Source organism: Kosakonia sp. S57 (assembly GCF_016516575.1).
Lineage (GTDB): Bacteria > Pseudomonadota > Gammaproteobacteria > Enterobacterales > Enterobacteriaceae > Kosakonia > Kosakonia cowanii.
In genome coordinates this window covers 1-41,376 of sequence record NZ_JACVUL010000032.1, presented here as the reverse complement: position 1 = coordinate 41,376, position 41,376 = coordinate 1, and the positions used below count along the sequence as shown (strand labels likewise).

Below are 41,376 nucleotides of genomic sequence, written 5' to 3'. Positions count from 1 at the left end.
GATTGACAAGGGGGGAGCGGTCCCCCCCTTGTCCCGTTCACCGCATAAGAGATTAATGAAATTCCCAACGCATAGTGAACGGAATCATTCCACCAATCCCACATGAAAACCCATTGCCGGATGGCGGCTACGCCTTATCCGGCCTGCGTGTATCGAACCACTGAAACCGCGTAGGCCGGATAAGCGTGTAACGCGCCATCCGGCAATCGTGCTTTAGCGCGACGCGCTGGACGATCCTGATGAAACCAGGAATATCAGCGTTTGGAGTATGTCGAGAAACGCGGTCGCCGCGCCGAGCCAGATGCTGAGCGCCCCGCGGGTTGCGCAGTGCTGCACCGTGACAAACTGCTGGCGGTAAAGCCCACGCGCGCTGTCGAGCATCTCTGGGCTTTTGCGCGCACTCACAACGCTAAACAGCACTACCAGAAACAGGCTCGTGCACCACTGCGCCGTGTCGCCCTCCAGCGCCAGATTAATCACCACGGCAAGCACGCCGCCCGCGGCAGCCAGCAGCCAGTAAAAACGCCCGTTGCGCAGCCGCTCACCATAGAGATGCGCAATCAGCGCGCCAAGGGCGAACATCCCGCCAGTCACGCCGTAGAGCACCAGACAGAGTTGAAGCGAAAAGAGGCTCGCGGCCAGCAGGCCGCCGATGACGCTCAGCAGCACCAGCCCGCCGATGGCGTGCAGCGTCTTCATACGCTCAAACAGCATGGTGAGCGCGAAAAGGGTGATAAACCAGAGGATCACCAGCAGCACGATGATCGCGCTGTGTTCAGTAAACTGCGGTAGCGCCAGCAGATCGAGCACCAGCCAACAGAGCGCCGCGCTGAGCGCCATGCCCGCCGCCAGCCACCAACAGGCCTTTACCAGTAACTCAACGGGCGTAACCTGTACCGGGGCTATCCAGCCAAATACTCTCACCGCTCCTCCGTGAAAAAGGCAAAAAAATCCCGGCCGCAGCCGGGATGGGGTATAGCGTTGCTTAACGGCGGTTGCCGAAGATACGCAGCAGCATCAGGAACAGGTTGATAAAGTCGAGGTAGAGCGTTAACGCGCCCAGAATCGAATATCTGCGCAGCTCGGCGCTGTTGCTGACATCAATCTGCTCACCGATCCCTTTCAGCTTCTGCGTGTCATAAGCGGTCAGACCGACGAAGACAATTACACCGATATAGGTGATGACCCACATCAGCGCTTCGCTCTTCAGCCAGAAGTTAACCAGCGAGGCGAGCACAATCCCAATCAGCCCCATAAACAGCATATTGCCGAAGCCGCTGAGATCGCGTTTGGTGGTGTAGCCATAGAGGCTCATCACGCCAAACATCCCGGCGGTGACCACAAAGGTGGCGGCAATCGACTGCGAGGTATAGACCAGCAGAATGCTGGAGAGCGTCAGGCCGGTAAGCGCCGAATAGAGCATAAACAGGCCGGTCGCCAGCGCGGGGCTCAGTTTATGGATCATGCCGGAGATGACAAACACCAGCGCCAGCTGGGCGATAATCAGCCCGAAGAAGGTAATCTGGCTGGAGAAGACGAAGCTCATGATCGCTTCGCTGCGCGCGGCGTACCATGCGACAAAGGCGGTTAACAGCAGACCGCAGGTCATCCAGCCATAGACCTGCGCCATATAAGTTTGCAGCCCGCTACGGCTGCCCTGCACGATAGAATCAGAACGGGGGAAACGGTCCATAATCACTCCTGATTGATGGGTTAACAATGCAGTAAGGTTAACACATCAATTGGCACCCTGCGTGCTACCAGCGTTTCGCTGCCTGCTGATCGCTGTCGCGCGCTTCCACCCAGCGTTCGCCTTCCGGCGTCGCTTCGCGTTTCCAGAACGGCGCACGGGTTTTCAGGTAGTCCATAATAAACTGCCCGGCCTCAAAAGCGCTGCTGCGGTGCGCGCTCCCTACGCCAACAAAGACAATCTCATCCCCCGGCCAGAGTTCGCCGATGCGGTGATAAACGCTTACCCGCCCGAGCGGCCAGCGGCTGCGCGCCTCGTCGACAATCGCGGCCAGCGATTTTTCCGTCATCCCCGGATAGTGCTCAAGGGTTAAGGCGCTGACGCTATCGCCCAGATTGTGGTTGCGCACTTTGCCGGTAAAAGTTACTACCGCGCCATCTTCATCGCGCGCGGCCAGCCAGCTGTACTCTTCGCCGACGTTAAACGCCGCGCGGTCGACACAAATTCGCGTTTCGCTCATCTCAGCCTCCGGTCACCGGCGGGAAAAAGGCCACTTCATCGCCGCTTGCCAGCGGATGATCGAAGCTGACCAGCGTCTGGTTCACCGCTGCCAGCAGCTTGCCCTCTTCCAGCGCCAGCGCCCAGCGATCGTTCTGCCCGGCAAGATGCTGGCGCAGCGCTTCAACGGAGGGGAAAAGCGTCTCAACGTTGAGCGTGTCGCAGCCCACCAGCTCGCGCACCTGCGCGAAAAACAGTACTTTAAGCATCGCTCTCTACCCTGAAATCACCTGATTTGCCGCCGCTTTTCGCCAGCAGGCGCAGCGGGCCAATCACCATATCTTTCTGCACCGCTTTGCACATATCGTAAATCGTCAGTGCGGCGACCGAAGCGGCGGTTAACGCCTCCATCTCGACGCCGGTTTTGCCGCTCAGACGGCAGACGGATTCGATGCGCACGCGGTTATGCTCCGGCTGTGCCTGGAGCAGCACTTCTACTTTGCTCAATAACAGCGGATGGCAGAGCGGGATCAGCTCCCAGGTGCGTTTCGCCGCCTGAATACCAGCGATACGCACAGTGGCGAAGACATCGCCTTTGTGGTGGCTGCCGTCGACAATCATCGCCAGCGTCTCTGGCAGCATGGTGACAAAGGCTTCGGCGCGCGCTTCGCGCACGGTTTCCGCTTTGGCGGAGACATCCACCATATGCGCTTCGCCGTCGGCGTTAATGTGGGTCAGTTGCGACATAACTTACTTCTTCAAATGGGAGTAAAAATTACACGGGCGCGTACGCGCATCGAGCTGCGGTTCAATGACATTTTCCCATGCGGTGCGGCACGCTTTGGTCGAGCCGGGCATGGCGAAAATCAGCGTCTGGTTGGCGACGCCCGCCAGCGCGCGGGATTGCAGCGTCGAGGTACCGATCTCTTCAAAGGACAACATGCGAAACAGCTCGCCGAAGCCCTCAATTTCGCGGTCAAACAGCGGCAACAGCGCTTCGGGCGTCTGGTCACCTTCGGTGAAGCCGGTTCCGCCATTGATTAGCACCGCCTGCACCTCATCGCTTGCGATCCACGCCGATACCTGGGCGCGAATGGCGTAGCGGTTCTCTTTAACGATCGCTTTATCAACCACTTGATGTCCGGCATCGTGCGCGGCGTCGCGCAGATAGTGACCGGAAGTGTCATCCTCTTCGCTACGACGGCTCGAGACCGTCAAAATAGCAAGCCTGACCGGGATAAACTCAGCGCTGACCTGGCTCATCTCTCTCTCCTTGCGGCGTTACCCGCCGATATATGAAAGGTTTTGCGTAATGCCCGTATTGCCCTGATGCAGGAAGTGGGTCTGCTTTTTCTGGCTGAGCGCCGTGGCGATACGATCTTCAAGCCTGCCCTGCTCCTCGTCTGCCTGCAGCAGATCGCGCAGGTCGACGCCGCCATCGCCAAACAGGCAGAGGTGCAGTTTGCCGGTGGAGGAGACACGCAGGCGGTTGCAGCTGGCGCAGAAATCTTTTTCGTAGGGCATGATAAGCCCGATTTCGCCTTCGTAATCCGGGTGGCAGAAGACCTGCGCCGGGCCGTCGCTGCGCTGGCGCAGTTGGTGGATCCAGCCGCGTTTAAGCAGCTCGTCGCGCAGCACCATGCCGGAGAGATGATGTTTGCGGAACAGATCGCTCCCCTCGCCCGTCTCCATCAGTTCAATAAAGCGTAGCTGGATTGGCCGCGTCTGGATCCAGTCAAGGAAGGTATCGAGCTGGTGATGGTTCACGTCGCGCATTAGCACGGTATTGACCTTCACCTTCGAGAAACCGGCGCTAAAGGCGGCGTCGATGCCCGCCATCACCTGGCGAAACTTATCCTGCCCGGTAATGGCGTGAAACTGGCGAGCGTCGAGGCTGTCGACGCTGACGTTGATCGCCGTCAGACCGGCGTCGCGCCACTGGGCAACGTCGCGGGCCATGCGGTAGCCATTGGTGGTGACGGCAATCTGGCGAATGGCGGCATTTTCCCGCACCGCAGCGATGATGTCGGTGAAATCGCGGCGCAGGGAGGGTTCGCCACCCGTCAGGCGCACTTTTTCCGTGCCCATTGCGCTAAAGGCGCGGGTCACGCGGCGAATTTCATCGAGGCTGAGAAAGCCGTTGTTATTGACGCCGCCGGGCTTGTAGCCATCCGGCAGGCAGTAGGTGCAACGAAAATTGCACACGTCGGTAATCGACAAACGCAAGTAATAGAACTTGCGCGCGAACGCGTCAGTCAGTTGTGAGGCCATGTACACCTTTCCAGATTCGGGAGATGCAGTCATTTCTTCCTGCACCCTGGCAGCGAGAGCGATTGCTCTGCTACGGCCAAAGCACCATATCTTGCGACACAGGTGCAGAGGCTTGAGTGTATCCTCATCGTCTTTCGGGCTGCATCGGTGTTGGCTGCCTTCGCACACCCCGGTCACATAGCAATCTATGCTCCCGGGGATTTGCTCAGTTGCCGCCTTGATGCAACCCGAAATACTTTGAGGAGTGTCCTCTCCGTCTTTCGGGCTGCATCGGTGAGAAGCAAGCCAAAATCCATTGAGGAGGGTTATGTTAGGCACGCTAACATGCTCTGGCGATAGTAGCGCGATCGCCCGGCTTTCGCCATTGTGAATATCGTTATATAAACCACTACATAGCGACATAATCGTGCACAATGGCTACAGAGTACGTGAAAATCGCTTTTTTGCTTTGATATGTGTCATTTTACGCGGTGCGCGGCATCGTCTTTTGGTGGTATTTACGCTAACGTAGCGCGATAAAAAATCATAAGGAACAATTATGCGTAATCGCACCCTCGCCGACCTGGATCGCGTTGTTGCACTCGGCGGCGGGCATGGTCTTGGGCGGGTGATGTCTTCGCTTGCCTCACTGGGATCGCGCCTCACCGGCATTGTCACTACTACCGACAACGGCGGATCCACAGGACGTATTCGCCGCTCCGAAGGCGGCATCGCCTGGGGCGATATGCGCAACTGCCTCAATCAGTTGATTACTGAACCAAGCGTCGCCTCGGCGATGTTTGAGTACCGTTTTAGCGGCAATGGCGAACTTTCCGGCCATAACCTCGGAAACCTGATGTTAAAGGCGCTCGATCACCTCAGCGTGCGCCCGCTGGAAGCAATTAACATCATTCGCAATTTATTGAAGGTGGACGCCTTTTTAATCCCGATGTCCGAGCAGCCGGTCGATCTGGTGGCGACGGACAGCGAAGGCAACGTGGTGTATGGCGAGGTCAATATCGACCAACTGCACGCACCGGTGCAGGAGCTGATGCTGTCGCCGAAAGTCCACACCACCCGCGAAGCGGTGCAGGCGATTGCTGAAGCGGATCTGATCCTGATTGGCCCCGGCAGTTTTTACACCAGCCTGCTGCCACTGCTTTTGCTTGATGAGTTAGCCCAGGCACTGCGCCGCACGCCCGCGCCAGTGGTCTATATCGGCAACCTGGGCAAAGAGCTCAGCCCCGCCGCCGCCCGTCTGACGCTGGCGGATAAGCTCTCGATCATGGAGCAGTACATCGGCAAGCGCATTATCGATGCCGCCGTGGTGGGGCCAAAAGTGGACGCCAGCACGGTAACAGACCGGCTGATTATTCAGGAAGAGCTGGAGGCGAGCGATATCCCCTATCGCCACGACCGTGTTCTGCTGCGCAACGCGCTGGAGAAAGCGGTGCAGCAGCTTGGCTGACGCACCGGCGGGGCAGAATCAGCCCCGCCAGAACCTTTGCTTAATTTCTTAAGGTTGTCTTAAAAAACCCCTGTCAGCATAGCGCTATTCACATTATGGAATTTGGCTATGCGCACGCTTTCGCTCTACCGGCCCTCTTTAAGCCGCCTCTCTCTGCTTACCCTTGCGGCGCTCTATATCGCGCTGGTGCTTAACATTGTCTTTTACCGCCAGGCGTTTCATCTGCTTCCGGTCGACTCGCTGCATAATGCGCTGGTGTTCCTCACCATGCCGCTGGTGGCCTTTAGCGTAATCAACATTGTGCTGACGCTGGCGTCGTTTCTGTGCCTCGACCGGCTGCTGCTGAGCCTGTTTATCCTCGTCTGCGCTGCCGCACAGTACTTTATCTCCACCTTCGGCGTCATTATTGACCGCTCGATGATCACCAATATTCTCGATACCACCGCGGCGGAGAGCTTCGCCCTGATGTCAGGCAAAATGGTGATGACGCTGCTGCTGACCGCCCTGTTGCCGGTGATTATCGCCTGGTGGATCAAGATCAAACCCACCCGCCCCCTGCTGCGTAGCATTACGCTGCGTCTGCTTAGCGTGGCGATCTCCGCGCTGATTATCGTTGCCGTGGCGGTGCCGTTTTATAAGGATTACGCCTCGCTGTTTCGCAACAACAAAGAGCTGGTGAAATCACTCGGTCCGTCGAACGCCATTGCCGCCTCGCTCTCCTGGTATGTCCATAACCGTATGGATAACCTGCCGCTGGTGCGCATCGGCGAAGATGCCCACCAACTGCCGCAGATGAAGCGCGGCCCGCGTAAAAACCTCACCATTCTGGTGCTGGGCGAAACCTCGCGCGGGGATGATTTCTCGCTTGGCGGATATGATCGCGAGACCAACCCGCTGCTGAAGCAGGATAATGTTATCTACTTCCCCAACACCACCTCGTGCGGCACCGCGACAGCGGTCTCCGTGCCCTGCATGTTCTCCGGTATGGGCCGCGCCCACTATGACGATCAGCTGGCGCATCACCAGGAGGGGCTGCTTGATGTAGTGCAGCGCGCCGGGATTCAGGTGCTGTGGAATGAGAATGATGGCGGCTGCAAAGGCGCCTGCGACCGCGTGCCGCACCAGGATATGACGCAGTTGAACCTGGCGGATTACTGCATTAAGGGCGAGTGCCAGGATGAGATCCTGTTTCGCGACCTGGCGCGTTATATCGATCAACTGCCGGGCGACGGGCTGATTGTGCTGCACACCATTGGCAGCCATGGCCCGACCTACTACAACCGTTATCCGGCGCAGATGCGCAAATTCACCCCCACCTGCGATACCAATGAAATCCAGACCTGTTCCCGCGAGCAACTGGTGAACACCTATGACAACACCATCGTCTATGTCGACTATATTGTTGATAAAGCGATTAAATTACTGCAATCAAAACAGGACAGGTTTACCACCAGCCTGGTTTACCTCTCCGATCATGGCGAATCACTGGGTGAAAATGGCGTTTACCTGCACGGGCTGCCCTACTCCATCGCGCCCGCCACGCAGAAACATGTGCCGCTGCTGATCTGGCTGTCGCCCGATTACCAGACGCGTTACGGCATTAACAGTCAGTGTGTCGCGAAAAATGCGCGGGAGAAGGCCTACTCGCAGGACAACCTCTTCCCGACCATGTTGGGTATACTGGGCGTCAGCACTACGGTCTACCATCCTGAAGACGATATCCTTACGCCGTGCCGGGAGCAGGTGAAATGAAAATTCTGGTGATTGAAGATGATGCGCTGCTGCAACAGGGGTTAATTCTCGCGATGCAGAGTGAAGGCTACGCCTGCGATGGCGTCTCGACCGCCCATGAAGCGGCGCTCTGCCTGGCGGGTGGCCACTACAGCCTGATAGTGCTCGATCTCGGCCTGCCTGATGAAGATGGCCTGCATCTGCTCAACCGGCTGCGCAAAGAGAAATATACCCTGCCGGTGCTGATCCTCACCGCTCGCGATACCCTCGACGATCGCGTGGCGGGGCTGGATACCGGCGCGGATGATTATCTGGTGAAACCCTTTGCCCTCGACGAGCTTAACGCCCGCATTCGCGCGCTGCTGCGCCGTCACCACAATCAGGGCGATAACGAGATTATCCACGGCAACCTGACCTTGAATGTCACCCGCCGCCAGGCGTGGCTGGAGGGGCAGTTGCTGGAGCTGACGCCAAAAGAGTACGCGCTCTTATCGCGCCTGATGCTGAAAGCCGAAAGCCCGGTACACCGCGAGATCCTCTACAACGATATCTACAACTGGGATAACGAGCCATCGACCAACACGCTGGAAGTGCATATTCACAACCTGCGCGACAAGATTGGCAAGTCGCGCATCCGCACCGTGCGCGGCTTCGGCTATATGCTGGTGGCACCGCAAGAGCGGCCCGAGTGATGGCGATGTTCGACTTTCGTCACTGGAGCCTGCGCCGCCGGCTGCTGCTGACCATTGGCGGCATTCTGCTCTTCTGCCAGCTGGTCAGCGTCTTCTGGCTCTGGCATGAGAGCGAAGAGCAGATCCAGCTGCTGGTGCAGACGGCGATCCACAACCACAACAACCGTAAACATATTGAGCATGAAGTGCGTGAAGCGGTGGCGAGCCTGCTGGTGCCAAGCCTGCTGATTATCGGCCTCGCGCTGCTGCTCTGCATGCAGGCCGTTAAAGCGATCACCCGCCCGCTCTCCGAACTTCAGCAGGAGCTGAATAAGCGCACGCCGAACAATTTGCAGCCTATCACCCTCGATCAGAGCGTCAGCGAAGTGGAGGCCGTCACCTCGGCGATTAACGATCTGGTCTCGCGCCTGACGTTAACTCTCGATCGCGAGCGGCTCTTTACCGCCGATGTCGCCCATGAGCTGCGCACACCGCTCGCCGGGCTGCGTCTGCACCTTGAACTGATGGCGAAAAGCAGCGGTATACAGGTCGAGCCGCTGGTGCAGCGCCTCGATCAGATGACGGAAAATATCGCCCAGTTGCTGCTTTTGGCGCGCGTGGGGCAATCTTTCTCCGCCGGAACCTATCAGCAAGTGACGTTATTAAGCGATGTGGTGCTGCCGATGGAAGAGGAGCTGCGCACCATGCTGGCGGCACGCGATCAGCGCCTGGTCATGCCGGTTGAGGGTGAAGGAATGGCGGTAGCAGGCGATGCGACGCTGCTGCGGCTGCTGGTGCGTAACCTGGTAGAGAATGCCCATCGCTACAGCCCGGTCGGCAGCACGATTACTGTACGGCTGGAGCAGGCGGAAACGCCGGTGCTGGCGGTAGAGGATGAGGGGCAAGGGATTGATGAGAGCCGCAGCGGCGAGCTGAGCAAAGCATTTGTCAGAATGGACAGCCGTTACGGCGGTGCCGGTCTTGGCTTAAGTATCGTTACGCGTATCGCGCAACTGCATGACGCGCAGTTTTTCCTGCACAATCGGCTGACACAAAGTGGGGTGCGGGCGTGGGTCAAATTCAGCGCGCCCGACCGGGGGACGATCAGTAGCTCAGCAGCCAAAAATGGGTAAAACCGAGCACCACTGCCAGCGCGCAGGCAACGGCAAAACACTCACGAACGGTAATTTGTTGCATCACACTCTCCTCCACAAAAACTGAGGAGAGTGTGACAGGGCTATGTTAAGTCAACATTAAGAGGCGACAATAAACAGCTCGCGCAGTTGATGAAGCTGATCGCGCACCTTCGCCGCCTCTTCAAACTCCAGATTCTGCGCATGCTGCATCATCTGCCCTTCCAGCTCATGAATTTTCTGTTGCAGCGCTTTCGGCGTCAGGCCCAGATCGGATGCATCTGCCTCAACCGGCGAGCGGGACTTGCCGCGCCCTTTGGCTTTGGTTTTCGCCAGCCCCTGGCCGAGCGCCAGAATATCCACCACTTTCTTGTTGAGCCCCTGCGGCGTAATGCCGTGCTCTTCGTTGTAGCTCTGCTGCTTCTCGCGGCGGCGTTCCGTTTCGCCAATCGCTTTCGCCATCGACGGCGTGATCTTATCGCCATAGAGAATCGCTTTACCGTTGACGTTACGCGCCGCACGACCAATGGTCTGGATAAGCGAGCGTTCGGAGCGCAGGAAGCCCTCTTTATCCGCATCGAGAATGGCAACCAGCGACACTTCAGGCATATCCAGCCCCTCACGCAGCAAGTTGATGCCGACCAGCACATCGAACTCACCAAGACGCAGGTCGCGGATAATCTCCATACGCTCGACGGTGTCGATATCGGAGTGCAGATAGCGCACCTTCGCGCCGTGCTCGACCAGATATTCGGTCAAATCTTCCGCCATGCGTTTGGTCAGGGTGGTTACCAGCACACGCTCGTTGATCTCCACGCGCTTGCGGATCTCTGACAGCAGATCGTCGACCTGGGTCGCCACCGGGCGCACTTCGATGATCGGATCCAGCAGGCCGGTTGGGCGTACTACCTGATCGATCACCTCTTCGCCCGACTTCTCCAGCTCGTAGTTACCCGGCGTTGCGGAGACGTAGATCGTCTGCGGTGCCAGGGCTTCGAACTCTTCAAACTTCATCGGGCGGTTATCGAGCGCCGACGGCAGGCGGAAACCATACTCCACCAGCGTCTCTTTACGCGCCCGGTCGCCGCGATACATGCCGCCGATTTGCGGAATGGTCACGTGGGATTCATCGACCACCAGCAGCCCATCGGCAGGCAGATAGTCAAACAGCGTCGGCGGCGCTTCGCCCGGCCCGCGTCCGGAGAGGTAGCGAGAGTAGTTTTCGATGCCGGAGCAGTAGCCCAGCTCGTTCATCATCTCCAGATCGAACTGGGTGCGCTGGGTAATACGCTGCTCTTCCAGCAGCTTATTGTTCTCCAGCAGAAACTTCCGCCGCTCCGCCAGCTCGACTTTGATCTCTTCCATCGCCTGCACGATGCGCTCGCGCGGCGTCACGTAGTGCGTTTTCGGGTAGATGGTAAAGCGCTGGATCACCGATTCGATATGGCCGGTCAGCGGATCGAAGAGCGACAGGCGCTCAACCTCTTCGTCAAACAGCTCAACGCGCAGCGCCAGATCGTCCGACTCCGCCGGGAAGATATCAATCACTTCGCCGCGCACGCGGAAGGTGCCGCGCTGGAACGCCTGGTCGTTACGGGTGTACTGCAACTCCGCCAGACGGCGCAGGATCGCGCGCTGATCGATGATCATGCCATTGGTGAGGTGCAGCATCATCTTCAGGTAGAGGTCAGGATCGCCCAGACCGTAGATGGCGGAGACTGACGCCACCACCACCACATCTCGCCGCTCCAGCAGCGCTTTGGTGGCGGAGAGACGCATCTGCTCGATATGTTCGTTAACCGACGCATCCTTCTCGATAAAGGTATCCGAGCTGGGTACATAGGCTTCCGGCTGATAGTAGTCGTAGTAGGAGACGAAATACTCCACCGCGTTATCCGGGAAGAACTCTTTCATCTCGCCATAGAGCTGTGCGGCCAGCGTCTTGTTGGGTGCCAGCACCATGGTTGGGCGCTGCAGATCGGCAATCACATTGGCCACGGTGAACGTCTTCCCTGAACCGGTTACCCCGAGCAACGTCTGGTGCGCGAGCCCGTCTTCCAGCCCTTCCTTGAGGCGACGGATTGCTTCAGGCTGATCGCCGGAGGGGCGAAAAGCGGAATTCAGTTTGAACGGTTTACTCATGAATGGCACCTGATGAGGAGTGGGGCAGGTAAGACAGTTTACTCACCATGCGCATTTTTGCCAACCGAAGATACTGGATGAAAAAACAGTAGCGTGCAAACCGATCTCATCTACCCCAGTGCAAAACATCGCATTGTGGCTGCGATTGGGCAATCGGTAAGCGATTAAACCGCGCGTTAAAGGTTATCCCCAGAACTTTTGCCCTTTTAACATTTGTCAAGGTGATGTTTGACGCTTTTATGGCAGTCGGTGACACTTTTCTTACACCCATTGCTTTTATTTAAATGTTTGATTAAAAAAGAAAATATTAAAAAGACGGGTTTCGCACCAATTCATGCGCAAGCCGCGCCGCCTCTCGCTTGCCGCACGTTTTCTAACTCTAATACACAAGGTTATCCACAGGAATAGTGGATAACTGCCGCCAGCCCGTGCACCCCGCCCCTCGCCAAACTCCCCTTCGGCGTCGAAAAGGGGGAGGGAAAATTTTTTTATCGACTCTTTTCGGCAATTATCAGATAACGATGCGCAAGATCCGCATGGGATCCTTCTCACAATTCCACTATCCGTTGCACCACTACCCGCTGCGGTAAGCACTGGCAAAGTGCAGAATTTTTACCTGGGTTTGCGCGCCATCACGTTTTTTTCGCACGCTTTCTCAGCCGTCTCCGAAAAAAATGCCCTTTTCACGTTCTGGCAAGCCTTTTGCAGTTGACCGTAGTGAAAAGCAGTCATACCTGATGGAACAAGGAGCGGATCATGTTGAGCTTACATGCGGTGAACCACTATTACGGCGACCAACATACGTTATGGGATATCGATCTGGAGTTAGCCCCCGGCCTCTGCACCTCGCTGGTCGGGCTGCCGGGTATGGGAAAAACCACGCTGGTAAACTGCATAACCGGTTACCTGCCGGTGGAGAGCGGCAGCATGATCTGGCAGGATGCGGGCGCACCGCCGCGCGATCTGCTGACACTGCAGGCCGAGCACCGCAGCGCGGTCGGCATCGGCTATGTGCCGCAGGACAGGCGCATCTTTTCGCAGCTGACGGTGGAGGAGAACCTGCATGTGGCGATGCGTGCCGCCGGTGACGCAGGGCAGAACTTAAGCCGCGAGATCTTCGATCTCTTCCCGGAGTTGTATGGGCTACGCCAGCAGCGTGGCGCGACGCTGTCGGAGGATAATCAGCAGCAGCTGTCGATGGCGCGGGCGCTGGTCACGCGCCCACGGTTGTTGATCCTCGATGAACCGACGCGCGGCCTCGGCCAGGCGTTTATCCATAAGCTGGGGAATTTGATCGTGCGGCTCAATCAGGAGTTTGGTATGTCGATCTTACTGGCGGAGCAGCAGCTGTCGCTGATCCGCCGGGTGGCGGATCGTTTCTGCCTGCTGCACCGTGGGCGGCGCGTGGCCGGGGGCGATATCAGGCAGTTAGATGATCCGCTGCTGGCGCACTGGATGTCGCCGGAGTCAGTACGCTGAGATCGAGATAGTGGCCGGTTGCGGCGGTTTCCGGCGCATCCGCCAGCCACGGGATCTCACCGATCAGCGGCGCGGGCAGCACGCGTTGCAGCGTCGCCATATACTCCTGGTGGCGTTTACCCGGCTTGACCACGTCATTGGCGATCCAGCCTGCCAGCCTTAGCCCTGCCTGCTGTACCGCCTGGGCGGTCAACATCGCATGGTTGATGCAGCCAAGCTTGACGCCGACCACCAGAATCACCGGCAGGCGCTCCGAGGTGGCCCAGTCGGCAAAGGTCAGCGTCGGCGAGAGCGGCGTAAACCAGCCCCCTGCCCCTTCCACCAGCAGCCAGTCGGCCTGCTGCTCCAGCTGGCGTAAACCGGCCGACATCACTTCCGCCTCTATCGGCTGGTTCAGGTCAGCGCTGACAATGTGCGGCGAGGTCGGCTCGGCAAAGGTATACGGATTAACCGCCTGATAGGTGAGCAGCAAACTGCTGTGGCGCTGCAACGCCAGCGCATCGCTGTTGCGCAGCCCATCGGGCGTCATCTCGCTGCCGGAGGCGACCGGTTTATAGCCCGCACTACGCAGCCCGCGCAGGTTCGCCGCCTGCAACAAGGCGCAGCTCGCCACGGTTTTACCCACTTCGGTATCGGTACCGGTCACAAAATAGCGTTCAGTCACGGGTTATCACTCCCCAAAAAAGTTGATAGGTCAGCGGGAATTTCCCCTGCTGTTGCGGCCAGGCTTCCTGTAAGCGCTGCAATTTGCCGCGCGTCAGCCCCTGCTGGCGTCCGGCATGCAGATGGGTGGCACCGATCCCTTTAAGGGATCGCAGGGCGCTGGCGGCATCGGCAAACCACAGGGTGACGGTGTCAATGCCGCAGCGCAGCGGCCAGCCGTTTAGCGCCTGCTCAATCTCCGTCACGGGCAGGAAGCGGTTAGCGTGGGGAAAGCTGTCCAGCGCGCGCCAGGCCTGGTTCAGCTCCGGTAACGAGCCGTCCGCCAGCGTGGTAAAAGCGATATGCCCACCCGGTTCGGTGACGCGGTGCAGTTCGCCAACGGCCTGGCGCAGATCGTCGCACCACTGCACCGCGAGGTTGCTCCACGCCAGCGAAAAGGTCGCATCCGCCAGCGGCAGCGCTTCGATATCGCCGGTGACATAACGCGCGGCGCTCTGCTGCTGGCGGGCTTCTGCCAGCATAGCGGGCGAGAGATCGAGTGCCGTGACATCGCAGCCTTGCGCGCGCCAGTAACGGCTCATCGCCCCTGGCCCGCAGCCAGCGTCAATCACCCGCGCAGGACTAATGTCGCCCAGTTGCGCCAGCAAACAGTCGGCGCTGAGCCGCTGTAACTCATCGTGTCGCGCATAGCTTTGCGCCGCGCGACCAAAGGCGGCGGCCACCGCCTGTTTATTCACCGCCATGCAGCGCCTCCAGCAACCTGTCGATATCCTCCGGCTGATGCGCAGCGGTTAAAGTGAGGCGCAAACGCGCCGTGCCCGGCGGCACCGTTGGCGGGCGGATGGCGGTCGCAAACAGCCCCTGCTGGCGCAGAGTGTGGGCGAGACGCAGCGCGCGGCTGTTGTCGCCAACAATCAGTGGCTGAATGGCGCTATGTGAATCCGTCACCGCCAGATCCAGCCCGCGCATGCCTTCACGAAAACGGCTAATCAGCGCTGCCAGCTGCGCGCGTCGCGCGTCGCCTTCAGCAGAGCGGATCACATCGAGCGCGGCGCTGAGCGCCACCGCCTGCGCGGGCGGCATCGCAGTGCTGTAGATAAGATGGCGGGCGAACTGCACCAGGTAATCGGCAACCGCTTCGCTGCAAAGCACCGCTGCGCCGCTGACGCCAAAACCTTTGCCGAAGGTGACCACCAGAATGTCGGGCTTCACCTCCTGCAAATGGCAACTGCCGCGCCCCTGCTCGCCGAGCACGCCGATACCGTGGGCATCATCCACCATCAGCCATGCTTTTGCGTGATGCGTGGCCTCAGCAATTGCCGCCAGCGGTGCGCTGTCGCCATCCATGCTAAAAATGCCTTCAGTGACCACCAGCTGCTGTCCGCTGAGCGGTTTGCTCAACAGGCTCGCCAACTGGGCGACATCGTTATGGGCAAAACGGCGCAGCTGTGCCGGGCTGAGGGCAGCCGCTTCCACCAGCGAGGCGTGGCTCAGCTTATCGGCAACAATGCGATCCTCTTTGCCGGTGAGCGCCGCGATGGTGGCCTGGTTGGCGGCAAAACCGGAGATAAAGAGCAGCGCGCGGTCGTAACCGAGCCACTGCGCCAGTTCGCGCTCAAGTTGATGATGCGCAGCCGTATGGCCAACAACATGGCCCGAACCGCCGCTGCCGACGCCATACTGCGCGGCGCCCTGCTGCCAGGCGGCAATCACCTGCGGATGCTGGCTTAAACCGAGGTAGTCATTACTGGCGAAGTTGCAAAAGCGCTCGCCGTCGAGGGTTAGCCAGCGTCCGGCACCCTGCTCAACGGTGATACGGCGGCGCAGGGCATCTGCCGCGCGGCGTTCGCTGAGCGCGGCTTCGATTCGCTGCTGCCAGCTCATAGGGTCGCCGCGTTGTAATAGTGCTCCGTGTCGGCGTGAAGCAGTTGCTGCTCAATCTCCTGCTGCTGTTCGTTATCGCCATTCAGCACCTGGGTCTGCTGCGGGTTCAGCCCCAGCTTCTGGAACAGGAGCAGATCTTTATCCTCTTCCGGGTTTGGCGTGGTCAGCAGTTTGCAGCCGTAGAAGATGGAGTTAGCGCCCGCCATAAAGCACATCGCCTGGGTCTGTTCGTTCATCTGCTCGCGCCCGGCCGAGAGGCGGACATAGGAGGTGGGCATCATGATGCGCGCCACGGCGATAGTGCGAATAAAATCAAAGGCGTCGACATCGTCGTTATCCGCCAGCGGCGTGCCTTTCACCTTCACCAGCATGTTGATCGGCACGCTCTCCGGCGGCGTTGGCAGATTGGCGAGTTGCATCAGCAGCCCGGCGCGATCGGTGACGGTTTCGCCCAGCCCGACAATACCGCCGGAGCAGACTTTGATCCCGGCATCGCGCACTTTATCCAGCGTGTCGAGACGCTCCTGGTAGGTGCGGGTGGTGATGATGTTGCCGTAGAACTCCGGCGAGGTGTCGAGGTTGTGGTTGTAGTAATCAAGCCCGGCGTGGGCCAGACGCTGCGCCTGGCTCTCATTGAGGGTGCCAAGGGTCATGCAGGCTTCCAGCCCCATCGCTTTCACCCCTTCCACCATCTGCTCCAGGTAGGGCATATCGCGGTCATTCGGGTTTTTCCACGCCGCGCCCATGCAGAAGCGCGTTGAACCGGCGAGCTTCGCTTTGCGCGCCGACTCCAGCACCTGCTCCACCTCCATCAGCCGCTCCGACTCAAGGCCGGTTTTGTAGCGCGCGCTTTGCGGGCAATATTTGCAATCTTCCGGGCAGGCGCCGGTTTTGATCGACAGCAGCGTGCTGACCTGCACCTGACGCGGGTCAAAATGCTGGCGGTGAATTTGCTGCGCTTCAAAGAGCAGATCCAGCAGTGGTTTTTCAAATAAAGCAGTAACTTGCGACAGTGTCCAGCGTGTGTGGTGAGCCATCTGGCCTCTCCAAAAGTGTGATTAAATCGTTATTCGGTGTAGACTCGTAAACCTAAAACTTTTTAATTTGGTTTACAAGTCGATTATGACCCAGGACGATTTAGCTTTTGATCGCAGCCATATCTGGCACCCCTACACCTCTATGACCGCCCCCCTCCCCGTCTACCCGGTCGCCTCCGCGCAGGGCTGCGAGCTGCATCTCGCCAGCGGCGAACGGCTAATTGACGGTATGTCATCCTGGTGGGCGGCGATCCACGGTTACGGCCATCCGGCGCTGAACGCGGCGATGAAAACGCAGATCGATGCCGTCTCTCACGTGATGTTTGGCGGCATTACCCATGCGCCCGCCGTGGCGCTGTGCCGCAAGCTGGTGGCGATGACGCCCGAGGCGCTGGAGTGCGTGTTTCTCGCCGACTCCGGTTCGGTGGCGGTAGAAGTGGCGATGAAGATGGCGCTGCAATACTGGCAGGCGAAGGGCGAATCGCGGCAGCGCTTCCTCACCTTCCGTAACGGCTACCATGGCGACACGTTCGGTGCGATGTCGGTGTGCGATCCCGACAACTCGATGCACAGTTTGTGGAAGGGTTATCTGCCGGAAAACCTCTTCGCACCTGCGCCGCAGAGCCGTTTTGATGGTGAATGGGATGAGCACGATATGGTGGCGTTTGCCCGCACGCTGGCGGCCCATCGCCATGAGATCGCCGCCGTTATTCTGGAGCCGATTGTGCAGGGCGCGGGCGGCATGCGCATTTATCATCCCGAGTGGCTGAAGCGCATCCGTAAGATGTGCGATCGCGAAGGGATCCTGCTGATCGCCGATGAGATCGCCACCGGCTTTGGCCGCACCGGTAAACTCTTCGCCTGTGAGCATGCGGGTATCACGCCGGATATTCTCTGCCTTGGCAAAGCGCTGACCGGCGGGACTATGACCCTCTCGGCCACGCTGACCACCCGCGTGGTGGCTGAGACCATCAGCAACGGCGAGGCGGGCTGCTTTATGCATGGTCCAACCTTTATGGGCAACCCGCTGGCCTGCGCGGCGGCAACCGCCAGCCTGGAGATTTTGCAGCGCGGCGAGTGGCAGACGCAGGTCGCCGCTATCGAAGCGCAGCTGAAGGCGGAGCTGGCTCCCGCCGCGCAGGCCGCAAGCGTCGCGGATGTGCGCGTACTCGGGGCGATTGGCGTGGTGGAAACGCGCTCACCGGTGAATATGGCGGCGTTGCAGCGCTTCTTTGTTGAGCAGGGGGTCTGGATCCGCCCGTTTGGTCGCCTGATCTATCTGATGCCGCCCTATATCATCACCCCGGAGCAGCTGTCGCGCCTGACCCAGGCGGTGAATGCCGCCGTGCTGCGCGCGGATCTCTTCGCCGCCGAGGCGTAAAAGATGCACTACACTTTTGGGTTACTGACCTGAAAAATGGAGGATATATGGCAATTCTGATGGTTCTGACCTCGCACGACACCCTGGGCGACACCGGCAAGAAAACCGGGTTCTGGCTCGAAGAGTTTGCCGCACCCTGGTATATCTTTCAGGATGCAGGCGTAGAGGTGGTGCTCGCCTCTCCGGCGGGGGGACAGCCGCCGCTCGACCCGACCAGCGATGCGCCGGATGCGCAGACGCAGGACACCGAGCGTTTCCGTAACGATGAAAAAGCGCAGCAGGCGCTGGCAAATACCCTGCCCCTGAGCAGCATCAACATCAGCGATTATGACGCAGTCTTTTTCCCGGGCGGCCACGGCCCGCTGTGGGACCTGGCGGAGCACCCGATCTCCATCGATCTGATTGAAAAATATTGGGCGGATGGGAAACCGGTCGCGGCGGTCTGCCACGCACCGGGCGTGCTGCGCCATGTGAAAAAACCGGACGGCACGCCGCTGGTGCAGGGTAAACGCGTCACCGGTTTTACCAACAGCGAAGAAGAGGCGGTTGGCCTGACGAAAGTGGTGCCGTTCTTAGTGGAAGATTCACTGAAACAGGCAGGCGGGCAGTTCGAGCGTACCGATGACTGGGGCGTCTATGTGGTGACCGACGGCCATCTGGTCACCGGCCAGAACCCGGCCTCCTCTGCGGCAACCGCCGAAGAGTTGCTGAAACTGCTGCACCGTTAAGCAAGGAGGCCATATGAAGTTACTCAGCCATAATTTTCGTGACGGCGAGAAGCTGCCGCTGCGTCACGTGTTTAACGGCATGGGCTATGAGGGCGATAATATTTCGCCCCATCTGACATGGGATGAGGTGCCTGCGGGCACCAAAAGCTTTGTCGTCACCTGCTTTGATCCTGACGCCCCCACCGGCTCCGGCTGGTGGCACTGGATTGTGGCGAACCTGCCGGCAGAGACTCGTGTACTACCGCAGGGTGCCGGTTCCGGCAGTGCTGCATTGCCAGAAGGAAGCGTGCAGACGCGCACTGACTTCGGCAGCGCCGGGTATGGCGGCGCGGCACCGCCGAAAGGCGAAACCCACCGCTATATCTTCACCGTTCACGCGCTGGACGTGGAGAAACTGGATGTCGACGAGAACGCCAGCGGGGCAATGGTCGGCTTCAATGTCCATTTTCACACCCTCGGCAGCGCCACTCTCACCGCCCTTTTCAGCTAAAAGCCAGGGATTTACAGCCGATTTAACAAATCGGCTTCCCGTTTCGCTCAACTTAGTATAAAAAAGCAGGCATTACGCTATCCCCTTTAACTTGCATAGTCTGGAGCACCCCTTGAACACATCATCGGTTTCCCGTCTGGCGCTGGCGCTCGCTTTTGGCGTGACACTGACCGCCTGTAGCTCGACGCCGCCCTCTGAGCGCCCCTCTGAACAAACTGCGCCGGGCACCTCCTCGCGCCCGATCCTAAGCGAAGCTGAAGCGAAAAACTTCACCGCCGATCGCTACTTCACCCCGCTGGCCGCCAACAGCGCCGCGTGGAAACCTTATGCGATCCGCGTGCCTGAAAAAGCAGATTTCGTGGTTGGACCGGCCGGTACGGCGGGTGTGACTCACACCACCATTCAGGCTGCGGTTGACGCTGCCATCAATAAACACGCCAGCGACCGCCAGTACATTGCGGTGATGCCGGGTGAATATGAAGGCACCGTCTATGTGCCTGCGGCTTCGGGCAGCGTGACCATTTACGGTACCGGTGAGAAAGCGGCGGATGTGAAGATCGGTCAGGCGATCGATTCTGAAATGGATCCGACCAGCTGGCGTCGCCTGGTCAACCCATCAGGCAAATATATGCCGGGCAAACCAGCATGGTATATGTTTGATGCCTGCCAGCGCAGCCGCGCGGCGACCGTCGGCGTGATGTGCTCCGCCGTTGTCTGGTCGCAGAACAACGGCCTGCAACTGCAAAACCTGACTATTCAGAATACGCTCGGCGACAGCGTCGATGCCGGCAACCACCAGGCGGTGGCGCTGCGCAGCGATGGCGATAAAGTGCAGATCAACAACGTCAATATTCTCGGTCGCCAGAACACCTTCTTTGTGACTAACAGCGGTGTGGATAACACTCTGCGCAGCGATCGCCAGACCCGCACGCTGGTGACCAATAGCTACCTCGAAGGCGATGTGGATATCGTCTCCGGGCGCGGCGCGGTGGTGTTTGATAACACCGACTTCCGCGTGGTCAACTCGCGTACTCAGCAGGCAGGTTATGTCTTCGCACCGTCAACACTGTCGAACCTCTATTACGGCTTCCTCGCCGTCAACAGCCGCTTTACCGCCGCCGGAAACGGTGTCGCGCAGCTGGGCCGCTCGCTGGATATCGACAGCAGCACCAACGGCCAGGCGGTGATCCGCGATAGCGTGATTAACGAAGGCTTTAACGTGGCGAAACCGTGGGGCGATGCCGCCGTATCAGGCCGCGCCTATGCGGGCAACACCGGCACTGCGGATGATAAAGGCAACATCCAGCGCGATTTGAACGATGCGAAGTTCAACCGCTTCTGGGAGTTCAACAACCGCGGCCTCGGCAGCAAAGTGGTTGCTGAGCCGAAGAAGTAATTCAGCGCTCAAAACAAAAAACCTCGCCGCGGCGAGGTTTTTTTATGCCCGGAGATTAGCTTCCGGTTATTACATGGCGTTAATGACTACCCACATCGGGCCCTGGCCCACGGCGTAGCGCGCTTTTTCAGTCAGCAGGCCCTGCGCGCCGCCGATCTCATACAGCGCGATATGATGGGATTTCTGCCCGGCGGCAATCAGGTATTTGCCGCTGTTATCGATATTGAAGCCGCGCGGCTGGGTTTCGGTAGGCTGGAAGCCTTCAACGGCGATAACGCTACCATCTTCCGACACGCTGAAAATAGTCAGGGTGCTGGAGGTGCGGTCGCAGGCATAGAGATGACGGCCATCCGGCGTGATATGGATATCCGCCGCCCAGCGGGTATCGGTAAAGTCCGGCGGCATCATATCCACGGTCTGCACGCACTCGGTCTTGCCGTGCGGATCGCTAAGTTGCCAGACATCGACGCTGCTGTTGAGTTCGTTAACGCAGTAGGCGAAGCGCTTATTCGGGTGGAAGGCCATATGGCGCGGGCCTGCGCCCTCGACGGTGGTCACTTCCGACGGCTCCTGCGCGGTCAGCGCGCCCGTTTCACCGAGGGTAAAGAGACAGATGCGATCCTGCTTCAGGGCAGGCACGAACAGCGTGCGGTTGTCCGGGGAAATATTGGCCGAGTGGCACCCTTCCAGCCCCTCTGCAAGATGGACGGTCTCGCCCGGAATGCCATCATTAAGGCGCACAACGCTGACGCTGCCCGCATTATAGGAGGCACTAAACAGGAAACGACCGCTATGATCGGTGGAGATATGGGTTGGGCTGCCGGAGAGCGGCGCCTCTGCGGCGTAGCTCAGAGCGCCATCTTCAGGGGAGATACGGTACGCGAGAACGCGAAATTCAGGGCGAACGCCAACGTAGAGGTAACGTTTATCCGGGCTGACAACCATCGGCTGCACCTGGCCTGGCACATCGACAACCTGCACCAGCGTCAGGCTGCCTTCGGAATTCAAACGCCAGACGTGGATCTGCTGACTTTCGGGGCTGGCGGTATAAACGGTCTGTTTCATGAACACTCCTTTCCTCAAATTCTTCTCTGCGTTAAGTAACCAGGATAGCCGTTTTTGCGGCGTGATGCTGAATTTCGCCCTCAGATTTTGCGCATGCGGCGACGGGGTGTACCATCCCCGGACACAAAATTTCACCTTCAACTACGGGAAACGATATGACCTCGCGCGTAATAGCACTCGATTTAGACGGTACGCTTTTAACCCCGAAGAAGACGCTTCTGCCCTCTTCCCTTGAAGCGTTAGCACGCGCAAAAGCCGCCGGGCATCTGCCCATTATCGTGACCGGTCGGCACCATGTCGCTATCCACCCTTTTTATCAGGCACTGGCGCTGGATACACCTGCAATTTGTTGTAATGGCACCTATTTGTATGATTATCATGCAAAAAAGGTGCTCGCCGCCGATCCGCTGCCGGTCAATCAGGCGCAACAACTGATCGCCCTGCTGGAGGAGTACCAGGTGCATGGCCTGATGTATGTCGATAACGCCATGCTGTATGAAAAGCCGACCGGCCATGTGCTGCGCACCACGGCGTGGGCCGAAGCGCTGCCGCCCGAGCAGCGCCCGGTGTTTCAACAGGTTGACTCCCTGCGCGCCGCGGCCGCAGAGGTGGAGGCAATCTGGAAATTTGCTCTCACCGATGAAGATACCGGCAAGCTGAAGAACTTTGCTCACCATGTTGAGCAGACGTTAGGGCTGGAGTGCGAATGGTCATGGCACGATCAGGTGGATATCGCCCGCGCTGGTAACAGCAAAGGCAAACGGCTGGCCGAATGGGTCGACGCGCAGGGCTTATCGATGCAGGATGTGGTGGCCTTTGGCGATAACTATAACGATATCAGTATGCTACAGGCCGCAGGCACCGGTGTGGCAATGGGCAATGCCGACGATGCGGTGAAAGCCCATGCCAATGTGGTGATTGGCGATAACACCGTCGATAGCATCGCGCAATTTATTGATAAAGAGCTGCTCTAATCAGGCGGTGATCGACACGCTTTTGATTTAGCAAGGCGAGGCACCAGGCCTCGCCTTTGTATGGCTTAACGATATCGACCTGATGGTGCTGCAATATAGGAGAGTAGTGCAAACCCGAAAGCGCCGAAGCGAATGGGCTCAGAATAGTCGATATCGTAATTGATATGCAGAAAGCCTTTAAGGAACGAAGTGCCATGCACTGCAAGGCAAAACTGTATGGCAGCGATGCCAAAAACGAACAGGGTGTAAAAGATATGGAGAAACTGCGAATTTCTTGTATCTACAAATACTTTTCCAATCAGCAGGACGAAAAGCACCAGCAGTGACACGACGTAATATATAACTTCAGCAACCCATGTATTGGTATTGAAAATAACAATATCCTCTGCCATCGCCCCTTCTCCTTTGAAATGGTCATATCTTCCGTCTGGCAATAGCTCTTCCTCCCGCTACGCTCGAGCGGCAATTGTGCCATAAGGCATTTCCTGTGTGGAAATCAGAAGATTATGTAATAAAAAAAATGGGGAGATGAAACGGGCGCAACGCCCGTTTTTTGGCTATCAGGCGGTAATCGACACACTTTTGATTTGCGCATAGAGCCACTGGCCGGGTTTGATACTGAGTTCATCCCGCGCCCAGGGGCTGATGCGCGCCCACAGGGTTCTGCCACCGACATCCAGTTGCACTTCCACCTGCCCGTCGACATCGAAACACTGCACGATTTTGGCGCGCAGAATATTGCGGATGCTGGTATTCATCGGCGGCTGGAGCACCAGCGACACATCAGTGGCCTGAATGCGGATGCGCAGCGCGCTTTTAAGCGGCCGGTCGATCTTATTGACCCAGATATGCTGATCGCCCAGCGCCAGCGCGGTCATCGCGTAGTGCGGATGGTGTTCCAGCACCAGCACTCTCAGCACGCTGCTTTGCTGCTCCGGCGGCAGCCACGGGTTCATTACGCTGCTGCCCCACACATCTTCGAGGCTGCCAAAGGCTTTCACTTCGCCCGCTTCCAGCACCATCACTTTATCTGCCAGATGGAGGATCTCATCCAGCGAGTGGCTGACGTAGAGCATCGGGATATTGATCTCCTGCGCCAGCCGTTGCAGGTAGGGCAGCAGTTCGCGCTTGCGCGGAATATCCAGCGACGCCAGCGGTTCATCCAGCAGCATCAGTTCTGGCGCGGTCAATAACGCGCGGCCGATTGCCACGCGCTGCTTTTCACCGCCGGAGAGGCCACCAGGCAGCCGGTCGAGCAGCGGCTCAATGCCGAGCAGCGTTACCAGTTTGTCAAACTGCGCGGCCATCGATTTCGCCATGCCGTAGCGCAGATTGCCGCGCACGCTGTAGTGCGGAAAGAGGCGCGCATCCTGAAAGACATAGCCGACGCGGCGCTTTTCGGGCGGCAGGCACACTTTGCGTTCGGTATCGAACAGCACGCGGTCGTTAAGCACGATGCGGCCTTCTTGTGGCTGCGTCAGGCCGCCAATGGCGTTAATCAGTGAAGTTTTTCCCGCGCCCGAAACGCCAAAAATCGCGGTGATGCCGCTGGCAGGCAGCGTTTCGGCGATACGCAAGCGATGGGTGCCCAGCGTTTGGGTGAAATTAAGCTCCAGCATCGGTTATCTCCCCGTCCGTTCGCGGCTCACGCGCGCCAGCCATTCTGAAATCAGCAGGGAGATCAGCGCCAGAATAATCGAAATAATGCACAGGCGCGCGGCGGCGCTTTCGCCCCCCGGCATCTGAATTAAGGTGTACATGGCAGAGGGAATGGTGCGGGTTTCGCCCGGAATATTGGAGACGAAGGTAATGGTGGCACCAAACTCGCCGAGAGAGCGGGCAAAGGCCAGCACCGTGCCGACAATAATCCCCGGCAGAGTGAGCGGTAAGGTAATGGTGAAAAAGACGCGCCAGCGACCAGCCCCCAGTGTGCGGGCGGCCTGTTCCAGTTTGGTATCGACACTCTCCAGCGCGAGGCGAATGGCGCGCACCATCAGCGGGAATGACATTACCGCGGCGGCTAATACCGCACCGCGCCAGCTAAAGGCGAAAGTGATGCCAAACCAGTCATAGAGCCACTGACCGACGATGCCACGGCGGCCCATAGCGATCAGCAGCAGGTAACCGACCACCACCGGCGGCAGCACCAGCGGCAGATGCAGCACGCTGTCGAGCAGCGCTTTGCCTGGAAAAGTGCGGCGCACCAGCAGCCAGGCAAAGAAGATCCCAAAGGGCAAACTGAGTAATACCGCCAGGGAAGAGACTTTAAGGCTCAGCAGAACAGCCTGCCATTCAGGATCGGTCAATATCATTCGTGCGTTGTAAATCCGTAACGTTTAAAGATTTCAGAAGCCTGCGGGCCTTTCAGATAGTCATAAAACGCGCTCACGGTTGCATTTTTATGGCCATCGATAATCGCCAGCGGGTATTCCACTTTTTTGTGCGACGCTTCCGGGAAGGTACCCACCACTTTCACCCCTTTGCTGGCCACCGCGTCAGAGCCGTAGACAATGCCTAACGGCGCTTCGCTGCGCTCCACCAGCGCCAGCGCGCCGCGAACATCCTCCGCAGGTGCCAGTTTCGGCGAGAGGGTTTCCCAGGCGCCCAGTTTTTGCAACGCCTCTTTGGCGTAGATACCGGCCGGAACATGATCCGGATCGCCCACCGCCAGACGGCCGCCTTTCAGCAGGCTGTTCCAGTCGGTTTTCGCATCAATCTTGATCTCGCCCTGCGCGCTGCTTTTCGGCGCAACGACCACCAGGCTATTGCCGAGCAGGGTTTCACGGCTCGCAGTATCCACCGCTTTTTTCTCGACCGCGTAATCCATCCACTTCTGATCGGCCGAGATAAAGAGATCCGCTGGCGCGCCCGCTTCAATCTGGCGGGCAAGTGTAGAAGACGAGGCGAATGAGGAGACCACCTCAACCTGCTTCTCTTTTTTGTACGCGGCGGCAATATCCTGCATCGCGTTGGTCAGCGAGGCGGCGGCAAAGACGGTAATTTTACCCTCTTGCGCCACGGCCTGCCCTGCTACGACAAGTGTTAATGCTGCGCCAACCAGCAGACGTCGCCCTGTGTGTGCCATTTTTGACTCCTCTCATTTTCGTTATATAAAAAAAAACATAACGATAGTATCAGAGAATGGCAGCGGGCCGGAAATACCCATCAATAATTAAAACCTACCTAACTATATCGGCAGAAAGGGAAAAGATCTTGAATGGCAGAGAGCGAAACGCCCACAAAGTGGGCGTTTGGGAAGGGATTAGCGCGATGGGGTGGTGGTATCGCGGCGCTTTTCGCGGTGCCCAACGGCGGAAAAGACGTTAAACACTTCACCCAGGCCATAAATCAGGCCGAGGATAATCGCCATAACCACCGGCACCATAATCACGGCAAAAACCAGGCTTTTCAACAGCTCTAACATGGTCGTCTCCAGAAAGTGAGAATGCGGCATTCTAGCCTGAACATTATGTAAAACACTCGCCTTTTGTGCGATTGCCCGGCACTAGGCGCGTCGGCGCTTTTCCTTCACAATAGCCCTTTTGCGAGGGAAGTGCGTCATGCAGGCTGAAATTCTCCTTACTCTTAAACTCCAGCAGCGCCTCTTCGCCGACCCGCGGCGCATCGCTCTGCTTAAGCAGATTGAGCAAACCGGCTCCATCAGCCAGGGCGCGAAGAACGCCGGGATCAGCTACAAAAGCGCGTGGGACGCCATCAATGAGATGAACCAGCTCAGCGAGCAGACGCTGGTTGAGCGCGCCACCGGCGGTAAAGGCGGCGGCGGCGCGGTGGTCACCCGCTACGGGCAGCGTCTGATTCAGCTCTACGATCTGCTGGGGCAGATCCAGCAAAAAGCCTTTGATGTGCTGAGCGATGATGACGCCCTGCCGCTCGACAGCCTGCTGGCGGCCATCTCACGCTTCTCCCTGCAAACCAGCGCCCGTAACCAGTGGTTCGGCACCATTACCGCCCGCGACCACCAGCAGGTGCAGCAGCATGTCGAGGTGTTGCTGGCGGATGGGCAAACCCGCCTTAACGCGGCGGTCACGGCGCAAAGCGCTGAACGCTTAGGGCTGGAGGCGGGCAAAGAGGTGCTGGTGCTGCTAAAAGCGCCGTGGGTCAGCCTGACCTGCGATGCGCGGCTGGCGGCGCAGGCGGATAACCAGATAACCGGCGCGATTGCCCATATTGAGCAGGGCGAGGTGCAGAGTGAAGTGTTGATCGCCCTGCCGGATGGTCAGATGCTTTGCGCCACGGTGCCAAATGCGCAGGTGGAGGATATGCAGGAACAGCAGCAGGTGACGGCATATTTTAATGCCGATCGGGTGATTCTCGCCACGTTGTGCTGAGGGCATTGACAAGCCGGGCCATTGCACGTATCCCTGAGTTTCTGTGCTGCAAAACCTGGGATACATCATGTCGTCATTGCAAATTTCGCAAGGTACGTTTCGTCTTAGCGATACCCGCACGCTGCATCTTGAAAATCTCCGCCTGCAGGCCGGAGAGAGCTGGGCCTTTGTCGGAGCCAATGGCAGCGGCAAATCAGCGCTGGCTCGCGCGCTGGCGGGTGAGCTGACGCTGCTTAACGGCGAGCGCCAGTGCCACTTCACCCGCCTTACCCGCCTCTCCTTTGAACAGCTGCAAAAGCTGGTCAGCGAAGAGTGGCAGCGTAATAACACCGATATGCTCTCGCCGGGCGAAGAGGATACCGGGCGCACCACCGCCGATATTATCCAGGATGAGGTTAAAGACCCGTCGCGCTGCGCGGCGCTGGCGGCGCAGTTTGGCATTACCCATCTGCTTGAGCGGCGCTTTAAATACCTCTCGACCGGCGAAACCCGCAAAACTCTGCTCTGCCAGGCGCTGATGGCGCAGCCGGAGCTGCTTATTCTTGATGAGCCCTTTGACGGGCTGGATGTCGACTCTCGCCAGCAACTCGCCGAGTTGCTCGCCCGTCTGAATGGCGATGGCTACACGCTGGTGCTGGTGCTCAACCGCTTCGATGAGATCCCGGCCTTTGTGCAGCATGCGGGTGTGCTGGTGGATTGTGCGCTAACGGAGACCGGTGAGAAAGAGGCTCTGCTCCAGCAGGCGCTGATTGCGCAACTGGCGCATAGCGAACAGTTGAGCGGCATGGCGCTGCCGGAGCCGGACGCTGCGCCCGCTCGTGCCACGCTCGATCCCACCGCACCGCTGATTGTGCTCAACGACGGCGTGGTCTCCTATGATGACCGCCCAATCATTAATCACCTCTGCTGGCAGGTGAATCCGGGCGAGCACTGGCAGATCACCGGCCCGAACGGCGCGGGGAAATCGACGCTGCTAAGCCTGATTACCGGCGATCATCCGCAGGGCTACAGCAACGATTTAACCCTGTTTGGCCGCCGTCGCGGCAGCGGTGAGACCATCTGGGATATCAAAAAACATATTGGCTATGTCAGCAGCAGCCTGCATCTCGATTACCGCGTCAGCACCACGGTGCGCAATGTGATCCTCTCCGGCTATTTCGACTCGATTGGGATTTACCAGGCGGTCTCCGATAAGCAGCACAAGCTGGCGCAGCAGTGGCTCGATATTCTCGGCTTTGATGCCCGTACCGCCGACGCGCCGTTTCACAGCCTCTCCTGGGGGCAGCAGCGGCTGGCGCTAATTGTCCGCGCGCTGGTTAAACACCCGACGCTGCTGATCCTCGATGAGCCATTGCAGGGGCTGGATCCGCTCAACCGCCAGCTGGTGCGCCGCTTTATCGATGTGCTGATCGGCGAAGGTGAAACCCAGTTGCTGTTTGTCTCCCACCACGCTTCCGACGCGCCCGCCTGCATTACCCACCAGCTGGCGTTTATTGCCGACGGCGAGGGCTACCGCTACGCCTTAACACCACAATAATTGGGGGGCTGCTTCGCCTCCTGGCTGTGTGCTGTAATAACGCTCGCGCGTTTTCGCGTAAAAAAAATAATGATCGTTTACTGGCTTGCTGATGACGCCCCCGTTATCGGCGGCCAGTTTTTGTTATGGCAAGAAAAAAGCCCGCCGACGGACGACGGGTCAATATAAACGGGACCTTTATGACTCAATATCTCTCCCTCCCCCGCGCCCTTACGCTGGTCGCGGCGCTCTGCTTTGGTTTCAGCACGCTGAGTTTTGCCGAAGAGACGGCACCGGACGCGGCTTCCGCGAACGAAGCAAAAATTAACCAGGCCGTAGAAAACATGCAGCGCGTCAGCGTGTCTGGCCCGCATAAAGTCACGCTGGGTAACCAGGCGGTGCTGAATCTCCCGGAAGGTTTTACCTATATCCCGCCGCGGCAGGCAGCGGAATTTATGCGCGAGCTGGGTAACCACGTCGATGAGAGCGCCTTTTACGGGCTGGTGTTCAATGATGCCATCTCCGGGTTCGTCTCCATTGAGTATGACGATGCGGGTTACATCAAAGATGACGATGCCAAAGACTGGGACGCAGCCGAACTGCTGAGCAATCTGCAGGAGGGGACCAAGGAAGGCAACAAGTTGCGCAGCGAGAAAGGCATTCCGCCCATCGAAGTGGTCGGCTGGGTAGAGAAGCCAAGCTATGACGCCGCAACGCATCGCCTGATCTGGTCTGCTGCGATTCGCGATATCGGCAGTAACGTTCCGCTGAAAGAGCAAGGGGTGAACTACAACACCTACCTGCTCGGCCGTGAAGGGTATCTCTCGCTCAACCTGGTGACCGATCGCGGCACCGTGGAGCAGGAGAAGCCGCTGGCGAAAAACCTGCTTAACGCTGTGACCTTTAACGACGGCAAAAAGTACAGCGACTTCAACGCCTCGACTGACAAGATCGCCGAGTATGGCCTGGCAGCGCTGATTGGCGGCCTGGCGGCGAAAAAACTGGGTCTGCTGGCAATTATCGGCGTGACGCTGCTGAAGTTCTGGAAACTGGCGCTGATTGCGCTGGCGGGTGCAGGCATGGGCATCAAAAAGCTGCTGTTTCGCAAAAAAGACGACAAATCTAAAATTGTCGAATAAGCATGAAGCTGTTGTTTTTGCTGTTTAAAGGCGCAACCCTCGGCAAGCTGCTGCTTTCCGGGGGGACAATGCTGCTGTCGGTGGCAACCTATGCGCTGGCCTTCGGTTGGCCCTACGCCACCGGCTTCGTGGTGCTGCTCTTTTGCCATGAGTTGGGTCACTATCTTGCGGCTCGCCAGCGTAACTTGCCGGTGGGTCTGCCGATGTTTATCCCTTTTGTCGGTGCCTGGGTGGCGCTGAAAGAGGAGTTTCCGGATGCGGAAACGGAGGCCTGGGTCGGTATAGCCGGCCCCCTGCTCGGCTCGCTTGCCGCGCTGGGCTGCTACTATCTGGCGGAGTACTTCGACAGTTCGATGTTGATGGCGGTGGCTTACGCCGGCTTTTTCCTCAACCTCTTTAACCTCATCCCGGTTCCGCCGCTGGATGGCGGGCGCATTACCGTCGCCATTTCACGCAAGATTTGGTATCTCGGCATCCCGCTGCTGCTCGGTTTCTTTTACCTGCATCCCAGCCCGCTGCTGCTGATTGTCTGCCTGCTGGCGGCTTCGCAAATCTGGGCAAGGCGCAAAGAAACGCCCAATTTAACCGCACTCAACCCTGGCAAACGTCTGGAATATACCCTTTTGTACTTTGGGCTGATTGCCTGGCTCTCCCTGATGACCTATAACCTCCACGGGGCGCTGGCCAGCTTTCGCTGACTTTCCCTGCGTCGCTGCAGCGCAGTGACGTCATTTTCAGACTAATCACACTCGTCGGCGCAGCCCGGTAAATACGCGGCTGTCCCGGCGTTGATGCGGCATTGCGGGCGGTTGAAAAATCAGTGTAAACGATTCCACTATTTTATCCCATGTCACACTTTTTACCGCTCTGTTATGCTAAGGTTAATTCATATCAAATGCTTGATGGAGTCAAATATGCGAGTTCTGGTTACTGGTGGTAGCGGTTACATAGGAAGCCACACCTGCGTGCAACTGCTGCAAAACGGTCATGACGTTATCATCCTCGACAACCTCTGCAACAGTAAGCGCAGCGTGCTTAACCAGATTGAGCGCTTTGGCGGTAAACGGGCGCTCTTCGTTGAGGGCGATATTCGCGATGAAGCACTGCTGGCCGAGATCCTGCACGATCACGCCATCGAAGCGGTGATCCACTTTGCCGGGCTGAAGGCCGTCGGCGAATCCGTTGCCAAACCGCTGGAGTATTATGACAACAACGTCAACGGCACGCTGCGCCTGATTAATGCTATGCGCGCCGCCAACGTGAAGAATTTTATCTTTAGCTCCTCGGCAACCGTTTATGGCGACCAGCCGAAAATCCCTTATGCCGAAAGCTTCCCGACCGGCACCCCGCAAAGCCCGTATGGCAAAAGCAAACTGATGGTTGAGCAGATCCTCACCGACCTGCAGAAAGCGCAGCCGGAGTGGAGCATCGCGCTGCTGCGCTACTTCAACCCGGTAGGCGCGCATCCGTCAGGTGAGATGGGTGAAGATCCGCAGGGGATTCCAAACAACCTGATGCCCTATATCGCGCAAGTGGCGGTGGGCCGCCGCGAATCGCTGGCGGTGTTCGGCAATGACTACCCGACAGAAGATGGCACCGGCGTGCGCGACTATATCCACGTGATGGATCTGGCCGACGGTCACGTTGCCGCCATGCAGCAGCTGGCAGGCAAACCGGGCGTGCATATTTATAACCTCGGCGCTGGCGTCGGCAGCAGCGTGCTTGATGTGATTAACGCCTTCAGCAAAGCCTGCGGCAAACAGATTGCCTGGCACTTCGCGCCGCGCCGCGACGGCGATCTCCCGGCTTACTGGGCGGATGCTACTAAAGCCGATAAAGAGCTGAACTGGCGCGTAACACGCACCCTTGATGAAATGGCAGAAGATACCTGGCGCTGGCAGTCACGCCATCCGCAGGGCTATCCCGATTAACAGGAGTGGTAATGTCGCAATTTAACCCGGTCGATCACCCGCATCGCCGCTACAATCCGCTGACGGATCAGTGGATTCTGGTCTCTCCGCACCGTGCGAAACGCCCCTGGCAAGGGGCGCAGGAGACGCCGTCTAAACAGACGCTGCCTGCCCACGATCCGGACTGTTTCCTCTGTCCGGGCAATACCCGTGTCACCGGGGATAAAAACCCCGACTACACCAGCACCTATGTCTTTACCAACGACTTTGCGGCGCTGATGACCGACACGCCGGATGCGCCAGAGAGTAACGACCCGCTGATGCGCAGCCAGAGCGCGCGCGGCACCAGCCGGGTTATCTGCTTCTCGCCGGATCACAGCAAAACGCTGCCGGAGCTGAGCGTGGCGGCACTGGAAGAGGTGGTAAAAACCTGGCAGCAGCAGACCGCTGAGCTGGGTAAAACCTATCCGTGGATCCAGGTGTTTGAGAACAAAGGCGCGGCGATGGGCTGCTCCAACCCGCATCCGCACGGACAGGTATGGGCCAACAGCTTCCTGCCGAATGAAGCCGAGCGCGAAGATCGCCTGCAAAAAGCCTACTTTGCCGAACACCACTCGCCGATGCTGCTCGATTATGTACAGCGCGAGCTGAAAGATGGCAGCCGCACGGTAGTTGAAACTGAGCACTGGCTGGCGGTAGTGCCTTACTGGGCCGCCTGGCCGTTTGAAACGCTGCTGCTGCCAAAAGCCGCCGTTCAGCGCATTACCGGGTTAACCGACGCGCAGCGCAGCGATCTTGCGCTGGCACTGAAAAAACTGACCAGCCGCTACGACAACCTGTTCCAGTGCTCATTCCCCTACTCAATGGGCTGGCACGGCGCGCCGTTTAATAGCGAAGATAACGCCCACTGGCAGCTGCATGCGCACTTCTATCCGCCGCTGCTGCGCTCCGCCACGGTGCGTAAATTTATGGTCGGCTACGAGATGCTCGGCGAAACCCAGCGCGATCTCACGGCAGAACAAGCGGCCGAACGCCTGCGCGCGGTCAGTGATATCCATTTTCGCGAATCCGGAGAATAACAATGAGCCTGAAAGAGACAACAGACGCGCTGTTTGCTGAGACATTCGGCTACCCTGCCACCCACACCATCCAGGCCCCGGGCCGCGTCAACCTGATTGGCGAACATACCGATTACAACGACGGCTTTGTGCTGCCCTGCGCCATCGATTACCAGACGGTAATCAGCTGCAAAGCACGCGACGACCGCACCGTGCGCGTGGTCGCGGCCGACTACGACAACCAGCGCGATGAGTTTTCGCTGGATGCGCCGATTGTGGCCCACGACAGCCAGCAGTGGTCCAACTATGTGCGCGGCGTGGTGAAACATCTGCAACAGCGCGATGCCAGCTTTGGCGGCGCGGATCTGGTGATTAGCGGCAATGTGCCGCAGGGCGCGGGCTTAAGCTCGTCTGCCTCGCTGGAAGTGGCGGTCGGTACCGTCTTCCAGCAGCTTTACCATCTGCCGCTGGACGGGGCGCAGATCGCGCTCAACGGCCAGGAAGCGGAGAACCAGTTTGTTGGTTGTAACTGCGGCATTATGGATCAGCTGATCTCTGCGCTTGGCAAGAAAGGCAGTGCGCTGCTGATCGACTGCCGCTCGCTCGGCACCAAAGCGGTTTCCATGCCCGAAGGCGTGGCAATTGTCATTATTAACAGCAACTTCAAACGTACGCTGGTGGGCAGCGAATACAACACCCGCCGCCAGCAGTGCGAAACCGGCGCGCGCTTCTTCCAGCAAAAAGCGCTGCGTGATGTCAGCCTCGATCAGTTCAACGCTGTGGCGAATGAGCTGGATCCGCTGGTCGCGAAACGTGTACGCCATGTGCTGACCGAAAACGCCCGCACCGTGGAAGCAGCCGCCGCGCTGGAGAAAGGCGATCTGCAACGCATGGGCGAGCTGATGGCGGAATCCCACGCCTCTATGCGCGACGATTTCGAGATCACCGTGCCGCAAATCGATACGCTGGTAGAGATCGTCAAAGCGACCATCGGTGATAAAGGCGGCGTGCGCATGACCGGCGGCGGCTTTGGCGGCTGCGTCGTTGCGCTGGTGCCGGAAGCGCTGGTACCGGAAGTGAAACAGGCGGTTGAGAGCCAGTACGAAGCGAAAACCGGCATCAAAGAGACCTTCTACGTGTGTAAACCTTCTCAGGGGGCAGGACAGTGCTAAATGAAACGCCTGCGGTAGCACCCGATGGGCTGCCGGTACGACTGATCACCCTGCGCAACGGCGCGGGGATGGTGGTGAGCTTAATGGACTGGGGCGCGACGCTGCTCTCTGCGCGCGTACCGATGAAAGATGGCAGCGTACGCGAAGCCCTGCTCGGCTGCGCGACGCCGGAGCACTACTGGGAGCAGACCGCCTATCTCGGTGCGTCTATTGGCCGGTATGCGAACCGGATTGCCAAAAGCCGCTTTACCCTTGATGGCGAGACCTGGTCCCTGACCCCAAGCCAGGGCGAAAACCAGTTGCATGGCGGCCCGGAAGGGTTTGATAAACGCCGGTGGCGCATTGAGCGCCAGAACGACAGCGAAGTGCTCTTCTCCCTCACCTCGCCGGATGGCGATCAGGGCTATCCGGGCACGGTCAACGCCACGGCGCACTTCCGTCTTGGTGATGATAACCGCATTACGATTGAGTACCGTGCGACCACCGACAAGCCCTGCCCGGTCAACCTGACCAATCACGCCTATTTCAACCTTGATGGCGCGCAGGGCGATGTCCGCAACCATACGTTGCAGCTGCTGGCCGATGCCTATCTGCCGGTGGATGAGATGGGTATTCCGACCGGCGATCTGAAAAAGGTGGCGCTGACCAGTTTTGATTTCCGTACGCCAAAAACCGTGGCGGAAGAGTTCCTCAGCGATGAGGATCAGCGCGTGGTGAAGGGGTACGATCACGCCTTTTTACTGCAGGCACAGGGCGATGTGACTACGCCTGCGGCGCACCTGTGGTCGACAGATAAGCAGCTGCAGATGTCGGTCTACACCAGCGCGCCTGCGCTGCAGTTCTACTCCGGTAACTACCTGGAAGGGACACCTGCGCGCGGCGGGAAAACCTACAGCGCGTGGCAGGGCCTGGCGCTGGAGAGCGAGTTTTTACCCGACAGCCCGAACCGCCCAGACTTCCCGCAGCCGGATTGTACGCTGCAGCCTGGCGACGAATATGTCAGCCGGACGGAGTATCACTTTATTCCGCTCTGAGCATGAGCCCTCCTGCGGGAGGGCTTTTTTTTGCCCTTTTTGCTGAAATATGCGCCACTTATCCTCAAAACAATAACCCTCGATTCACAAGCAGCTTACACTCTGCGCCTATTTTCGCTATGGTTAAGGGTAATCGTTGCCGGGCAGTGCGCTTCGGCAATACAATGAGAATCGTTATCATTAAATCAGGCTCACAGGAGTAAGTGTATGGCTGTTACTAAGCTGGTTCTGGTTCGTCATGGCGAAAGCCAGTGGAACAACGAAAACCGCTTCACCGGTTGGTACGATGTTGATCTGTCAGAGAAAGGCGTTGGCGAAGCGAAAGCGGCAGGCAAACTGCTGAAAGCTGAAGGCTACGCGTTTGATTTTGCTTATACCTCTGTGCTGAAACGTGCCATCCACACGCTGTGGAACGTTCTGGACGAACTGGATCAGGCATGGTTGCCGGTTGAGAAGAGCTGGAAACTGAACGAACGTCACTACGGTGCGCTGCAGGGTCTGAACAAAGCAGAAACCGCTGAGAAATATGGCGACGATCAGGTTAAACAGTGGCGTCGCGGCTTCGCCGTTACCCCGCCGGCGCTGACCAAAGATGATGAGCGTTTCCCGGGCCACGATCCGCGCTACGCGAAACTGACCGAACAAGAGCTGCCGCTGACCGAAAGCCTGGCGCTGACCATCGATCGCGTGATCCCTTACTGGAATGAAACCATTCTGCCGCGTCTGAAAAGCGGTGAGCGCGTGATCATTGCCGCACACGGTAACTCCCTGCGTGCGCTGGTGAAATACCTCGACAACATGAGCGAAGAAGCGATCCTCGAACTGAACATTCCGACCGGCGTACCGCTGGTGTATGAGTTCGACGAAAACTTCAAACCGATTAAGCACTACTATCTGGGTAACGCGGATGAGATCGCCGCGAAAGCTGCTGCGGTAGCAAACCAGGGTAAAGCGAAGTAATAAAAAAAGCCGGACACGTTGATGCCCGGCTTTTGATTTTCAAGCCCGGTACGCTTCGCGCTGCCGGGCTTTTTGCTGCGTAAAATTGCCGGATGGCGGCTGCGCCTTATCCGGCCTACATCGAAACCGCTGAAACCGCGTAGGCCGGATAAGCATTTACGCGCCATCCGGCATTCGGTAATCAAGCCGCTGAAACCGCGCAGGCCGGATAAGCGTTTACGCGCCATCCGGCATTCGGTAATCAAGCCGCTGAAACCGCGTAGGCCGGATAAGCGCTTGCGCGCCATCCGGCATTAACCCCGCAGCTCAATTGCCGTATGGCGGCTACGCCTTATCCGGCCTACAAACAGCGCCTTGTTAACCGCGGCGTGCTTTAACGGCTTGCGCTAACTGGCGCAGCACCGCGTCGGTATCTTCCCAGCCGATACAGGCATCGGTCACGCTTTTGCCGTAAACCAGTGCATCGCCGCTCTCAAGGCTTTGGTTGCCTTCCACCAGGTGGCTCTCAATCATCACGCCCATAATCGCCTTGTCACCGCCCGCGATCTGCTGGCAAACATCGGTGCTAACCTCCATCTGCTTTTTAAACTGCTTACTGGAGTTCGCATGGCTGAAATCAATCATCACCTGCGCCGGTAAGCCCGCTTTTTCCAGCCCTGCTTTCACCTCGGCGACATGCTTCGCGCTGTAGTTCGGCTCTTTGCCGCCGCGCAGAATAATGTGGCAATCGCCGTTGCCCGCCGTGTTGACGATGGCGGAGTGACCCCATTTGGTCACAGAGAGGAAGCAGTGCGGTGCGCCTGCGGCGTTGATGGCGTCAATCGCCACTTTGATGGTGCCGTCGGTGCCGTTCTTAAAACCAACCGGGCACGAGAGGCCGGAGGCAAGCTCACGATGCACCTGGGATTCGGTGGTGCGCGCGCCAATCGCGCCCCAGCTCATTAAATCCGCCATATATTGCGGGGTGATCATATCGAGGAACTCACCTGCCGCAGGCAGCCCGCTGTCGTTGATCTCCAGCAGCAGTTTGCGCGCAATGCGCAGGCCGTCATTAATGCGGAAGCTGTTATCCATATGCGGATCGTTAATCAGCCCCTTCCAGCCAACGGTGGTGCGCGGTTTTTCGAAATAGACGCGCATCACGATTTCCAGTTCGCCCTTCAGTTCGTCACGCAGTGCCAGCAGGCGCGAAGCATACTCTTTTGCCGCCACGGGATCGTGAATGGAACAGGGGCCGATAACCACTAACAGGCGGTCGTCGTTGCCACGCAGGATTTGATGAATTGCCCGGCGCGCCTGGGAGACCGTTCTGGCAGCGGTTTCGGTAGCGGGGAATTTTTCAAGCAGCGCGACAGGAGGGAGTAACTCATTGATCTCTTTGATGCGTAAATCGTCGTTCTGATAAGTCATGATCTTTCCAGTGTGAACATGTTTTTTAGAAGAAAAGCAATCTGACCAATCTATCTCGCTCGCGCCGTAGTGTAAACGCGAACTTACACTACGCCCGGATAATTCCTGGAATCCAGCGAAAGTGGTGGGAAAAGTAGCAAGTCGCCACATCCGGACTACACTTTTTAACTGTAAATACCTTGGTTTTACATTTTTTCGTTATTCCATGCTGCTACTTATGGCACGTATGGCATCTTTCACCACTGAGCGTGCGATGGGTTCGCGCATATTCTGCCGGCGTCCCGCGCGGCATTAGACGACCAGCACAGGAGCATCATGATGAAAATGAATAAATTAGCGACGCTTTTACTGACCACCACACTGACTCTGGCAGGCGGCGCGGCATATGCGGCGGACGCATCCTCTTCCAGCTCCAGCAACGGCGATGCTAACGCAGCAGCGAAGGCTGGCCAGGTTGCACCTGACGCGAAAGAGAACATTGCGCCAGGCAACGTTGATAACAGCAATATCAATACCAGCAACACCAATACCAACTCCACCTCTACGCAGAAGCACCACAAATCTGGCCATATGAGCAAAGAGGAAGTGCACAAAAACACCATGTGTAAAGATGGTCGTTGCCCGGACGTGAATAAAAAAGTTGAAACCGGTAGCGGCGACAACAGCAAAGTGAACACCAAAACTGATGGCACCACCCAATAAGGCGTGATGCTGAAGTGAAGAGGGAGAGCTGATGCTCTCCTTTTTTTATTCCTTAAAACTCAAAATCTGCAATGATGTAGGCGTTTTCTCAACGGTCAAAAGGATAGATCCCATCATGGCGCACGATCACTCGCATGGCTCATCGGATGCCAATGCCCGCCGTCTGCTACTGGCCTTTACGGTCACCGCTGTTTTTATGGTTATTGAGGTGGTGGGCGGGATTATTTCCGGCTCGCTGGCGCTGCTGGCCGACGCCGGGCATATGCTCACGGATGCCGCCGCCCTGCTCTTCGCTCTGCTGGCAGTGTGGTTTGCCCGCCAGCCGCCGAGCGCCAAACGCACCTTCGGCTGGCTACGTCTAACGACGCTTGCCGCTTTTATTAACGCCCTCGCGCTGGTGCTGATAACAATCTGGATTGTCTGGGAAGCGATCCTGCGCTTTAGCCACCCACAGCCGGTCGCCGGGATGACGATGATGGCGATTGCTATCGCTGGCCTTGTGGCCAACCTGCTCTCCTTCTGGCTGCTGCATCGCGGTAGCGAAGAGAAGAACCTTAACGTGCGCGCTGCTGCGCTGCATGTGTTGGGCGATCTGCTTGGCTCCGTTGGCGCCATTGTCGCGGCGGTGGTGATTATGGTGACCAACTGGACGCCCATCGACCCGATTCTGTCGGTGCTGGTTTCTGCGCTGGTGCTGAAGAGCGCGTGGCGCTTGATGAAGGAGAGCGTCAATGAACTGCTGGAGGGGGTTCCCGCTTCGCTGGATATCGGTGCGTTACAACGCCATTTGCGCCGAGCGATTCCGGAAATCCGCGATGTGCACCATGTGCACGTCTGGCAGGTGGGTGAAAAACCGCTGATGACGCTGCATGTGCAGGTGATCCCGCCGCGCGATCACGATAAATTGCTCGGCGAGATCCACCACTTCCTGGCGCACCATTATGAGATTGCTCATGCCACAGTGCAGATGGAGTATCAGCCCTGTAGCGGCTCAGACTGCCGTCTGGGCGACGTTACGGCCGATCCCCATCACGGACATCATCATTAATGTGAAAGCGCGCGAGAGCCACGCTCACGCGCGCTGTTAATCCACATCCGGCTGCCGTTGAGGGCAATAAAGGTGAGGATCATATACTCCAGCGACATCGCCCACACGCCCTGACGTGCAAAAATCACCACGCTTATCACGTTGATAATGACCCACAGCAGCCAGTTTTCGACATATTTGCGCGTCATCAGAATCATCGCCACGATAGAGAGCACCATCATGCAGGAGTCCCAGAATGGGAAAGCATCAGGCTGGAGCGTTGGCATCGCCACGTTCAGCCCGACGGCCTGCATGATGTTGACGGCGATACGCGTCAGGAAGGCGAAGACCGGGTTGATAAACAGCGTCATCAGACCAATCGCCACCACGCAGGCGGCAAGCCAGCCGAGGGCTTTGCTGCGCGGCAACCAGCGTATTTGCAGCTCGGCCTCATTCTGCGAGGTCTGGCGCGACCAGGCATACCAGCCATAGATATTGGCGGCGAAGAAGAAGAGTTGCAGCAGCAGGCTGGCGTAGAGCTGGATCTGGAAGAAGATGATGGCGAAGAGCGTGACGTTAATCAGACCAAAGGCGTAATTGCTGATTTTCTCAAGGCTGGCGAGCCAGATACAGAGTAAACCCGCCAGCGTGCCTGCGGCTTCAATCCATGAAAGGTCATATCCCCCGGCACCGATCGGAATGTGCACGAGGATGTTTTGCGTACTAAAAAAGTCCATTCTTTCCCCAGAGCGTAGTGTTACGCATTGATGTCTATGAAAACGTTAAGGTCGAAGTGTAGCCGCAAAATCGAGCATGCGGTTAAGCGGCAGCAGCGCGCGTTCGCGCAGGCTGGCCTCCACTTCTATCTCATGCGCCGTTCCGCCCTGCTCCAGCCCGTCGGCAATGGCTTTCAGACCGTTCATCGCCATCCACGGGCAGTGAGCGCAGCTGCGGCACGTCGCCCCTTCGCCAGCCGTTGGCGCCTCGATCAGCGCTTTATGCGGCACGGCCTGCTGCATTTTATAGAAGATCCCGCGGTCGGTGGCGACAATCAGTTGCGAGTGAGGCAGCGTTTTTGCGGCCTGGATCAACTGGCTGGTCGAACCGACCGCATCGGCTAACTCTACCACCGCTTGTGGCGATTCAGGATGCACCAGTATTGCGGCGTCCGGATAGAGCGCCTTCATGCGCCGCAGCGCCTGGGTTTTGAATTCATCATGGACGATGCACGCCCCCTGCCAGCAAAGTACGTCCGCGCCCGTTTGTTTCTGGACGTAATTGCCGAGATGACGATCCGGTGCCCAGATAATTTTTTCGCCGAGGCTATCGAGGTGCTCAATCAACTCGACCGCAATGCTTGAAGTGACCACCCAGTCGGCGCGGGCTTTTACCGCCGCCGAGGTGTTGGCATAAACCACCACGGTGCGATCCGGATGTGCGTCGCAGAAAGCGTTGAACGGCTCGATGGGGCAACCGAGATCGAGCGAGCATTCGGCCTCAAGCGTCGGCATCACGATCGTTTTTTCCGGGCTGAGGATTTTCGCCGTTTCCCCCATAAAACGCACGCCGGCGACCAGCAGCGTCGAGGCAGGATGACGGGCGCCAAAGCGCGCCATCTCCAGCGAGTCGGAGATGCAGCCGCCGGTCTCTTCCGCCAGTTGCTGGATCTCCGGGTCGGTGTAGTAGTGGGCGACCATCACCGCATCATGCTCTTTCAGCAAGCGTTTGATTTTATCGCGGTAAAAGGCTTTTTCCGCAGGTTTCAGCGGCGCGGGTTTGGCAGGAAAGGGATAGATTGCGGCTTCAGGATCAAACATTACGCTCATGATGCTCACTCGTTTTGCGTGCTTAACATGATAACCCCAACAGCGGCCTGATATGGATTATTAAGCAGCTGGCGTTTTATATACTAAACAAGATACCCGATCGCAGAGATATTGTCGCGGTGAATTTATTCGCAGTGGGAAATGGATAATGTAGATAATTGCCTGCTGGCGCTGCGCTTAGCAGGCCTGGGAAAACCAGATGCGGAGAGATGTTGTAGGCCGGATAAGGCGTAGCCGCCATCCGGCACGAAGAGCGCACGGATTTTTCAAATCGCAGATAGCAAAAAAGCGCCGCAAGCGCCATTTTTACATTGGTGGGTCGTGCAGGATGACTCGCTTCGCTCGCCCTTCGGGCCGTCGCCGCAAGCGGCTCCGTTGGCTCACTACGTTCGCCCCGAACCTGCCGCAGGTATATTCGTCTCATCCTGAGACTCACCCTAAGGGCCAACGCTTCGCGTTGTTCAAAATTGTTCCCGACAATTTTGTCGAATCTTTGAAACCGGCAGATAGCAAAAAAGCGCCTTTAGGGCGCTTTTTTACATTGGTGGGTCGTGCAGGATTCGAACCTGCGACCAATTGATTAAAAGTCAACT

42 protein-coding genes, 1 other RNA gene and 1 riboswitch are annotated in these 41,376 nt (G+C 58.1%); of the genes, 21 read left to right on the top strand and 22 right to left on the bottom strand.

The window, feature by feature from the left end; genetic code table 11:
• Positions 1-213: 213 nt before the first annotated feature.
• The 7 genes from IAE48_RS22770 to moaA form a co-directional block, all read right to left on the bottom strand.
• On the bottom strand, positions 214-924 hold the full coding sequence (locus IAE48_RS22770; protein WP_200135679.1) for a US12 family protein: 711 nt from the start codon (positions 922-924) through the stop codon (positions 214-216).
• Positions 925-985: 61 nt separating this feature from the next.
• Positions 986-1,693, bottom strand: a complete 708-nt coding sequence (locus IAE48_RS22765; protein ID WP_023479511.1) for a Bax inhibitor-1/YccA family protein — start codon at positions 1,691-1,693, stop codon at positions 986-988.
• A gap of 64 nt (positions 1,694-1,757) precedes the next feature.
• Entirely contained in the window at positions 1,758-2,210 is a 453-nt protein-coding gene (gene moaE, locus IAE48_RS22760; RefSeq protein WP_054803702.1) for a molybdopterin synthase catalytic subunit MoaE, read from the bottom strand.
• 1 nt (position 2,211) lies between these two features.
• A complete protein-coding gene (moaD, locus tag IAE48_RS22755) occupies positions 2,212-2,457 on the bottom strand; it encodes a molybdopterin synthase sulfur carrier subunit (protein ID WP_200135678.1) in 246 nt (81 codons plus the stop codon).
• Positions 2,450-2,935 (bottom strand): cyclic pyranopterin monophosphate synthase MoaC, encoded by a 486-nt coding sequence (gene moaC, locus IAE48_RS22750; RefSeq protein ID WP_200135677.1) that lies wholly within the window; start codon positions 2,933-2,935, stop codon positions 2,450-2,452. Before moaC ends, moaD begins: the two co-directional genes overlap by 8 nt.
• 3 nt (positions 2,936-2,938) lie before the next feature.
• Positions 2,939-3,451, bottom strand: a complete 513-nt coding sequence (gene moaB / locus IAE48_RS22745; RefSeq protein WP_200135676.1) for a molybdenum cofactor biosynthesis protein B — start codon at positions 3,449-3,451, stop codon at positions 2,939-2,941.
• Between the two features lie 18 nt (positions 3,452-3,469).
• The gene (moaA, locus tag IAE48_RS22740) at positions 3,470-4,459 is read right to left on the bottom strand and encodes a GTP 3',8-cyclase MoaA (protein WP_023479507.1); all 990 of its coding nucleotides are present in this window, start codon (positions 4,457-4,459) and stop codon (positions 3,470-3,472) included.
• Positions 4,447-4,590: riboswitch (molybdenum cofactor riboswitch) on the bottom strand. Its footprint overlaps the gene before it by 13 nt.
• Positions 4,591-4,997: 407 nt before the next feature.
• Between moaA and yvcK the strand changes: the two genes are divergently transcribed.
• The 4 genes from yvcK to pmrB all read left to right on the top strand — a co-directional run bounded on the left by yvcK (position 4,998) and on the right by pmrB (position 9,441).
• Entirely contained in the window at positions 4,998-5,906 is a 909-nt protein-coding gene (yvcK, locus tag IAE48_RS22735) for a uridine diphosphate-N-acetylglucosamine-binding protein YvcK (protein ID WP_042713843.1), read from the top strand.
• Positions 5,907-6,014: 108 nt separating this feature from the next.
• A complete protein-coding gene (gene eptA / locus IAE48_RS22730; protein WP_200135675.1) occupies positions 6,015-7,658 on the top strand; it encodes a phosphoethanolamine transferase EptA in 1,644 nt (547 codons plus the stop codon).
• Complete coding sequence (pmrA, locus tag IAE48_RS22725; protein WP_200135674.1) at positions 7,655-8,329, top strand: two-component system response regulator PmrA; 675 nt, start codon at positions 7,655-7,657, stop codon at positions 8,327-8,329. Before eptA ends, pmrA begins: the two co-directional genes overlap by 4 nt.
• Positions 8,329-9,441 (top strand): two-component system sensor histidine kinase PmrB, encoded by a 1,113-nt coding sequence (gene pmrB / locus IAE48_RS22720; RefSeq protein ID WP_200135673.1) that lies wholly within the window; start codon positions 8,329-8,331, stop codon positions 9,439-9,441. Before pmrA ends, pmrB begins: the two co-directional genes overlap by 1 nt.
• Positions 9,442-9,561: 120 nt before the next feature.
• On the opposite strand, the gene uvrB is transcribed toward pmrB, so the two are convergent.
• Positions 9,562-11,583, bottom strand: coding sequence for an excinuclease ABC subunit UvrB (gene uvrB, locus IAE48_RS22715; protein ID WP_094420432.1), 2,022 nt, complete (start codon positions 11,581-11,583; stop codon positions 9,562-9,564).
• A 756-nt stretch (positions 11,584-12,339) separates the two neighbouring features.
• Here uvrB and IAE48_RS22710 point away from each other — a divergent pair.
• Positions 12,340-13,062: an ABC transporter ATP-binding protein gene (locus tag IAE48_RS22710; RefSeq protein ID WP_023479498.1), complete on the top strand. Its 723-nt coding sequence runs from the start codon at positions 12,340-12,342 to the stop codon at positions 13,060-13,062.
• On the opposite strand, the gene bioD is transcribed toward IAE48_RS22710, so the two are convergent.
• The 4 genes from bioD to bioB are packed head-to-tail and all read right to left on the bottom strand — an operon-like array spanning position 13,004 to position 16,646.
• On the bottom strand, positions 13,004-13,726 hold the full coding sequence (gene bioD, locus IAE48_RS22705) for a dethiobiotin synthase (RefSeq protein ID WP_023479521.1): 723 nt from the start codon (positions 13,724-13,726) through the stop codon (positions 13,004-13,006). The genes IAE48_RS22710 and bioD overlap by 59 nt on opposite strands.
• On the bottom strand, positions 13,719-14,468 hold the full coding sequence (bioC, locus tag IAE48_RS22700) for a malonyl-ACP O-methyltransferase BioC (protein WP_200135672.1): 750 nt from the start codon (positions 14,466-14,468) through the stop codon (positions 13,719-13,721). Before bioC ends, bioD begins: the two co-directional genes overlap by 8 nt.
• On the bottom strand, positions 14,455-15,609 hold the full coding sequence (gene bioF, locus IAE48_RS22695) for an 8-amino-7-oxononanoate synthase (protein ID WP_200135671.1): 1,155 nt from the start codon (positions 15,607-15,609) through the stop codon (positions 14,455-14,457). The genes bioC and bioF overlap by 14 nt, the downstream gene beginning before the upstream one ends.
• Positions 15,606-16,646 (bottom strand): biotin synthase BioB, encoded by a 1,041-nt coding sequence (gene bioB / locus IAE48_RS22690; RefSeq protein ID WP_076769577.1) that lies wholly within the window; start codon positions 16,644-16,646, stop codon positions 15,606-15,608. Before bioB ends, bioF begins: the two co-directional genes overlap by 4 nt.
• An 85-nt stretch (positions 16,647-16,731) precedes the next feature.
• Between bioB and bioA the strand changes: the two genes are divergently transcribed.
• The 4 genes from bioA to IAE48_RS22670 all read left to right on the top strand — a co-directional run bounded on the left by bioA (position 16,732) and on the right by IAE48_RS22670 (position 20,641).
• Positions 16,732-18,027, top strand: coding sequence for an adenosylmethionine--8-amino-7-oxononanoate transaminase (gene bioA, locus IAE48_RS22685; protein WP_200135670.1), 1,296 nt, complete (start codon positions 16,732-16,734; stop codon positions 18,025-18,027).
• A 47-nt stretch (positions 18,028-18,074) separates the two neighbouring features.
• A complete protein-coding gene (locus IAE48_RS22680) occupies positions 18,075-18,755 on the top strand; it encodes a type 1 glutamine amidotransferase domain-containing protein (protein ID WP_200135669.1) in 681 nt (226 codons plus the stop codon).
• Positions 18,756-18,768: 13 nt separating this feature from the next.
• Complete coding sequence (locus IAE48_RS22675) at positions 18,769-19,245, top strand: kinase inhibitor (protein WP_200135668.1); 477 nt, start codon at positions 18,769-18,771, stop codon at positions 19,243-19,245.
• Between the two features lie 112 nt (positions 19,246-19,357).
• Positions 19,358-20,641: a putative acyl-CoA thioester hydrolase gene (locus IAE48_RS22670; RefSeq protein WP_124969074.1), complete on the top strand. Its 1,284-nt coding sequence runs from the start codon at positions 19,358-19,360 to the stop codon at positions 20,639-20,641.
• Positions 20,642-20,710: 69 nt separating this feature from the next.
• Here IAE48_RS22670 and pgl read toward each other — a convergent pair whose 3' ends face one another.
• The gene (gene pgl, locus IAE48_RS22665) at positions 20,711-21,706 is read right to left on the bottom strand and encodes a 6-phosphogluconolactonase (RefSeq protein ID WP_200135667.1); all 996 of its coding nucleotides are present in this window, start codon (positions 21,704-21,706) and stop codon (positions 20,711-20,713) included.
• Between the two features lie 155 nt (positions 21,707-21,861).
• Here pgl and IAE48_RS22660 point away from each other — a divergent pair, with 155 nt between their 5' ends.
• Positions 21,862-22,680, top strand: a complete 819-nt coding sequence (locus IAE48_RS22660) for a pyridoxal phosphatase (protein ID WP_200135666.1) — start codon at positions 21,862-21,864, stop codon at positions 22,678-22,680.
• Positions 22,681-22,745: 65 nt separating this feature from the next.
• Here IAE48_RS22660 and IAE48_RS22655 read toward each other — a convergent pair whose 3' ends face one another.
• The 5 genes from IAE48_RS22655 to IAE48_RS22635 all read right to left on the bottom strand — a co-directional run bounded on the left by IAE48_RS22655 (position 22,746) and on the right by IAE48_RS22635 (position 26,104).
• The gene (locus IAE48_RS22655) at positions 22,746-23,072 is read right to left on the bottom strand and encodes a hypothetical protein (protein ID WP_200135665.1); all 327 of its coding nucleotides are present in this window, start codon (positions 23,070-23,072) and stop codon (positions 22,746-22,748) included.
• A 168-nt stretch (positions 23,073-23,240) separates the two neighbouring features.
• Positions 23,241-24,299: a molybdenum ABC transporter ATP-binding protein ModC gene (modC, locus tag IAE48_RS22650; protein ID WP_200135664.1), complete on the bottom strand. Its 1,059-nt coding sequence runs from the start codon at positions 24,297-24,299 to the stop codon at positions 23,241-23,243.
• 3 nt (positions 24,300-24,302) lie between these two features.
• On the bottom strand, positions 24,303-24,992 hold the full coding sequence (modB, locus tag IAE48_RS22645) for a molybdate ABC transporter permease subunit (protein WP_200135663.1): 690 nt from the start codon (positions 24,990-24,992) through the stop codon (positions 24,303-24,305).
• Positions 24,989-25,765: a molybdate ABC transporter substrate-binding protein gene (gene modA / locus IAE48_RS22640; RefSeq protein ID WP_200135662.1), complete on the bottom strand. Its 777-nt coding sequence runs from the start codon at positions 25,763-25,765 to the stop codon at positions 24,989-24,991. The genes modB and modA overlap by 4 nt, the downstream gene beginning before the upstream one ends.
• 177 nt (positions 25,766-25,942) lie before the next feature.
• Positions 25,943-26,104, bottom strand: a complete 162-nt coding sequence (locus tag IAE48_RS22635; protein WP_023479529.1) for an AcrZ family multidrug efflux pump-associated protein — start codon at positions 26,102-26,104, stop codon at positions 25,943-25,945.
• A 136-nt stretch (positions 26,105-26,240) separates the two neighbouring features.
• Between IAE48_RS22635 and modE the strand changes: the two genes are divergently transcribed.
• From modE to gpmA, 9 genes are all read left to right on the top strand, one after another.
• Positions 26,241-27,029, top strand: coding sequence for a molybdenum-dependent transcriptional regulator (gene modE / locus IAE48_RS22630; RefSeq protein ID WP_200135661.1), 789 nt, complete (start codon positions 26,241-26,243; stop codon positions 27,027-27,029).
• Between the two features lie 67 nt (positions 27,030-27,096).
• Positions 27,097-28,566, top strand: a complete 1,470-nt coding sequence (gene modF, locus IAE48_RS22625) for a molybdate ABC transporter ATP-binding protein ModF (protein WP_200135660.1) — start codon at positions 27,097-27,099, stop codon at positions 28,564-28,566.
• Positions 28,567-28,745: 179 nt separating this feature from the next.
• Entirely contained in the window at positions 28,746-29,684 is a 939-nt protein-coding gene (locus IAE48_RS22620) for a DUF2167 domain-containing protein (protein ID WP_200135659.1), read from the top strand.
• Between the two features lie 2 nt (positions 29,685-29,686).
• Complete coding sequence (locus IAE48_RS22615; protein WP_233631714.1) at positions 29,687-30,382, top strand: site-2 protease family protein; 696 nt, start codon at positions 29,687-29,689, stop codon at positions 30,380-30,382.
• 216 nt (positions 30,383-30,598) lie between these two features.
• Positions 30,599-31,615 (top strand): UDP-glucose 4-epimerase GalE, encoded by a 1,017-nt coding sequence (gene galE, locus IAE48_RS22610; RefSeq protein ID WP_200135658.1) that lies wholly within the window; start codon positions 30,599-30,601, stop codon positions 31,613-31,615.
• Between the two features lie 11 nt (positions 31,616-31,626).
• The gene (galT, locus tag IAE48_RS22605; protein ID WP_200135657.1) at positions 31,627-32,673 is read left to right on the top strand and encodes a galactose-1-phosphate uridylyltransferase; all 1,047 of its coding nucleotides are present in this window, start codon (positions 31,627-31,629) and stop codon (positions 32,671-32,673) included.
• A gap of 2 nt (positions 32,674-32,675) precedes the next feature.
• Positions 32,676-33,824, top strand: a complete 1,149-nt coding sequence (galK, locus tag IAE48_RS22600; RefSeq protein WP_200135656.1) for a galactokinase — start codon at positions 32,676-32,678, stop codon at positions 33,822-33,824.
• Entirely contained in the window at positions 33,818-34,858 is a 1,041-nt protein-coding gene (galM, locus tag IAE48_RS22595; RefSeq protein WP_200135655.1) for a galactose-1-epimerase, read from the top strand. Before galK ends, galM begins: the two co-directional genes overlap by 7 nt.
• Positions 34,859-35,065: 207 nt before the next feature.
• Positions 35,066-35,818, top strand: coding sequence for a 2,3-diphosphoglycerate-dependent phosphoglycerate mutase (gene gpmA, locus IAE48_RS22590; protein WP_023479514.1), 753 nt, complete (start codon positions 35,066-35,068; stop codon positions 35,816-35,818).
• Positions 35,819-36,175: 357 nt separating this feature from the next.
• Here gpmA and aroG read toward each other — a convergent pair whose 3' ends face one another.
• Positions 36,176-37,228, bottom strand: coding sequence for a 3-deoxy-7-phosphoheptulonate synthase AroG (aroG, locus tag IAE48_RS22585; RefSeq protein WP_200135654.1), 1,053 nt, complete (start codon positions 37,226-37,228; stop codon positions 36,176-36,178).
• Positions 37,229-37,546: 318 nt separating this feature from the next.
• Between aroG and IAE48_RS22580 the strand changes: the two genes are divergently transcribed.
• The gene (locus IAE48_RS22580; RefSeq protein ID WP_042714499.1) at positions 37,547-37,930 is read left to right on the top strand and encodes a YbgS-like family protein; all 384 of its coding nucleotides are present in this window, start codon (positions 37,547-37,549) and stop codon (positions 37,928-37,930) included.
• Between the two features lie 115 nt (positions 37,931-38,045).
• Complete coding sequence (zitB, locus tag IAE48_RS22575) at positions 38,046-38,978, top strand: CDF family zinc transporter ZitB (RefSeq protein WP_034812825.1); 933 nt, start codon at positions 38,046-38,048, stop codon at positions 38,976-38,978.
• On the opposite strand, the gene pnuC is transcribed toward zitB, so the two are convergent.
• From pnuC to IAE48_RS22560, 3 genes are all read right to left on the bottom strand, one after another.
• Positions 38,975-39,694 (bottom strand): nicotinamide riboside transporter PnuC, encoded by a 720-nt coding sequence (gene pnuC / locus IAE48_RS22570; RefSeq protein WP_076769566.1) that lies wholly within the window; start codon positions 39,692-39,694, stop codon positions 38,975-38,977. The genes zitB and pnuC overlap by 4 nt on opposite strands.
• A 45-nt stretch (positions 39,695-39,739) precedes the next feature.
• Positions 39,740-40,783 (bottom strand): quinolinate synthase NadA, encoded by a 1,044-nt coding sequence (gene nadA / locus IAE48_RS22565; protein WP_200135653.1) that lies wholly within the window; start codon positions 40,781-40,783, stop codon positions 39,740-39,742.
• A 312-nt stretch (positions 40,784-41,095) separates the two neighbouring features.
• A non-coding RNA gene (locus tag IAE48_RS22560) (RtT sRNA) lies at positions 41,096-41,231 on the bottom strand.
• Positions 41,232-41,376 lie beyond the last annotated feature (145 nt).

Excerpts from the sequence above, each read along its gene's own strand:
- bioA (WP_200135670.1), top strand. The coding sequence starts at position 16,732 with ATGACCCAGGACGATTTAGCTTTTGATCGCAGCCATATCTGGCACCCC.
- uvrB (WP_094420432.1), bottom strand. The coding sequence starts at position 11,583 with ATGAGTAAACCGTTCAAACTGAATTCCGCTTTTCGCCCCTCCGGCGAT.
- pnuC (WP_076769566.1), bottom strand. The coding sequence starts at position 39,694 with ATGGACTTTTTTAGTACGCAAAACATCCTCGTGCACATTCCGATCGGT.
- eptA (WP_200135675.1), top strand. The coding sequence starts at position 6,015 with ATGCGCACGCTTTCGCTCTACCGGCCCTCTTTAAGCCGCCTCTCTCTG.
- galE (WP_200135658.1), top strand. The coding sequence starts at position 30,599 with ATGCGAGTTCTGGTTACTGGTGGTAGCGGTTACATAGGAAGCCACACC.
- pgl (WP_200135667.1), bottom strand. The coding sequence starts at position 21,706 with ATGAAACAGACCGTTTATACCGCCAGCCCCGAAAGTCAGCAGATCCAC.
- IAE48_RS22710 (WP_023479498.1), top strand. The coding sequence starts at position 12,340 with ATGTTGAGCTTACATGCGGTGAACCACTATTACGGCGACCAACATACG.
- zitB (WP_034812825.1), top strand. The coding sequence starts at position 38,046 with ATGGCGCACGATCACTCGCATGGCTCATCGGATGCCAATGCCCGCCGT.
- moaC (WP_200135677.1), bottom strand. The coding sequence starts at position 2,935 with ATGTCGCAACTGACCCACATTAACGCCGACGGCGAAGCGCATATGGTG.
- bioB (WP_076769577.1), bottom strand. The coding sequence starts at position 16,646 with ATGGCTCACCACACACGCTGGACACTGTCGCAAGTTACTGCTTTATTT.
- IAE48_RS22675 (WP_200135668.1), top strand. The coding sequence starts at position 18,769 with ATGAAGTTACTCAGCCATAATTTTCGTGACGGCGAGAAGCTGCCGCTG.
- IAE48_RS22765 (WP_023479511.1), bottom strand. The coding sequence starts at position 1,693 with ATGGACCGTTTCCCCCGTTCTGATTCTATCGTGCAGGGCAGCCGTAGC.
- IAE48_RS22635 (WP_023479529.1), bottom strand. The coding sequence starts at position 26,104 with ATGTTAGAGCTGTTGAAAAGCCTGGTTTTTGCCGTGATTATGGTGCCG.
- IAE48_RS22655 (WP_200135665.1), bottom strand. The coding sequence starts at position 23,072 with ATGGCAGAGGATATTGTTATTTTCAATACCAATACATGGGTTGCTGAA.
- moaE (WP_054803702.1), bottom strand. The coding sequence starts at position 2,210 with ATGAGCGAAACGCGAATTTGTGTCGACCGCGCGGCGTTTAACGTCGGC.
- moaB (WP_200135676.1), bottom strand. The coding sequence starts at position 3,451 with ATGAGCCAGGTCAGCGCTGAGTTTATCCCGGTCAGGCTTGCTATTTTG.
- IAE48_RS22620 (WP_200135659.1), top strand. The coding sequence starts at position 28,746 with ATGACTCAATATCTCTCCCTCCCCCGCGCCCTTACGCTGGTCGCGGCG.
- IAE48_RS22580 (WP_042714499.1), top strand. The coding sequence starts at position 37,547 with ATGAAAATGAATAAATTAGCGACGCTTTTACTGACCACCACACTGACT.
- IAE48_RS22615 (WP_233631714.1), top strand. The coding sequence starts at position 29,687 with ATGAAGCTGTTGTTTTTGCTGTTTAAAGGCGCAACCCTCGGCAAGCTG.
- modA (WP_200135662.1), bottom strand. The coding sequence starts at position 25,765 with ATGGCACACACAGGGCGACGTCTGCTGGTTGGCGCAGCATTAACACTT.
- modC (WP_200135664.1), bottom strand. The coding sequence starts at position 24,299 with ATGCTGGAGCTTAATTTCACCCAAACGCTGGGCACCCATCGCTTGCGT.
- aroG (WP_200135654.1), bottom strand. The coding sequence starts at position 37,228 with ATGACTTATCAGAACGACGATTTACGCATCAAAGAGATCAATGAGTTA.
- IAE48_RS22680 (WP_200135669.1), top strand. The coding sequence starts at position 18,075 with ATGGCAATTCTGATGGTTCTGACCTCGCACGACACCCTGGGCGACACC.
- moaD (WP_200135678.1), bottom strand. The coding sequence starts at position 2,457 with ATGCTTAAAGTACTGTTTTTCGCGCAGGTGCGCGAGCTGGTGGGCTGC.
- bioF (WP_200135671.1), bottom strand. The coding sequence starts at position 15,609 with ATGAGCTGGCAGCAGCGAATCGAAGCCGCGCTCAGCGAACGCCGCGCG.
- gpmA (WP_023479514.1), top strand. The coding sequence starts at position 35,066 with ATGGCTGTTACTAAGCTGGTTCTGGTTCGTCATGGCGAAAGCCAGTGG.
- galT (WP_200135657.1), top strand. The coding sequence starts at position 31,627 with ATGTCGCAATTTAACCCGGTCGATCACCCGCATCGCCGCTACAATCCG.
- modE (WP_200135661.1), top strand. The coding sequence starts at position 26,241 with ATGCAGGCTGAAATTCTCCTTACTCTTAAACTCCAGCAGCGCCTCTTC.
- pmrB (WP_200135673.1), top strand. The coding sequence starts at position 8,329 with ATGGCGATGTTCGACTTTCGTCACTGGAGCCTGCGCCGCCGGCTGCTG.
- pmrA (WP_200135674.1), top strand. The coding sequence starts at position 7,655 with ATGAAAATTCTGGTGATTGAAGATGATGCGCTGCTGCAACAGGGGTTA.
- moaA (WP_023479507.1), bottom strand. The coding sequence starts at position 4,459 with ATGGCCTCACAACTGACTGACGCGTTCGCGCGCAAGTTCTATTACTTG.
- nadA (WP_200135653.1), bottom strand. The coding sequence starts at position 40,783 with ATGAGCGTAATGTTTGATCCTGAAGCCGCAATCTATCCCTTTCCTGCC.
- bioC (WP_200135672.1), bottom strand. The coding sequence starts at position 14,468 with ATGGCGGTGAATAAACAGGCGGTGGCCGCCGCCTTTGGTCGCGCGGCG.
- IAE48_RS22660 (WP_200135666.1), top strand. The coding sequence starts at position 21,862 with ATGACCTCGCGCGTAATAGCACTCGATTTAGACGGTACGCTTTTAACC.
- modF (WP_200135660.1), top strand. The coding sequence starts at position 27,097 with ATGTCGTCATTGCAAATTTCGCAAGGTACGTTTCGTCTTAGCGATACC.
- yvcK (WP_042713843.1), top strand. The coding sequence starts at position 4,998 with ATGCGTAATCGCACCCTCGCCGACCTGGATCGCGTTGTTGCACTCGGC.
- galK (WP_200135656.1), top strand. The coding sequence starts at position 32,676 with ATGAGCCTGAAAGAGACAACAGACGCGCTGTTTGCTGAGACATTCGGC.
- modB (WP_200135663.1), bottom strand. The coding sequence starts at position 24,992 with ATGATATTGACCGATCCTGAATGGCAGGCTGTTCTGCTGAGCCTTAAA.